The following is a 56,161-nucleotide window of genomic DNA, read 5'->3' on the forward strand; positions in this document are numbered from 1 at the left end:
TGACCAAGCTGCGGCTCTCTTCTTGCAGCTCGTCGATGGCTTGAAGCTTGTCCAGAAAAGCTTTACGAAGATCCTCAATACTTTTGGCAATCATGGCTAATTCATCATGCCCTTTTACTGTCATCTCATAGTCCAGCTCGCCGCCTTCAAGAATATGAATTTCTTGGTGAATCGTTTGCAGGTAGCGTAAACTTTTGCGAATGCCAAGAAGAACAATGATGAGAAAAATAAGCGTCGCCCCGAGCAGCTCGAGTGTGAAGGCAAGATCGTGATATCGAGATGAGTAGAAGCCGTCCACCATGACGCGGCCTTTACCGTCGCTAAACTGCACCGGATACGAATGATGCTCAGCGTACTGGGTCATCTTTTCTTTTCCGTACGCCGATTCATCGGCAGCGGAATAAATAGAATCATATTGCAGCACTTGATCCTTGAAGATGGTGAGATTAATGTAATTTTCTTTTTTCACCCACTCACCAAACGCTTTTCGATTCGTTGAAGACAGCTCATTCTCTGACACGTAGCGGCTGAATTTTTGAATGTACTTGGCTGACTCCTCCTGGTAATACTCATCCGAACTCAAATAACCATCGATCAGATCATTGGTGATCTTTTGCAGTGTCAAAAAGACAATCCCACTCACGACCGCAGCTGTCAAAATCAGCAGTGCCAGCTTTTTGGCTAGCGTATATTTACGATGTGCCAAACCGATATCCTCTCCCCCATTCCGTTTTAATATACACGGGACGAGCCGGGTCATCTTCAATTTTGGCACGCAGCTTTCGAATATGCACCATTACCGTATTGTTGGAACAATAAAAATAAGGCTGTCCCCACACACTTTCATAAATATTTTGGGCAGAAAATATTTTGTTTCGCCTGCTCATGAGCAGCTTCAATATACGATATTCCAGATCGGACAACTTGATTTGCTGACTTTCTTTCCACACTTCGTTAAATTCTTCGCTCACCCTCAGCTTGCCCCCAACGAGAAAGGTCTCTTCCTGTTCCTTCTTTTCCTGATAGATTGTATATCTGCGTAATTGAGCAATCACTCTAGCATGAAGCTCCTCTTCTGAGAAGGGCTTTGTCATATAATCATCCCCGCCGGCGAGTAATCCTTCGGTTTTATCGAATGTACTCGATCTGGCTGTTAGGAATAGAATCGGGACGTTAGAGGATGTTCTGATGTGCTGGCACGTTTCAATGCCTGAAAGGCCGGGCATCATCATATCCAAAATCACCAAATCGAGCGAATCGTTCACAAGCTGCAATGCTTGCTCTCCATCCATGGCTCTTAACACTTCATATCCTGCGCGTGTAAGGGATTCCTGCAAAAGGTCCCCAATATCCTGATCATCTTCTACGACTAATATTTGATGGGTCATGTCTCTCTCACCTCATGAAATGTGATGCTCTTTCTTTTATGTCTTTACTATATATCATCTAGCTATGTGAAAAGATACAGCATAAACCTTAACAGTTTATGAATTTGAGATTCTGCCATCATATTGTCACATCTTTTTCCAGAAAATTACCTCTTCATAATTTGTTAAGAATTGGTCTGTATATTGATTCATTGTAAGGATCAATGAGTTGATCCGAATCACATTTATTATAACAGGAAAAGGAGCATGGATATGAATGCAAACAAAGTAAAACATGGACAACCGATGAGTCTGCGGGAACGGGTTCATTTCTTGGACATCGTACGTGGATTCGCCTTAATGGGGATTATTTTGGTCAATTACTTTTTGATCGTGGATTCTGCGAAGGGATTCGACATGGAGTCAAATGATGTCTTTCACAATGTGGTGAATTGGTTTGCCTCAGGGAAATTCATTACGTTGTTTTCCTTCCTATTCGGGATTGGTTTTATGATTTTTATGGATCGAGCTGCTCAGAAGGTGGACAGCCCAAACAAGCTGTTTGCCCGCAGGTTAACGATTCTCTTCGGAATTGGTCTTCTGCATGTCACCTTTGTTTGGATTGGTGATATTTTGACGTATTATGCTGTCACTGGCTTTTTGTTACTTTTCTTTTATAAACGCACAGCCAAAACCATCCTGTACTGGCTGATCACCCTCTTTGTGATTCAATTGCTCACGCCTTTTTTCACGATGCTGCTCAATACCATCCGTGCAGGATCATCAGGCAAGCCGGATTTTGCTGATTTCGAGCTGACCAGCCACAACAGTCTGACTTATTTAGCATCCATCGGTGACCGGTGGACAGATATGGGGACGATGGCTTCCAGCTCATTTTTCACCGTCTATTCCATGTTCTTCATGTTTTTACTCGGTGTTTATTTTGTAAAAATGGAGTTCTTCAAGAACATGGAGTCGAAAAAAGCGATTTGGAATCGCATTTGGATCATTTGTACAATCGCTTTTCTCATTACACAAGGCAGTACGATCATGACGGCGGTCAATCCTTTTGAAAATACGCCATGGATGAACATTGTCTCTGCCCTTGAACAAAACGGGGGATTAACTGGCAGTATGTTCTATATGAGTACACTTGCGATGCTGTTTCTGCACGTGCCTCAGCTGCGAGGTGCTTTAATGGTCTTTACCAAAGTCGGACGGATGTCACTGACCTGTTATTTGCTTCACTCGATCATTGGGACAATGCTATTTCTGAAGTATGGAGCGGGGCTTGTCGATCATCTTCAACCCGCTGGTACGTTCATGATTGGACTCGGCGTCTATGCCTTCCTTGTGCTTTTCAGTACGTTTTGGTTAAAGCGGTTTAAGTATGGTCCGATGGAGTTTATTTGGCGTCAGCTTACGTATGGAAAGGTACATGATAAACCGAAAACAAATACAGTCACTGCGGTGAAATAACTGACATGGCAGATAAAAAGCGTAAGAAAAAGGCGAACTGTAGTGGTTCGCCTTTTATGAAAAAACACAACGCCATGAAGGCATTTGATTAACAAGTGGTATCAAAACGGTATCACTCGAAATAAATGCCTTCAAAAAGCGTTGTGCATCAATGTTTTTTATTAACCAATAGAACCTTCCATTCCAATAGAACCTTCCATTTCGAACTTGATTAACTTTGCTCGAAATGGCACGAATTGATTTGCAACAAAACCACTCAAACCTTTGATACAAAGCCATTTCTTCAAATGGTTTAAAATGAATTATAATATCAAGTTGGCACGGACTTGGCACGATTTTGGCTCGAAGTTGGCATAAGAGTTTTCAACTTATAAAAAAATCTAGGTAGATGTTATAGCTTTAGAACCCACCATCAAAACGTGGGTTCTATACTATACTGTTTTGTACCATACTTAAAGAAAGGGCTCTTATAATTTTGCTTTGCCTTTTTGTTTATGTTTGCGGCTCAATCTTCTGTTCATTAATTTTTTCCATATTATCCGAAACGATAAAATAGTTTCTTCTTCTATCCCTAAATGGTCACGTAAAACTAATTGATCTATCTCATCCAAGATAGGCTCTATATCTTTCTTAGCTCTAATCGTTCGGTCAATTTTTACAATTAAATCTTCAACAATCCCCGAATTTAAGGATTGAAGGTTCGGAAGCATTACCTTTTCAACTTCCCCTGGCAATATTTCTAATACTCCTCCACCATAACTTCTGCCCTCAATTTCAGTGAATGCAAACGTAATGCTATTATAATAAGATAACAATACTTTTTCTCTATTAATTCCCTCATTAAACTTTACTCTATGCATTGTATCAGTGCTAACAGCATTGATATCGTTTAGAACAAACTTAGGAAAAGTGTTATTTCTACGAAGAAAGAATGCGTCAGGTACCCATATAGATGGAACACGATACCATCTCTCTCTGATACTACATTTATACCCTGTATGTGCTTCTTCTTCTTCTCCACGTCGAATATATGCTTTATGTCCTTCTGGATATTCTTCATAAGGAACATTCGGAAAATCTATAAGATGAGCTGCTGTTCCTTTATTGACATTACCCAACCAATCTTGTTCTGTAAAATATAAGCCACTAGCATGGGAACTTCTCCCAATAAGGGGGCGTACAACATTTTGCAGCTCATATTCCTCAACAACATTTTTATTTACTGAGAAATATTCATTATTTCCTGTTGTAATTCCGATATCAACATCTGCAATATCAGAAAAAGCAACAAAACGCTCATCTTCTTGAATCTGATAAATCAGATTAGCTTCTTCTGGCTCTAAGAAATATTTTGTCCATTTATCCTTGTCTTGCATTGCTCTCTGATAATTTATAGGTGTACGAAAAACCTCTTCTTCATTAAGGAAATCTGTATTTTGCCATTCAATAACCCTTATAGTACTTTTAGAAGTTGAGAGCTTGTCCTTATCTTTCTCTCCAAGAAGAATAACAACTTCCTGCTGTACATCAGGAAAGACAAGTTCCTTAAAAGTTATAACAGTAGTTCGGGATAAATTATTGACTAAAAATAATCTAAGATCCTCAGCATAGGCTACTTGTAATAATTCTGCTGGGATAACTAATCCTATTTTACCGTTATCATTTAACAACTCCACACACGCCACTACAAATGAAACCCATGAATTAATAAGTTTATTCGATTTCATCCCATTTGAAACTAATATATCTGATTGAGTTTCTCTCTGTGCTGCGGTTAAATACTGATACCTAATATAAGGTGGATTTCCCACAATGGCGTCAAAGCGCTGTTGTGTTCCAAAAAGGGAATCTTTTTTTTCTTCATAGACATTGTAGAAGTCTGCATTAATAACATCTATATTAGGACAATTTTCAACTCTCACTTTCGCCTTTTTAGACTCTTCTTCATCAAGTTCAACAGCTAGACATTTTAATTGAGAAATCCGAGGATGTACAGAGAGTGACTCGAGAAATGCTCCATCCCCACAACTTGGCTCAAAGACAGTAGTTGTTTGTTCATTATGGAGTGCCCATTTTACTATGAAGTCTGTTAATTCTTTTGGCGTGTAGTAGCCCCCACGTAATTTTTGCGCTGAATTTTGAGCCTTTAATTTCATTTACATCACCTTTGTTTCCTTCATTAAAACTCGCATTAATTCTTCTATACCGTATAATTTAGTTACATTATCAGTTATTTCTCTAATCAAACCACTTCTTTCACGAAGTAATACAGTTCTTTCTTTATTACTTAATTTTCTAGCAAGCTTATCATTAATTTGATAAATCTTCCTTGCTGCTTCAACAATATCATTATAAAAGCTAACTTGCACCTTGTTTTCAAAATCTATAGCTCGAACAGGCATATCATAAAGAACAGCAGTACCTGTTGCGTTAAATCCACCTTCAAAGTCACTACCTATTATAGATGATAAGATTTGATACGCAGGGTGGCTTAGTACTGCTTGAATGTACTCAAGTTCATATGGACTACCATCTTTTTGAGCAATTGCAACATAACCAGCAGTTCCTCCCGAAGCAATAAGCATATCATTTTTGTCCATTCTATACAATGGAACTTCGTTTTTCATGACCTTTACAATTAACTTATCTTTATTATTAAAGCTAGTAAGATGTTGACTACGACCATAATGATACCAAGTATCTGATGTAGCATGTTTTACGTCCCTTCCTTTTTTAGAGGGACTTAACTGCTTTGGTAACAACCGATCATAATTATCTTTTAAGTACTCCCACGTTCCGGGAAATTCAGATTCCAATGTTTCTTTATCAATAATTTCCCCATCCATGTCATAAGGGAATATTAAATACATTCTTGGGATCTCATAATCATATGTCCCTTTACCTTTTTCTTTTCCTACGGGTTTAAAGTAATCACGAACAATTCCTTTTTCTATTTGATATGTCTTTCCGTTTTTTTTGATTTCATAATTAGTTTTTGTTTCACCAATAATTTCTTTTAAACCAAAAGGGTACACATCTTCTGCGCTAGTTTGGATACCATTTAAAACTTCTGTAATATCCTTTAATTTAACGGAATTTTCATACAACTTTTCTAGAAGAAGTTTTTCATTTGGATTAGTAACTAAAATCCAAGGTGCATCACTAATCACATGACTAGCGTATTTTACCCGTTTAAGTTTACTAAGATCTTGTTGGTTTACCCACCATTCTTGTAAATCAGTAACCTCTTCAAAGACGAACTCTTCTTGTTGTTGTTTCTTAGCTGTTAGAATAGAGCTATATGTTAATATTTTTTTGTGTGCAAACAATTGTGTTGACCCAAAATCAATAAATTCCGAAACATAGCTATTCTTAGTTAAAATTTTACGCAAACAAACACCGGAAGGAATTTTTGAAAACTTAGATGGAACGATATAACAAAGAACTCCACCTTCTTTGAGCATCCCCAAAGCTCGTTCAATAAATATAAAATATTTATCAAATTGCTTATAAGATGACTCATATTTATTTTTGTATATTGCAACTTCTTGTTTAGGCAATATGTTTATCATATCGTCTGTTGTTACATATGGAGGATTTCCAATAATAACATCAAAATCTTGAACTCCATTTGCAAATTCCCAATCAAATGGGAAAATGTTGTTTCTATCTTCATCAGTTATTTTCATCTTTCCTAAATAATCAGTTTGAATAAGTGAATTTCCAGCTTGTATGTTTTCATCCAACATTGGGAGAATTTCATTGTATCCTTCTAGGGTTGGAGTAGTTTCATTATCTAATAAACTTATCAAAAGACTAAACTTTGCTGCTTCCACTGCGTTGGCGTCTATATCAATACCATAAATACAAGAAGTTAGTATCTCTTTTTTATCTTCAAAAGGTATATGTCCTATTCCATCTTCACCAGGAATTAAATGTTCCGGTTCATGGTCTTGATACCAATTAGTACAATATTGAATTAAATAATCAAGTACCTCTAAAAGAAATACACCTGAACCACATGCAATATCAGCAATTTTTATTTTTAGTATTTCTTGTGGAGATTTCCCTTCAATTGTTGGTGCTAAAGTTTTATTCACCATATATCTGACAATTTCTGTTGGTGTTGATACAACATCTCGATTTACATTCTCCGCCTTTTTTGTTAGACCAATTGTTCCATCTTCTTTTATATATAATTTTTCTGTTAAAAAGTATTCGTATATTTCGCCTAACAAATTCGCTTCTATCACTGCAAATTCATATGGACTCTGAGGTCGATACAATTTGTTTACAATATCCATTATTATCTGATTATTTAGATCAATGATAATATGGTCTCCATCAAACAAACCTGAATTGTACTTTTTATCAGCTTCTTCAAACATTTTTAGCATCTTTTCTTGGACTTCATTTGGATCTTCAATGGTTTTTTGTAGGTTATGATATATTGGTAAATTCCTGTCTTCACATAAGCGTAAAAATATCATTTGATTAATAAATTTTTGTATTAAGTCACTTATTATAGCAAGCGAATATTCGGGGTGACTTTTATACAGTTCATTTGCTAATAGTAATCTCCACTGCCTAATTTGTTGTAGGAATAGCTCGTCAATTGGCATATGTACTCCTTGGTTCACTAAATCTTCGAGATTATTCTCAAAACTCCCACTATAGACAGTTTCTTTTGAAAGCAGTTTTTGAATTTCGTCAAAATTTTCTTCATACTTACTATAATGTATAGGTTGCATTAATAGAGCAGTATAAGGGTTATCTGTTTCCTTCGGCTCTACGGTTGCGTCATATATAAGAAGGTACTCAAAGTTTGTAAGTACCGTAATTAAGTGTTTCGCATTATATCCGTAACGTCTAGCTTGTAAGATTGATTCCATATCGGAAAGAATTCTAACTGCCGGTTTTTTTGCTTCGGTAAAAAATTTCTTTACTCCCGATAGTGTAAATGCATAATCTGGTCTGGATGTTGAAGTCAAATAGTTTTCACGCATTACTTCTCTTAAATTAGGTCTTACATTATTTCTGTTATGAATATCCCAACCTAATATTTCAAAAAAAGGATCAATAAATTCATTTCTAGTATCAGTTTCGTTATATCTGCTTTTAGCTTCGGTATAATACTTTTCATTACTTTTAAATTTTTCAACGAGTTTTTTTAATTCTTCTTTTTTATCCATCGTTTTCCCTCGATTTCAATAGATCTCCATAGAATGATTTTAACATACAATTTTTTTTTTGAAAAAAATACATTCTCTACTTAAAACTTAGCAAATAATTTTTTACATAATTTGATATTATTAAAATAGTTCAGTGCATTGGGTAGGAGGTAGAAGATGAATACTTTAACAGAAGATAATCCACGGATATTGTAAATATAGATAAGGAAATTGAACGTATAAGAAGTCTGTTAGAAAAGGAAACAGATAAAAAATTGGAGGTTGTCCGCTTGTATCTACTTATGCATCATGAGGTCTCTACTTAAATTGCTAGTGTAGATGAATTAGCCAATTCCTTCGAACAAGAGAAGTAAATACTGACTTATTAAGCTGATACTTATGTTGATGTAACCGAAAAAATAGAAGAAGACGAACTTAAAAAGTTCGCCTCCTACACAAAAAGGTAATTTCAACTTGGCACGAACTTGGCACGACACCAAGTTGGCGCGGGATGAAACCCCTCAACCCTTTGATATATAAAGGTTATCCAATAGACCCTTCCATCTCGAACTTAATTAATTTTGGGGATCACATACAAACATACGTTCTCTTGTGATAGTGATTCCCACGTTTTATATTTGTTTTGCGTCATATAAAATAATAAGCCGTCATAAGATTGTGGGTGTTTTGTGGGTGTGCCCACATAAATACATATTAATGAAGGAAGTGAAATACATGAACATAAATAAATTAAGATCATTCCTTTATAAAACATCAAAATACCTGGGTGACGTCAACGCCGTTCAAAAGGGTACTATCGGAAAACGTATCATGCGACGTGCTGCGGGTAAAGCATCCGGCAAGCTAATGAAAAAGATATTCAAATAAAATAGTTCACGGTGGTGATTTCATGAATGATCTTGAGAGGAAGCTATACAGGATCATATATAATATGAGCAGATTCCGCAAGAACCCCACAATGGACGACTTAAAAATAAAAACAGGTAAAGACGAACAATCTATAAGAAAAGCCGTTAAAAATCTTATGTCAAGAAATGATCTGACATGGGATAAAGAGAAAAAGGAATGGCGGTTCAAATAAAAAAGAAGCCCCTAAAAAGGGCTTTTTTAATTAAGCAAAATAACCGATACTTGTTGTGTGTCCTCGTTGGGCTTCATTATGGATATCGTTTGATGAAACATAACTAAAAGCACCTAACATACTGACAATTATTAATACGGCTGCTACTGACTTAAATTTCATAAAGACAGTCCCCTCTCTTAATTTGGTGTTGGAAATAAAGAATCTTCTCATAAAATTCGTTTGCATGCTCTTTATCTCCTGCCTTATTATAATGCTTCGCCGCATCTTTCGATAAATCTTCAAGATTCGCATAAAAAGATTTTGTTTCCAAATAAGCCATTGCTTCTTTTATACGATTAACATTGTTTTCTAAATACAATGATCTCAATAGAGTGAATGTATTTATAAATATGTCGTCTTTCAATTTTCCTGCCAATTCTATTCCCTCGTTTAAGGCGTATAATCCTAAATCATTTTGATCAGTTTTAAAGTATGACTTTGTCAACATAACCATCGGATCAAGAATTTTATTTAAATGTTCGTATCCTTGTTCTTTAAAAGAATGGATTGATTCGTTAAAGTATTTTATAGCCATTAATAGTTCATCATTGTGAAAATAACTTAATCCTATATTATAAAGCGCTGATCCTACTAATCTTTTAGTGTCTCTTTCCGTTGCTTTTTCTAGTGCATGTTCAAAATGAGGCTTTGCTTTTTCGGGGCAACCCATATCAATATAATTTAATCCAATGACAAAGGAACACTGTATCTGTCTAACAGTATAAGTTTCTTTTTCTCGATAACATTCTATTGCTTGGGCGATATGGTGCATTGACATGTGGTTTTGCTTCATGTGGTAATAGATTTCCGCTATCTTGAAATTAAACTCGGCACGTTCGATATCATCACTTACAAGAGATAGCTTTTTTTCTGCTCGTTTGTAGAAGGTAATGGCGTTGAGGTATTCATAATTTTCAAATTCATACATTCCATAGAAAAAATTAAAATAATAGTCAAGTAAGCCTGTCAATTTCTCTTGATCCTTTTTGATCTTCATTGCTAACTCTCTAAAGTCGGCACGCTCTTTTCCATTTTCCAATGGATTCAAATAATCCAACATTAATTTATGTCGGAATTCCATGAGTGAGAAATATAATAATAAATCCTGGTTTTCCTCCATATCATCGAGCAAAGATTTTATTTCTTCTTTATATGATTCGGCGTCCGGCACGTTAAATCTTTGAATATGGTAATACCATTCATTGATTTTCATACCGACATGAGAAGAAAGCACTTTCTCCATAAGACCCTACCCCTTCCTTTACATTCCCTATAATGACATATATTATCATTTTCAGAATAATTCCACACCGAAAAGAGACCGCAATTTTTCCATAAAAATAAAATACAATTATATAGACACACAAATATATAATGTTGTAAAAATACAGTATTAAAATACTATTTACCCTTAATTTGGTTGTTGTTACAATTTTTATGTAAATCAAGAAAGGAGTGATTATCTTATATAAAAGTCCTATAAGAATTTAAGAAATATGCCACTGTTTTTTCTCAAGATGTACTTTATAATTGAGGCTTGAACAACAAGATTTTTTTAGCACTATAAACAGCCTCTTCATTAAATTTTCGGAGGCGAAATTACTATGACTTTTAGAAAGAAGTTTGTTCCTGTACTATTAAGCGCAACTTTATTAACTTCCGGTCTTGGTGCGACTTCTGCGTTTGCAGCGGAGCCAACTAAATCAATAGCACCAGTACATACGAAGGTATATAAAACATCTTTACAACAAGCCGCAACAAATAACAGCACTAGCCCTATTCAGTCAAATGCTTTAACAACTCAAACAGCCGCAAACGGGGAAGTTTCTACTCAAGGGGCTGTTTCATGGACATATAAAGCATTCCGAGGTGCTTTACGTTCTGGTGGGTGGTTACTATCAAAAGCATTGAAACCCTTTAATCCAAAGGCTGCTGCTTGGATCAGAAAGAATTCTGCTAAAATCGCAAAGGTAATGGATAAGGGCGAAAAGTGGACTGAAAAACAATTCATAAAAGCTTTTACTAAAATGGGTGCACCTAAAGATGTTGCTAAAACTTTGTCAAAATTCATCATTACTCTTATTTAAATAAACAATAAGTGCTATTAGTTTTCTAATAGCGCTTTTTTATGGAGGGTATATATTGTCTTTTTCTTATGTGATTTCATTGACTTTTTTAATACTCCTTTTAGTTTCTATCATATTTTATACTTTTTTAAGGAAAAAAAATGTTGTAGATGAACCCCCAGGTGCTATTGTTGCCGTTCTTCTTATTTTACTAATATGTTTTTCCCTTGGTTTCGTTATTGCTATTCCAACTTTCATGCTTTACCTAGTATCATTGGGAGTGAATTTTCTTTTCGGCGAATACATAACTTATGATTCATTTTTCTCTTTAGTGACCTTTTCTTTGTTAGTTAGCATCATCGTAATTTTTTGGTCATTTATAGTTTTATTTATAGGGAAAGGAATCATTTTTTTGTTGAAGGTCCCAAAATGGATAACTTATATTTTAGAATTTTTTGCTTCGTGGGCTCTTATTTACTTCACGATTAAATATGTACTAAATTTAAAGATAATTGAAGTTTCTATATGGGGGAATGGTGTATTAATTTTATCTTTCTTTGTTAGCTTTTTATACATTGGTCTTGATATCATATCCACTGCGTTGGATCAAAAAAATCAACATATAGAAGAAGAACCCCCTATCCATTAATGGAGAAGGGGGTTGTTTATTTTATAGCTTTCTTATCTATAGTCTTATGTCTATAGTTTTTTATTTTAATAGCTTTTCTAAAGCTGCTTTAGTCTTTGGTCCATAAATGCCATCGGCAGCAAGACCATGCATCGACTGGAACCGCTTGACTGCATCCGCTGTTTTCGGTCCGTAATAGCCATCAATCCCGTTGTTTTTTGCGCCTTTGTCCGGGTAGTAGTAAACCGCCGCTAGGGCTTGCTGTACGGCTTTTACTCCCGCTCCCTTCGTAAGAGGCTTTGTAACTTTTAAAATGCCTGTTGGCAAACCATATGACTTTTTAGGAGGCTTGGAAGCTGCGGTTTTGGATGGTTCTGCTTTTGTTGGTTTAACAGTCGGCTTTTTATTTGTGTGAGCAATAGCAATACCGGCTTTGAAGCTGTCCCAACGATTAAGCAGGCAGCGTGGACATTCTTTCCCGCTCCAATGCTTATGCGGCACAACGTTTGACAATGGAATGCCTTGATCCGTCATTAATTGGCGAATCAACCATTGAGCGTTCTCGACTGCCTTCTCAAAATTGCCGTCACTATTTTCACAAATTTCAATGCCGATCGACTTCATATTTCCCTTGCCTCTGCCGTCTCCTGCGTGCCATCCGTTTTCGTTTAACGGTAAATGCTGATAGATACAATTTTCATCCACAGTGTAGTGCCAGCTAACGGCTGTACTAGATCGTTTAACAAAAGCTGCGTGACTTGCTGCGTTTGCCCCTTTTGCTGTATTGGCTGTGTTGTGGACCGTAATATATAAAGGCTTCATATAGTTGCCTGGTCGATTGTTATTCCCTTTTGAAATGAAGTCTTGAATGATTTTTACCATTGTTCATCGTCTCCTTAAAATTGTTTTTCAGTATTAAAAAAGCCGCCTGGGGCAGCTCTTATTTTGTTAATCCTTTTTGTTGCAGCGCTTCTTTTTGGGCTTTACCTCGACTTGTCACATAGTTGTTTTTGTACCATGCAACAAGGGTTGTCACTAAAGTAAAGATCATTGAGAAGGCAAGGTACAATGTTTCAGCCAACGAAGTGACCTGGTCCTCACTGATCGGCAAAACAGGTTTGCCAAACATGATAAGTCCTTGGTTGATCAATGCAATAAAAAGAAGCACCGTGCGAACGACCGTGCCTTTGTCAAAGTTTTTCATATTAAATACCTCTTTTCTTATTTTTGATTTCTTTCGATTCTATCTAATTTCTCGATTACTACGTCATATTTCTCACTAAACTTTGCTAGTACGTCATTTTGTGCGTCTATTTGCTCGTTTAGCTTGTTCTCACGCTCTTTTGTCGTGTTCAACACATAAAACAGCACCCAACAAAAAAGAACCGCAAACGGTCCCTGTGTCATTAAATACTGTGCAATATCCATTTCCATCACTCTCACCTTCTCCCGCCATAAACATAAAAAATAAGCCTATACCTCGTACGGCTCACCTGTTATTTCCTCGTATTGTTCGGGTGTGATTCTCCCCGCTGCTACTGTGTTATAAACCATTTCTTTTGTCCATAATTCTCTATCATAAAAACCTTTGATTCTACTGAACCAATCGAAATCACTCACGATGGATCACCCCCTAATGCAAACAAGTAATAAAGCTCGGCAACTTGTTTCTCCATGAGGTCTATTTTTGACGGCTGCGGCGTTGGTTGCAAGCTCTCTATATACTCTTTAGATGCTGATTCAAACCACACTCTTTTTTTCTCGTCATACTCGGGAAGATACAACCCCTCTTGTGGTCTTACATCCGTAGCATTTTTCGGCAGCTCGTCATGATCAATTACATCTTCGCCTTGATATTTAAAATTTTCGTCATAGTAATAAATGTGCATGTATCTTACCTCCTACCACAACGGAATAGATTCATTTATTTCAAACCTGCTTACAAAAGAATTATCGTTTGCAGACATCCCATCAAAACGTAAAGAACCATCTTTCTCTAATGTAAATCTAGCTGCCCCATAAGAACCTACCGTTGCACCGACAAACACAGCTTTTGTTGACGGTTTTTGAGCAAAACGTGCAATTACAGCATCATTTGCCGGTATTCCCTCGAAAGACCCGCGTAGATGAAGCGTATTTTGACGAATTGAGAATAGGAGAGGATTTCCCGCAAAGTGCTTTGTTACTCCCGTGACTAATGTAACTTGATTCCATGAGCTAGTTAAATCAGCATCAGTCACCACACGTTTCCACCCTTTAAAATCCCCGTTAGTATGAACTGTTCCATACCACATCGTATTCTTGTAGCTCGCTACAGCTATAATCATTTTTCTACCCGATCCACTTTCGGACACGTCATAATTAAACCACCCGGTATCAGATGGATCAGGATTATTTAAAAGCCTGTTATTAATCCCAAAATAAAACCCAGGCGGTAAAGTGAGTAAATCAGAACCATCAGGTATCAATTTTCGTGTCCCTGAATCTTGCGTCATTTTGTATAATTGACCGTTGTTCCACTTATCTTTATCGGACTGTATAACATGTATTTCTTTATTGTTAGCATGTTCATCCGTATATTTCTTGGCTGCTAAAAGTGCTGCATCTGCTTTTGCCTGTGACCCAGTTGTGGTTTCTTTTGCATCCCATGATTTTTGTTTTTCTTCTGTGACATGCAACTTTGTATTCTTAGCGTGTTCATCTACCTTAGCTTGTGCGCCTTCTTTAGTTTCAAGTACTTCGAGATCACCTAGTTTTTCTTTCAAGTGATCAAGCTGCTCTTGAAGCTCTTTCGTGATCTTATCAATCTTTCCTTGCATATCGTCAGTTCGTTTATTTATATCTGCTTCAAGTTCCGCTGCCATGCGTTCAATTTGTTTTTTCAACGATTGAAAATCATCAATATAAAATTCCGCTGCCGGGGCAATGTCCTGGTCAATTAAATTGCGCTGAATATCAAATGTAAATTCGTGAATTGACAAGGCTTGTCCGTTTCGATAATACAAATTCAAGGACGCTTGAACCTTGCCATATAGCTTGATTTCGTCATTATCTAAGACGTATTCAGCTATTCCCTCAATCTTGTCTATAAGAGTGATATTCCGAATGTTTTTCGATCCATTTGCAAACTTTAGTACGAGTTTTCCGTCAACCGCTGACAATGGAAGTGGCACACCATCTTTACACATTTGAAAGACCAGCTTTGCTGTGCCTATGTCCTGGGTTGAGAAAACAATTTTTGAATCGTACACGCTTTGATCATAGGCGTCAACCACGAAAGGCAGCACGCCAGTTTTAAAAAGTTGATTCGTCATGATATCCCCCCTCAAATCAAGTAATATTTTCAACTGTCCGAATTGGATCAACGCTATTATCGTTTAATGCTGATACTTTCCCTGCCCCTTTTAATCGGTTTCCATAGTGTTGAATGGATGAACATTTGCTTGTTAAATACATACCGTACCTTCCCGTTTTACCAATTGCTGTATTATTACGAACGGCGCTATTTTTCACGCCATCCATAAATAGAATAAAATCGTATTCATCACCACGCTTGCCCGCATTCATGATTGTATTTTTATCTACCTGTACATAATCAGAATCACCCGAGACAGATATACCCGAAAATCCGATCTCTTCTAGCGTGTTATCATCCACAGAAACAAAATCACAACTTCCTTCCTCGATCCGCACGCCGTTTCCTTGAATTTCTCGTCCTGTGTTGTGGTGAACTTTTCCCCGAGTGCTGCGGGTAACTAAAATGCCATGATGCCCGACATTTTCTAAGGTATTATCATCAATAACAAAATGCTTTACATCTGACACATGAATACCGTGCCTGGTGGTGCCGTCAATTTGATTTTTTGAAATGACCACATGATCAATGGTTTGATAACCTTTACGACCGTAAACCTGGATTGCATGGTCAGCCGACATGTTTTTAAATTTGTTGTTTGTAATTGTGTGACGCTTTGTCTTATTAACACGTCCCGTTTGATTTCCGTTTTTATCTTGTGTATAAATGCTGTTTGGTCCAGGCAATAACGTTCTAACGCCGCCGGAACAGTTTTCAAAAGTGTTGCCGTCAACAAATACATCTTGCCATTTGTTGCCCGACACCGCCCATTCTGTGCAATCATAGACCTTGTTATTGAGAAATCGAATGCCCGAATAAAGAACGCCGTCCGTGCTTGTATGTGAATCTATCGCTCTAGGATAGCCCCCAAGCTCTGCTGATTTACGGATAGTACAATTTTGCATTGTAAGGTTTCTTGTCGGTGTGTGATCATAAGCGCCAAAAGCGCCAAAATTGCCCGATGATCTCATCAAATCGACTTGAACCGCTGCGGAAAACCATCTATCCCCCACATAATCAGCAAACCCTTCAAATGTCACATTGTCGATCAACACGTTTTCATTCCCGGCACAATCGAAAGCATGTCCCCCGCAAACATTTTTCAATGTAAGGTCTCGCATGATAATGCCGGAAGCATGAGCAAAGCCAAAAATAGAACACTGCTCTTTGATTTCATGCCCCATGCTGTCAATTGTTCCTTGTCCATCAATGATCAAGTTTCCGTGCCCTTTGTACCCGGTGAAACTCTCATTTGAATCACCATTTACAAACATGCTGCCAACAAAGCCACGCTTGATCTTTGCACCTGCCTGTAAAGTGATATGAGTGTTTTTATAAATCCTCACCCGTTCACGCAGCGTGTAGCCACCCGAAGGAATATAAAGCCAAATGGGACGATCTTTTGACAAATCAAGGGCAGCTTGAAGAGCTTTCGTAAAGTTGCCGTATTTGTTTAGAAACGGCTGCAAAGACAGAATTGAAAGCATGTCATTCACTTTCTGCTCCAACCTATCAAAGTCATATTCAAGTCGGTCGTTTAAGGTTGGATGAATGGTAGCATCTATTGCAACCCGACCATCCACGACCTCTTTCACGTCATTACCGTCGTGATTTACAATTAAGTTAATCAATCTAGACCATAAACTATTAAGCCAGTGACCAACGCTTTTTCCTCTGTGGATGATGCTTGCCGCTTCGTGAGCTTTTTCGCTCCCTTTATGTTCTTTGATTTCTATGTCTAGTTGGTTCAAAGCGTTTTCTATTGATCTTGCATTTTGCGATAGGTTGTCTTCAAACTCTGCATTTCTGCCAATTTTAAAGACTTTCAATAAATTGAACCTTCCCATGCTATCAGCTCCTTTCATAAAAAATAGCCGACGTTTGATCGTCAGCTATCTAAGTAAAATGAAATATTAATTTGTGCGCCGTTTGGTATATCGGCAGCCGTTGGGCTGATCCTTTGACCGTCTTTAGCAAGCATAATATTCATGCCGCTTGGGTTGGTACTATCAACGGTTGCGCCTGCCGTGATTCCCTTTAGACTTAAATCAAAATCAACGCCCGCCCTGGGACTTTTCGGTTTTATGTCAATTCCTATATCAATATCAACGGTGTTCCCTACCTCGTCAATTTCCACACCGTCAACACTGCTATCATCAATTGACCAGGTTTTCGTAACGCTTGAATATGACAAGCTCAAATCCTGAGAAACCTTTGTATTGATATTATTTAATTGATTTTGCGTGCTGCTTGCTATGCTCTTTTGAGCCTCAAGCATTTCGGCTATTTCTTTCTTGATTAAATCCCGCTGCTTCTTCATTGCGACGGTCTGTTCTAGTTGATAGTCAATAATGTCTTTACGATAATTCGTCAGCGTGACAGACGGCTTCATGTCTAAATTGAGAGGGTTGTATTTGATTTCCTGTACCCTTACCTCTCCTTCAAACAGGATGCCGTATGCTGTATCCGCTATGACTGGAACAATAGCGCCTTTACAAATGTTGTCCTCAATCGCTTCGAGCTTCGGATCATACACTTTTTCGAAATCCAATTCGATAGTTAATTTTGGATAAGGGTCAACTTTCTCTTTTAGAAGTTTTTCCATGTCCTCTTTTTTTGAAATGGAATCCTCGTAAACTGTTTCCGCTACTCTCGGGCGACCGTCTACAAGAAAAAGTTTTTCGTCCGGGTGAATGTATGTCACAGGTGGGAACATGTACTTTTCATCATTTTTAAAGGTCCGATAAAGTCCGATAAAATTCCCGTTAGGCACGCTCACCCGGAAACCCGTTTTCATTTTTTTCGTGTTCGGGTTTTTGCTGTCCTTTCCCTTAAACGTTGCAACGACCGTATGCTCTTTATCCTCAAGACCTCGGATCACGTCAACCGTTTCAACCACATGACTTTCTTTGCCTGTGTCTTTGTACGTGCTGAATGTTTTGTTTGTCTTTTTATCTATGTTGAACGTGATTTTCCCGCCTAGTTTTTCTTTGATCAGCTTCACGCTGAAGCCTGTCCCTTTAAACGTAAAAGAGAACGTTTGTCCAACGTCCTCCGCATACATGGCGTTTAAATCACTGTTTGTTTTCCATTTCGCCGATTTACTATCATAGCCTTTTGTTTCCTCGCTTGCTGTGTCCTTTTCTTCCTTCACCTTTCCATAACCCTTTATTCGTGTGTAAGACTCGGACAAGCTGCTTTTAACACTAATAGTATTCATATTCGCCCTGGTATCTAATTTGTAATTGATCCGCTTTTTGATTTCTTTGAATACGTAAATATGATCGTTGTTTACATCAAGTTCCACGACAAAAGCCGATATAAGATCGTTCATCAGCTCTAACGACTTTTTCTTGCCGAATCCTTCTAGTTTGGCTTTCAAGCCTTTAGCATCCGGCATGATGGTATATGAAAAGCCGCTCCCTTTTAAAGCGTGTTTAAGCGCTGTGTCTATGTCTATTTCTCCGTTAATTTCTTCGTCGACTTGATTAAATGTCAGACGAACAATATACATATGATCAGCCGTCACATTTCGAAATGACACGCCGTTTTCTGTGCGCTTTTCATCCTCTACAATGATATAACGCTGCGCTTTATGCTCGATCTCATCTACAAGCAATACGTTGTCATTTACAAGCATATCGAAAGCAAGTTCAGTTTCAGGCATTTGTAAACACTGAAATGATAATTGCTTTGTGCCGTCTAATTTATCCGAGACTTCGGGTTCTACATGTTCCAAGGGTACTTTATTTGTTGGATCGTGCTTTGACTGTACAAATAATTGATTCATCATTTCACCTACTTATAGTAAAAGCGCAAGACAAACCGCATATCAATACTGGATGCGCCTTCGATCTCAAATGGATTAAAGCCAGAACGCAAACTCGGAAAGCGCCCGGATGTGTCCGCCATTTTCCCATCAATCATGACATATTGTCTTGTGATAATAATTTTTTGCTTTTTGGAAACCGATCCCCTTATTGTTAACGCCTCTTTTGTTGCATCATTGCGTATCTTCACGTCCTTGCCTGTTAAATACAGCGTGACGCTATAATCAAAGTCAATCGGATCAATTGTCACATCAGAAGCGTTGTAGACTTTAAACGTCTTGGATGTGAAGCGATATTTCAGATCGTCTTGACTCGGTAAATTCATGCCGAGATAAAAATACTCTCCGCTTAAATTCAAGGGCTTTTCAGTATTAAAAACGGTTTCGCCAAGCCCAAGCGCTGCGGTGAATTCCACATCCACTTCTTTATAATTTTTCCCGTCATCTTTTTCGATTTCGATTTCGTCGTCACACGTCACCAGGTAACGTATACCAGGTGAAAAAGAACAACTAATGTAATAGGGTTCTTCTCTTACAAGTTCCCTAGTAAGTGCCGCTCTATATCTATTAAACTGATCCGTGCTTTTTGCTTTAATATAAAATCGTGCTTTGATTTTTCTTTCTTTGAAACGGACTTTTTTCGACGTTTGTTTTAATCCTGGTCTATTTGCCACAACCGCCGTTTGACGTTCGATTGAAGCCGACACAGGCGTAAATTTTACGCAACGTAAAAAGGGAAGGCGCTCGCTGATCAATTGAAGCCCTTCCCCGTAATCTGTATAAAATTCATAGCTCAAGTCGCAAACCCTCCCCTACGCTGCCTATTTTTGAGTAAATCCATATTGTACTTATTTAGTCCCTCAACATTTATCGTGGTGTCTTTCATGGCGATCTGTGTCAATAAGCCGATCATTTGATCAAACTTGTTTTCTAGCTGCTTAATAGCTTCGGCACTATCATTTTGTACAATTACATTTGTAGAACCTTGTCCCGGCTGCTCGGGCTGATAGCCAACCATTCGATTAGCTTGAGCAAGCACCTGCATAGCTCGGTTTCTTCTAAACTGCCTTAAAGGTAAAATCATTTCCCCTTTGTGGACTTCTGCCACATGATTGCGGGTAATGATACCGCCTTTATCATAGCCAATGTACTTGCCGCCTTTTCTCATGTTGACTAAACCAGGATGCTTGTTAATTCCGCCATACCGACTATTCAAATAGTTGATCGCCGCAATAACCTGGTGTACAGGGTTTTTGATATTTCCGTAACCAGGTTCTTTGTTCGCTGCAAAGGTAGACGGAATGAATTGCATAAGCCCCTGGGACGGATGCCCCGCTTTAGCGTTGCTGTCCCAATTGTTTACGACTGTAGGGTTTCCGCCTGATTCTTTCATAGCGATCGTTTCAAGCGCTTTTGAAAAAGATGGGGAAATTCCTTTAATCGCAATTGCTTGAGCAACCCACTTTTTGACGGCTGCGCTGCCTCCCTCACCAGGAACAAAACCAAAGTCTTTTATCTTGTTTTTAATAAAGGAAACCGCTTTGTCCTTGATAAAAGAAAAGCTGCCTTTGACGATCTGACCAAAGCCGCCTGCCATGCTCGGGGTCGTGATCCCCATTTTTTGAAGCAATGTATTCATTAGCTTGCTAGGCTTTGTAATGAAGTCAGACACATCTAGTACCAGGTCTTTCACTTTACCGAAAAGACTAGAAATGAAGTTGCCGCCCTTACCTGTACCATCTTTGTAAAATGGCACGTCATCAAACAACGCTTTCGTTTTAGGTCCCGACAATACCTCGGTTCCTTTTGGAAGGTTCATCATTGTATCAGTTGAAGGAGACAGCCCCATTTGACCGCCAGGGGTGATAAACAGTTCTTGCATTCCGCCATCCCCTAGAATGGCGGGTCCCCCTGGGTGTCCGCCTGTCCCTTTTGCGTATTTTGGCGGTGTCCATTCCGGTATTTGATTTTCTTTAGGCACGCCCACTTTACCAAGAACCCAGTTAACACCACCGATAACACCATTCACAACAAAGGATAGTTTGTTATTCATTTTATTTGCTAATGCCTTGACTCCTTTTAGCGCCTCCCCTGCCATGCTTTTAATACCATTACCGATTTTACCCGGCAATTTTTTGGCTGCGTCTACAATGTCCCAAAAACGTTTGACCATACCGTCTTTCATGCTTGTTGCAATTGAAACGGCTTTGTCTTTAAGCCAAGTGACCATTTTCCCGGTGTTTGCAGCACCATTTTTAAAGAAACTGACAATGCTAGACCACATTTTCGGGAAGATGCCTAATAGCCCTTTCCCTAGTGATTTCGCAATCCCGAGAATCTTTCCGAAAAAGGATAGTTGAACAAAATTCAAAAGCGCTTTAATCGAGCCGAAAAACACGTCTTTGATGCCTTGCCACATCTTACCGAAGTCTCCAGTCAGCAAGCCAGCGAAAAATTTTATGACGCCTTGTAAAACTTGCATTGCGCCCATCACAACACCTTTAATGTTCCCCCAAATCGAACGTATGATCGAAAGTATAGCCGGCATGACAAATTGGACCACAGACCATATATTTTGTAAGGCTTGTGTAATAACGCCACCGTTTTCTTTCCAAAATGTTCCCCACACTGCGGCAAGCTGTCCGATAAATGACAAGATTCCGCCCAGGGCTTGTTTTACAATCGGCGCCATTGTGACAAATACACTCATCAAAATTCTGCCGATCGACTGAAAGATCGGTTGCATACTTTGAAACGAGCTTTTTATACTATCAATCACACCTTTTACTGTATCAGTAGTGCTTACAATCATATCAACCACGCCAGGCGGGAAAAGCTGCGATAATATGCCATAACCCTCTAATCGTTCAGCGCTTCCCTCGCCTTGCAATATGCCCCAAATGCCTGCCATTGCCTGTTTTACTGTATTGCCAGCGCTGGACATTTCTTTCATGATTGGATCAGCAATATTAAAGGCCTTCTCAAGAAATGTAGCTGCTGCGCCTCCTAATGGTTCTAGCGCTGACAGTGCTTGACGCCCGATCTTTTTAAAGCGTGTGCCTAGATTGTCTTGCAATGCTGCCCCTGCTTCGTCAGCTTTGCCCTTTACGTCACCGATTTTTCCATCAATGCCGCCCAGGGCATACATGGCGTCAGCCTCTAAGTCCTCCCATTTTGTCCCGAAAAGAGCCACGCCGATATTGTTAGCGTCCACCTGGTCTTTCATGCCTTTAAGCTCTTTTAAAACGGTGTTTGATACATCCTTGACGGTCCCTTTACCTTTTAAAAAGTCTTGCCATACCTTTTGTGTCGGTTTAGACATACTCGCCATTGCTTCATTAGTCGATTTCGAGCCATCCTTGACACGAATTTGAAACTCTTTCATGACGTCGTTGACGTAATCCAGGTTGTAAACGCCCGCTTTTGTTCCATTGACGAGTAATTGAAAATATTCTTGTGCTGAATAACCCATTTTTCCGAATAACGTTGAATACTCGGAAAGGTTATCGAACATCTCATTGGAAAAATTCAATCCGTTTTGTGCGCCATACGTCATGAGATCAAACGCATCACTCACAGTCACGCCAAAACCTTTCATAAGGTTGTTGCCCGCTCTCGCAACTTCGTTTACCTCGGAATCAAAAGCATCAGCAAGCACCAGGGCTTTTTTGGTTACGTCCGTAAGGTCCTTGTCTGCAATGCCTCGGATATTTTGTTTAATTTGAAACAAACCATTCCTTGCATCATCCAAATTCTCTCCGAACCCCTGCGCCCACACGTCTTTTGCTATGCCTGTGAGCCTTTTGGCTTCATCACCCGTCAAGCCTAGCTGCGCTCTTAAACGACCTTGAGACGCTTGAATATCAGCCGTCATTTTTGCGCCAAGCGTGCCAACGGCTGCCGTTAATGCTCCAATGGCTGCCGTACCCGCCACCGCTGCCGTAGCAAATCCGCCCTTTAAAATGCTTGAGAGTTTGGAAACCTCTTTACCCGCTGCCGTTACATCATTAGATACATTTTGATGACTTGTTGCTAAATCGTCGGCGCTGTTTGCTGCTTCTGATTCGGCACGTTCAAGTCTTTCAACCTGGCTTTGTGAAAGCCTTAAAGCGTTTTGCATGTTGCGATAGCTTGTTATTTGAGAGTTTAAACGTTGTGCATATTTCTGCGCCTGGGTTGATCCCTCTCCATATTGCTCAACTTGCTTTTCATATGCTTGTCTATACGAATCTACAATTCTTTCTTGAATCTTCAATTGATCCGACAAGCCCGACACCTTACTTTTACTTTCGCCCAGCTTGTCATCTAATGCTTTAAATTCGGCTGCGGTTGCTTTGGTTGCTGACTGTGCCGTTTTAAGCTGCTGCCTCAAGGCTGTGACGCCTTTGTCAAACCCTGTACTATCTAACGTCGTATTAACGACTAAAGAGCCTATCGGACGCCCTTCCGTTGCCATATGGTTTACCTCCTTTCCTCAAAAATAAAAGAAGGCTTAAAAGCCTCCTGGTCTTAAAATTTGATCTATTGGAACGCTGCCCTCGCTTTGTCCTTTTCGATTCGCAAGACGCAAAAATCCGTTCAAGTCCATGTTGTCTATTTCATGATACTTGTACCCTTCTTTCATCAAATCTTCGTAAATATCATCTAATGAATCTAGGTAATCTTGCCACGTTTCTAAATACTCTATTTCTGTGCTTTCACCGCTTTCTTTTTCAAGCCGTCGTTTCCCTTTTTTTGACCTGTCACTTGCATCAATACATCAGCAATGGTTTCAAACGCCTTGTCAGACGGAATGTTGTCTAAAAAGTCATCATAGGAAAATTGCTCCCCGAATACATCCACAACATAGGCAATCATTTCGTCAAGCATTGTTGTAGCTTCCATATTTCCTTGTTCTGCTTGTGCTTCCAGTTCGAACGCTCGTCTTAATTGACGAGCTGACGGCATATCCTTTGTGTACGTTTTTTCTTCTTTTGTTTGTGCATCAATCATAGTTAATTTCAACATATTAAACACCTCGTATATTTTTTAATGAATCCAGTTTAACCAGGTAAAATAAATTACCTGGCTATCAGAAAACACTATTTTTTTGTGGTGGTGCTTGATGGTGCTTCTGCTGTTCCGTTGTCGCCGTCAGTCGTATCAATTCCTTTAAAGACAAAATCATAAAATCCCTTTTCAGTGAATCCAGGGCTTGCACTATGCGCCATGACATAAGTTAAGCCGTCAAATTTACGGGGCATGAATTGTCCTTCAATGGTTGGCGTGATAAATTCGACTTTATCCTCTTTTGTTTTACCTTCTGTGGATGGGATGCCGAATTTTCCTCGTAAAAGCCCCACATACCAAAAACCGCCCTTTGTCTTTTGCCGGAACGTGAGGGCAACGAAAGGCGGATCAGTATCTTTTCCATATGTCTCAAGCCACCCGCCAATTAATTCAGCGCCTAGCAATTTGTTCTTCATTTCTGTTGTAAGATCAGCCACATTTATTTCTAGCTTTGCTTCACCTACGCCCGAGCCTTCTTGATCAAATACACCGTCATCCCCATAAAGTACTGCAATTTCCGAGCTTGGTTCTAATTTTGATTCAATTGCGCCAGGTACTTTTAATACTTCGGTTGCTTCTTTGGCGACGTCATCCTCAAAAACGCCAACTTGAATATCTCTCAATCCTGTTGTAGCCATTTATTTCATCCTCTCTTTTCAAAACTGATTTCTATTTCTTTATTTGCTCTGTACCTTCGTGCATATCTGTACAGCTTTATATCCGGGTCTTTATCAAAAGCGGAAGCGTATTGCTGATAGTCAGCCGAAGCCATCAAACGATCAATAATCGGTTGTATTTCTTGAGCTTCTTTGATGGTCACCGTCCATAAATCTATTTGAATATCAACGCTTATGCCTGTCGCTTGATCATCCTCATACGCATTACGATAGCTTTCAAGCTCATTAATACGGATCATTGGGGCTTGGTTTACTTTTTGATCTGTTTCCGGGACGTCCACAAGAAAGACTTTTTCATCCGGAACGTAGCTTGTCAGATCGGCTGATCCTGTCAAAATCATTTCTACTTCTTGAATTGGCAGCATCATAGACCGAGCACCCCCCTATAAACACTTTGCATTTTTGATAAAACGAGTTGTTCATACTCGTTGATCGTGCGCTCGATAAAACTTTGCGGGCGTTGCTTGATCGTTCCGAAGTTTGTAAAATGCAGCCTATAAGCCGTTTCCTTACCATAGCCGACGGTTGAAAATATTTCCCCGTCCTCTCTTGGTTTGGAATAGACAACATCTGTTTTCAAATGCTTCTTGTTGCCGCTATTGCTATCAAATGGCGTGTTCTTTTCCAAGCCATCCGCCATCAGCTTTGCTCCTGCATGAACGGCAGCCTTTTCCGCTTTTACATTTTGACGGGCCATCTTTTCAATGGCTTTATATGTTTCTTCTAATCCATTAGCTTCAAGCGCCATCAACTCACCTTCTTTACAAAGACATTGATCAAGTCTTTGTCCTGCTCGTTCGGCAGAATATCAATGACTTGATAAAGCTCGTTGGTCAAGTGGTCCTGTACGTGCATAGCGTTGGAAATGGTTGATACTTGTTGATAGCGAATAACATAGGTCAAACTATCCTCTAAAACCGTTCCGGCTGTTGATAGCTTTTCTCTTAATTTTTGGTCTCGCCGTTCCGCCCAGGTGGTGAAAAGTCTTTCTAATGTGGTCGTGTTCTCCCTGGATATAGGGTCTTTCGTATTTGACTTTTTAACGAAAGATATCGGCGTATTTAATCGTCCATAGTCCATGAAGGGTATTCTCCTTTAAATTGTTGAATGTACGACATAACGCCGAACGGCACTTCTTGTAAATTCTTGTTTGTTGTTGCTGATCTATTTTCATACCTGTGTCCACAAAGCATCATGACCGCATCATCAAAACAAGGATTATCAATAAAAAAAGCGTCCCTCTCTTTCGATAAGGTGACGCTATCTTTAATATACTTTTCTGCAGCCGCTTTTATGGTTTCTAGCATTTTGTCATCCAGGTCATGAGTGATCCTTAAAGCATGTTTTAATTCTTCAAGGGTCATTTCATCACTCCTATTCTGTAGCGCCTGTTTCAACTGGCGGCTTGATTGTTACATAAAAGCCTGCGTTTTTGTCTGCTTGCTTTACGTCGAAACGAATAGCAAGGGAAAGGACTTGACCATACACCGCATTTTCAACCCACTTCGCAACAACGTCTACACGATTAGCAAAGAAGGCAGCTCGTTTTAAGTCACCGATAAACATGTTCATATCACCGGCTTTTTTACCGAGCAACTTATCATCAACAACTTTGATCGGACTTCCGAAAAGTGTTTTGCCGGAAGGTGAAGAAATGTTACTTTGTAAGATGTATTGACCGTTTTTATCTTTTAGCGTGTCTAGGAATTGGAATGCGGATGACGTCGAAAGAATGTTACGAACATAGGCTTGTTTAAGTTCAACATTCAAAATCTGCTTAATATCGTCCGTACCTGATACCGTTTTAGCTGTAAACGTTTTTAAAACACCAGCAATTTTTGTATTTCTTGTGTTTCGTTTAACCTGTTGCAGATGATCCGCTACAAGTGCAGTCAAATCGACGCCGGAATCATCAATTGATTCTTGAGAGATAGCCAATTGACCACGATACGTTTCAACTTTCCAATCAATTTTATTGAATTTTGGGTTTGCTAGATCGGGGTTTTTCTCAAGTTCCGCAACCGATACAAGTTCGGTTTCTGTGTTTTCTAAAACTGGATATGAACCGGATGATGCTGTCACATTGACTTTATTCACAAATTCAACAAGATCAACAATATCTTCCGGCGTTTTCTGCGGTGTCGTAATGACTTCAATCGGAATAATTGCGGCTGCTCCTTCTGTTGTCAAACCGTCCCGGACTTCACCTCTAGTACGCAAGAACGTTTCAAAGCTGCGGCGCTGTTCCTCAATTCCTTTATCCAAGCGCACCTGCGGCGTGCCTAATTGAAGTGATCTTTCTTCGCCTGTTTTTCCTCCACGTGCCCCTTCTGTGATTTCTTCGGCTTCCATTCCTGCCAATTCTTCTAATTCTTTTAGCCTTTCTGTCATTGTCTCAATCTCTGCTTTTAAAGAAGTGATTTCATCTTTAATCGTTTTTGCTTCTTCTAGCTTGTCTTCTTCCGCTCTTTGATGAGCCTCTTTGATTTTTGTATTGATAGCCGTTTGTCTCTTTGTGATCTCTGAACGTAATTCCTGGATTTTCTCTTTTAACATGTGTACAAGCTCCTTTTCCAAATAAAATAAGCACCCGCAATGTACGAGTGCTTTCTAAAGACTTAATTCAATTAGATCAAGCTCTAACTTGATTTTTTCTTTTTCTAAATGGCTGCTTTGATGCTGCTTTAAATGCCGCTGGGCGATCGAAACATCTGTGTCTTCATAAGCCGGATAAGTGACTATTGACACATCAGTAATTCGGGAAATGTTCGTTAAGCTCCGCAATGGCAGCCCCGATTTTTCATCTCGTTTAAAGCTGTCGCCGTTTTTAGCAAGATGAAAACCGAATGAACAATTTGAAACGTTGCCAAGTCTCAAGTTTTCGTATAGATCATTAGCGTATTGCGTGTTAGGTAAAGACAATTCAAAACGCAATCCAATGTCATCCACAGATAGTTTCAGCGTTCCGGCTTTTGTTCTTCCTAAAATCTTTGACGGATCGTGATCAATAAGCGCCCTTACATCTGACATATCAGCATTTTGCAGCGCTCGTTTTTCAATGGTTTCGATGAAGCCGCCCAGGTTTTGGCTGCGTGTACCGAATTTCAAAGCGTAGCCTGTAATCTTCCTGCCTTTATCGGTTTCTTCTGTCGCCTTTAGCGAACCTTCTTGAACGGCTCTAATCTCCTTCTCCAATATCATCACCCCCTTTATCGACCGTAGGAATCGGAAGCCCCTTCGCCTTCGCTTTTTGGATTTCGTCCATAATGTCAACATCCACATAGTTCAAACTCATAAAGCGCCTATCTCCATTTTCAATAGGCGCAATCCCGTATTCTGCTAACGCATCATTCTGTGAGTAAATGCCGTTTTGAAGTAATGCAATGACATTTTCCCGCTTTGTTTTAGCGTCTGTTTCCTTAAATCTTCTTGCGTCAAATTGAAAGCGTTTGGTCCTGCTTTCCGGGTAAAACAGCATTTTGAAATTTAACTCCGCTGTAATGGCAGCAAAGTAATTTGAAAGGGTGTTTGTCAAATAATCCAGGTTCGCTTGTTCTAGTGAAGTGTTCACTTGCTCGATTCCCAACTTATGAGGCGGCAACCCGAACACTTTCGCAATTTGTTTGGTTGAATGCGTGTAGTTATTGACGATCTCAAGAACCTTTGTACTGATTTCGAGCTGCTTAAATTCTTCGTTTTCGCCTAATACAGCAATTCTTTGTTGATTCCTCACTCCTGAATTAACCTTTTCAAATTCATTACGCACGTTTTCCCTTGCTTCGGGCGACGGTACGCCTTTTTTAAGCGTTACAATGCCGCTCAAATTTGTACCACGTCTGAAAAAGTCCGTGACAAGCCTTTTGCCCGCTTCCTGGCTTTCAAGTTCATGCTTGAGACATGATAAGAGGCTCTTTCCGTTTACCCCATCCAGTGAGGAAAACTTGATATGCAGCACGTCAGACGGTTTCAAAATAGTTTCTTTTCCGTCAGAAGGATAATAACGATAAACAATATCGTTTCGTCCCTTTATCTGATCAACCGAGACTTCACTATTTAACATGTGAATAAGCTCCCAGGGCGTGCCGCCTTTATCCCGTTTGATATAAGCAAACGATTGACCGTTTAAAAGCGCATTAGCGACAAGAATATATTTGAATGAGTACCCCGAGTAATATTCGTTAGGGCGCTCGTTGATAAGCTGAAACAAGTCACTATCCTTTTCTTCTATTCCTTCGTTTCTAATCATGATCGGACTTGCTGCTATGTCAGACGCCAATACGTGAACCGCTGTGAACACATCACTATTTTTAATGGCTGTTGCCGGAACATAACTTAAACCATCTAAGCCCACCAAAATTTCGTTAAATTCCCTTTGCCCTGCGCTTTGTTGATTTATTGATCTAAAGAATGCCAATTCCCTCTACCCCCTTTCTGTTTCATGGTTGAGAAGAATGGCAACAAAGACTAGCAAAATACCACTAGCCGCTATCCCCAAAATCATTCCGACCATATAAACGGCGGTATTGATGAGGACTAGCCCTAACAAAAACAAAAGAGTATGAAGGTTCGATATGAAGAACCGCCATACTCCTAAAATTAGATGATTAAATTGTTTTGGCACTCTTTCCCCTCCTTCTATATTCCAAAGTCTTCACTTTGATAGTAGGCGTCCCAATCTGTTTCGTTTTGTTCGTAATGGTACATTGCTTCTGTATATGCATTCATTAAAGCAGCGATCGGGTCAATTTTTTCACGGTTCAAGTCCTTGTCGATCTGCACCGTATCATTGACCTTTTTCAAAATGGCGTTATTAATTGCAAGGTTTAGCAATGGGTTGTTTGTATGCAGGAGACGTTGATCCATGACGTTAAGTCTAAAATTTTTCGTTGGTTCTGATAACGTCCTTACCCCTTGTCTTACTTCAATAGCAGGGTATCCGTAATGTTCAATTTCATTTAAAAACAATGAAATGTTATATGGATCATAAAAGATGCCCTTCACTTGCAAATCATTTTTCGTTATGTGATCGACCATGTAATCAATCACTTGTTGTAAATTAATGATGCCGGACTCTTTGTCTGTTATTGTGCAATACCCTTCTTGCTCAAGCCGCTTGTAGTCAATTTTGTCACGCTGTATCTTGTTTTCTAAACCGCCTTTACGCCCGACAAACGAATGACTATCAACATAAAAGTTTTCCTCGGCATCCTCTAAAGGATAAATAAAGCCAAGTGAAGATAAATCTTCCGACCTGGATAAATCCACACCGATATAAACAGGCTTCCCGTATATATCCGGCTTCTCCTCAACGGCGCAATCTTTCCAATCGTCACCGTTCAATAAACTATCTGACGAAGCAGAACGCCACAAATTAAAGTTTTTAACAAGCGTTCCGTTCAAATCGTCTTTTTCCTGGGCTTCTTTCAATTTTTTTCGTAGGTTCTTGAGCAATTTCTTTTTCATGCTTTCAACTTCAAGCAACGGGTTGCTTTTTATCCAAGTGCTTTCGTCGCTTATCTCTTTTTCATCATCTTGCTCATAGATAACCGCAAAATAGTTTTCGTTCTCTTTCTTCCCGCTCAAGATATCCGTTACATACGGATATTCTTGTGCATACATAGGACCGTTGAGCTTAAAACCCGCTGTACTAATGATCAAGATAAGCCCCTGGTCTTGCTGACCTTGTGAGGACTCTAAAACCTCAATCATTTTTGTATTTGTAGCCGTGTGAAACTCATCAAGAATACCGACCAATACGTTTAATCCGTCAAGGTTGTCTGTATCACGAGATAACGGCATGATAATGCTATCTTCTAGCAAAAAACGGATTTCATTTTGAATGATCTTGGTCATTTTCTTAATTTGTTTTGATTTCTTCCGCAACTTTTTAAGTTGCATGACAATCATGTTAAAAACCGCTTTTGCTTGTTTGCGAGAGTTTGCCGTCGTGTAAATCTGTCGATCGTATCTAGGCGCATCACCGAAAAGCAATTCATATAAAGCAATCCCGGCAACAAGAACGGATTTACCGCCTTTACGTGCCATGCTTATATATGCTTTTGTAAATCGTCTATATCCTGTTTCTTTGTCTCGCCAGGCAAATATCATATAGACAATGAATTTTTGAAAGAGTGCTAAAGACGTAGGTTTCCCCGTTGAAATATCCGGCAGCATTTCAAGAAACTTTACAACCTTCGCCCCTTTTTTTGGCTTGTACTCGTATGGATAGTTAGGGTTTTTTGATTTTTCAAGATCCCGCAAATGTCTTTTACAAGCCTGGATGACTTTTTTACTTGCTACAATTTCCCCGTTCACTACTTTTTCAGCGTAAAGAGTACCGGGGTCTATTTTAATCGTCGTCATCCTGCCTCATTGCCTCAAATATATCGTCATCCTCGCTCTCTTCACCTAAACCAACTAGACGTAATCGAGCATCTAGCGCAAGACCAAGTTGCCCTGCAATAGCTCGAATCTCTTTCGACATTTGCATCATGATTTCAATAGACGGGTTTTTCTTTTTCACTTCAAACCCTTTACTATTCACTTCAAAAACGACTTGCCCCTCTTTTGCCACATCTTCTAATGCCTGGCGATACTGTGCGTAACTATTACAGTACATAGCCAACAAAGTGCGATCCAGTTCCGAAATAGGCAGCTCGATAATATGAGGGTAAATTCTGATCCATTCGTTTTTTGCCATTGTTGACAGCCAATAAGGCGGGTTCTCTTTCAATGGCGAAATGCCTTTCAATTTTTCTTCATGCTGCTGCCGCTGCTCTCGTTCTTCGTTTGATATTTGCCCTTTTAATGTGTCCGTCATTTGTTTTCTTCTCGCCAATAAAAACCACCACCTTTCAGCAAAATCCAACCTATTAATTTTAGGCAAATAAACAAATGAGAAATACCGCTCTATCTCAACGCCTGTAAAGGACCAAGCCATTTTATGAATGAGTGAAAAACCGCAAAAAACAGGAAAAATCAAAAATCCATTTCAACACTTTTTTTAAAGTTGAGGGGACGCCGATTTCCAGGAATCAAAAAAGCCCACCCCGTTTAATATTGGGGGGACTTCTTTGTATATTCGAGCCTTAAATCCAGTAAAAATTTCTTTACTTCGTTTATAAACTCAAACAAAAAATCTTTTTCTATATTAATCGTAGTTGCGCCCTTAACATGCTTAAACCTTTCAATTATTTTGCTTAATCGTTTAGGATTTTTAGACATACTGATGAATCCTGAATTATGAACAATACAATTTCTTAGTTCATAAACATTCTGTATATAATTCCAGTACGATTTACTATTTGGAAATGAACCATGTTCAGCTTTTGCGTATTTTGAGATTTTTTGAAGTATATTTCCTTGCAAACTAACTAAAGTTTCATTTTCTAGTCTAAATAAACTTATTAACTCTACCTCTAAAAAAGAAATTATACTTACTAGTAGAGATTGTCTTAATAAGTTTGGGTAGGCAACTTGAAGGTTATAAAAATTATCTAGGTTATCGTTTAAATATTTATTTTTATCATATTCATTAAGTGTATTTAAAAAAGAAATTTCTAAATTGGATTCTTGATCAATTTTTTCTTCAATTAATTTCGCATACTCTTTAAAAATCTCTAATTTACTAACTATAAAGATGTTAAATATTTCTTCGTCCCAAACTGTTACCTTTGCCATCTTTATCCCCCTAATTTTGGTATATTTAATTATTATAACAGTTAGGACGAGCGAAAGGTTGATCACTTCCGAAAAGTAATCTGGTTATGATGAAACTGACAAAGCACTTCAAGATTGTTTAAGTCATTACGCTCTATATCATCATGAAACACCTCTCTAAGCTCTTTATGCTTATGATGGACTACTAACCTATTGGACATGTTTACACGTCCTTCTGCGGCACACACAGCGCATCTGTAATGACTCTCACGCTTCTTTGCTTCTCGAAGTAATTTCCATTCTCTGCTTTGATAGTATTTGTAATGTGCTTCGTTCTCCCTGTTGTATCTAACATCTTTGTTGTATTGCTTATCAGCATAGCCCTGGTGCTTTGTACAATAGCGTTCGGTCCAGTCTATATATTCCCGGCAGGCGGGAACGTTACAACGTTTTAATGGCATCACTTATTACCTTCACTTGTAAAAGACTCAAGCTTCTGACAAAGATGTATGTTAAAGCTGTTTTCATTTTTGTTGTTAGTTCTTCGTTCAAATTCTTTTTTTGCCTCTGAAAAATCTCCATAATACAAAATGAAGGGATCGCAATCATAATCCGTTAAGACCACATAGCCCGATTTCATAAGTCACACTCTCCTTTTTTATTTGATCTAAGCCGCCCCTGTTTGTTAGCCGCCATTGATTTTGTAAACAGACAGGGACGCTTTACAGCAAATAGAAAAACACCGCCATGAAAGACGGTGCTTCAATTATTATTTAATATAAAATTCGCTAGTGTAGAACGTACCAATCGTTTCAACGTGGTTGCCCTGCTTGTCATATCGTTCAGCATCCACCTTAAATCGGTATGTCCCTTTTTTGTTCCCGAATGATTCCTTTATGTCAAATTGATCATAAAGTTTTTCACCTGGGTTGAGTGGGTTTGGGCTGTTCGTTTTAAGCGTTACCCACTTTCCACCTTCCTTACGTTGAGGAATAAGGTTTGGACCAGCACTAAAGTCGTTATGGTTTTGCACCGCAATTCGTACGACCTTGTCCTCACCTAGAATATGATTGGCTTTTGTCGGGTTCGCCGACACTCCAAATCCTGACGCCATAATTAATCAACTCCTTTTAAATTTTAGTGAATGAAAAAAAAACGACCTCCTTCGGAAGCCGTTCTCATCTATCGCATAATACAATATTACAACCTTTTTTCTGTCATGCTGCGCCAACATTACGCCAAAAATACGCCAGTTTTCCGCCAAACAAAAAAGCATCCAAAGGATGCAATTTATATAACTATTCAATATTAAGTAAATCCTCTACCAAGTCTAGTATTTCAAAATCCGTCAAAGAATTATATAAGAGCACTGTGCCATCAACATTAATTCTAATTGTTACAGATTGTTGAGGCATATCATAATTTATTATGACCGCAGATAGTTGACCCTTTCTTAACATTTCGCTGTAATATTGGGTATCGTGAACTCTAGTTCCTCCCATACTTACGGAACTAACTGTTTCAATTTTGACTTTAAAACGTGCGTTTCTTACATCTGATGCCGCGTCAATTATTTTTAAAATATCAAACTTGTGTTGTTCATATTCATCTCCAAAATTCTGCTCCAAAATCTCTTTCGCTTTTAAAGAACTATCTTTTCTGCAAAGAGTGACTAAATTGCCCACACCCTTCACTTTCTTATTTTTGACTTTTACGTATGCTTGATACATATCTTGTTTAATCACTTCATGTACTACTTCGCCTTTAACCCTAACAGTTTGAGCGAACACTTCATCATTAATAATTTGGATATTTTGATATCCAGTGGGTGAAATACTATTGATAAGGATATAAGTTTGTAGTTTTTCCTCATATCCATTTATTATCTCGTTTTTCTCATGGGAAAAAACCTCTAACGTTTCATCATTTCCAACATCATTTAGCTTGTCATAAATATTAATGCTTATAATACTCAATCCAATTACCCCTCCAACAGAAGACATTTTTTTGTAATATCTTCTATTGTATCATAATTATGGTGATTTATGGATATATAATCTTTAAAAATTGTTAATTCTTGATTTGTTTCAGTTTGTTGAGTTCTTTTTTTAAACATCTTACGTTCCAATTGGTCTATAGAAAAATTACATTGAAAATATTGTATATGCTCTGGACCTAATCTTTGAATCATTAGTCCATAAAATGGATTTTTCATGGTTATGAAATAAATATTCATGCTATAACTTTCATCTCTAAAATCAATTCTAGAGTTAAGTTTATTGAACAATTTCCTTAGATTTTTCAGCTTATCAACAGCAGTTGACTTCGTAGCAGTTATCGTTCCAAATAATAATTCTACTGTGACGTACTCTTCGTTACTACAGTCAAGATTATATTGAACAGTAAGAGTGTAGTCCGAGAATTCGTATTGTTTTTTATTCTTCAGATTAAAAACTCTTTGTCTTTTTCCAAATACATCATTAATTACCTCTTCTAAGATTCTAAAAAAATCAAGGTCTCTTCGGACTGACACACTAACTGTCAATTTCCATTTTGTATCTCGCCATTTCTTAAACCTTTTTACAAAAAAGAAATAAAATTTGGGATATTTATTATATAGGAACTGAAAAAGAGCAGTAACACTTAATAGCCATGGAATTGCACTAAAGATTATTTTTAGAATTTTAAAAATAGCAATAAAATCCATGATAGGTTCCTCCAAAATTCTTATTGTAATCATTTTACACTAATCAGCTGATATTTATATTATTTCCAGCAAAATTTATTTACTGCTGTAAATAATATGCTTCAACAATAGAATAACATTACCTGAAATAATTAAAAATTTGCTTTATGTATCTCTATATTTAGAGCAAAAGCCAAATTAATAAACGCACGTGCTTTGAGACGAGCATAAGACCTTTCACTCATGCCGATTTCATTATATACCTGGTAATCGAAAACAGGTTCTTGCTGCATGTAACGTTTTATAATGATCTGCCTCTCATTATACGGAAGACGATTGACCGCTCTTTGCACCTTCTCAAGAAAGGCATTTCGTTTTTGTTCCCATTCAATCCGTTTAATAGCTGTGCTTTCAGTGGATGAGCGGAAAGCGTTGGTAGTGGCGGGCGGCACTATGCTGAATCCTCCTGTTATCTTCGGCAGCATATCATCGGGAACTTGAAGAAGATACAAACGATAGTTGTCGAGTATACTTTCAACTCTTTTTCTAGTTTCTTTTTTGTCTATTACAGGTGGTTCACCCAACATAAAAATACTCCCCCCTTTTTATTTGCTTTTAAATGCCCCGCCACGCCCTCTTTTATATGTTGGGCGATAAATTACCCATAAGCTCTCTTAATTCTCTTTCTGAAAGCTCCTGCGTGTGATTTCGGGTACATTTGTTCTCAGGAACGTCAGTTCTTTTAGTTGACATAGATTTATAACCCGCTTTTAGAAAAGCAGCTCTCAACGTTTTCATTTTGTTTTCTCCTTTTCTGAAAATAAAAAAAGGGGACACCAATCACACACAGCGCTTTGCTGTCATGATCAGTGCCCCCCGGCTTTCCGGTAGAACGGTTTTATTCAAATAGTTCGCCTTCGTTAAAAATCAATCGAGTCACTTTGTTATTGTGGGTGACAATTTTTGTTTCACCATGAGCTGGCAGCTGTGCATATCTCGCCACGCCATCAGATAAAACAAAAAGAATAGGCTCTTTTCCTATGTTCTCTATATCTATAATTTTACTTGGAACGTCCTGTAATCTCAAGTCTTTCATTGCCTCCTTAATTTATATACATAACCGCTAAAGCTGACAGCGATCCGAACACGATATAAAAGATTAGTAGTCTCTTTTTCATTTCCTCGCCTCACCTTGCTACTGGATCTGAACGAAAATTTTGTTGAGTTAAATTTCTTGGGGAACGTTAAGCATATATTGCTTTTCTAGTTCTTTGTCATCCATTTTCTCGTAATACTCCCGAGAAAATCCTCGCCCCGCTACGCATAGCCATTCTATGAAAAATTGTCTTTGTTTCTCTGTTAGACGCTCTTTTTCATTGTTCATATGCCCGATTCCTCCAATTGAATTTTTGTATGATAGCTCTTCAAATGCTCATTCATTCTCGAATGAAATTTCGGTTGTAAGTAAAAGAAAAGTTTTTCTTCTGGGTCCGTCATTTTTATCACTGACTTTTCGTATACAAGGAATTCGATCAGCAATATCAAGGCGTACTGATTGAGCTTTATCGCCTCTTTATACCAATCTTTGACCGTCATGCCGATTCCCTATATTCCAGGTTGACGAATTTGTTATATTCTTTGACGAACGCTAGTGAAACAGTACCGACTGGACCGTTACGCTGTTTAGCAATAATGATTTCAATGATGTTCTTATTCTCTGTTTCTTTGTCGTAATAGTCATCACGATAGAGAAATGCGATAACATCAGCGTCTTGCTCGATCTGCCCCGATTCTCTAATGTCTGACATCATAGGGCGCTTCTCCTGGCGTTGTTCGACTCCACGTGAAAGCTGACTCAATGCAATGACAGCAATATCCAATTCCCTTGCCATTTGCTTGAGCATACGGCTTATTTCTCCGATTTCTGCTTGTCTGTTTCCTCTATGGACTGGATTTCCGACGATCAATTGCAGATAGTCAATAATGATCATTATGTCCTTGCCTTCAAATTCCCGTTTCATTTTGCGAGCCTTTGCCCAAATGTCATTTATCGTCATGCCTGGTTGATCAAATATTCTAAGAGCGGCACAATCTAAAACCCCGTTCACTTTGCTTAATCTGCCCCACTCATCAGCGTTTAAATTACTCGTGCGGATGGATTGAGCGTTAATGTTACCTATGCTTGATTGCATCCGTTTTATTAATTGCTTACGTGACATTTCAAGCGAAAAGATGCCAACCGCTCCGCCTTTACCTAAATTAAGCGGGTTTTCCATGAAGTTGCTTGCTACATTCAAACAAAAGGCGGTTTTTCCTACGGATGGACGAGCGGCGACGATTATAAATTCTTGCCGCTGAAAACCCGACGTCATTCGGTCCAATTCTGTAAAGCCGCTAGGCATACCAGTTACATCACCTTTAGGCGTTTCTAACTCTTGATAGATTTCAACTAGGTCATTATTGATAGACCCGTCGTCGTCTGTGCCTGTTGCATCCTCTAAACTCATGAGAGAGCTTATACCCTCTTGTATAGTTTGACTCGTATCGTCGCTGTTGGAAGATTCTTTAAGTTTGACACCAACTTTCGCAATCTCTCGCTTTTTCCAATAATCAATAATTAGATTTTCATAGAATGCTTGTTTTGCTGTAGTGATTGAGGCATTCATCAATTCAGTTAAGTATTTTCTTCCGCCGATCCCCTTTAGGCTTTCTCGACCCACATGCTCAATAACTGACACAATGTCGATAGGATCGCCGTTTTTATCAAGCTCTTGAAAGGCTTTGTAAATAGATTGATTTTGCTGTCGGTAGAAATGAATTGGCTTGAGCTGCGAATATTTAATCAAATCCGGCTCTTGCAAGATTGCGCCTAGATATTGCTGTTCTGCTTCGTCGTTGAAATAAAATACCGCTCCTGTCATGATGGATCACCTATCCCAAGTACCTTTCGTATCTCTGCTTTATGCCGTTCGATCTGTTCTAGTTCTTCCTCGGTTGGTTCTGCCTTGTCCATTTCAGAAAGATAGTTTTGAGTTTCATCGACGTTCGGTATGGCAGCGGACCGGTCTTTCCTTGCTTCTTTTGCTTTGATTAGATCAGCAACTTTTGGCGGAAACTGATTGTATTTCACATAAACGATCAAATTCGCCTCGATCTGCTCGTAATTCTCGGGCTTTAGGATTCTTGCCCATGCGTTGATTCTTTCTTGATCTATTTCAAAATGCTCGAAGTATGTCTTGATTAGTTTTAGTAATTCAAGTGTTTCTTTTTTAGTCATCCGTCAAATCAAACTCCTTTTCATTCAAGACAGCGTTTTTTCTCTTTGCTGCTTCTCTTTCGCTTTTAATTCTTACGGTCAATTTATCAAACTGCTTTCTAAGACTCGCAGGACTCAATATATTTGATTTCCAAAAACTATCTTTTTGTGTCCAGTTAATCAAATACTTCACCTGTGCATCAGTCCGCTTGTCGATCTGCCTAATCAATCTAAAATCACTAGCCCATTTTTCCAGGTTCGGTTTTTTAGCTTGCGGATTATTTTCAATGATTCTTTGATAAAGCAAATTGGCATTCTCCATGTCACAAGGTTCGTACTTGTGACGAGAATTATTTATCTTCTTTTCATTCTTATCATTCTTTACATTCTTGTTTGTGGTCATTTGATGGTCATTTGATGGTCTTTTGTTGGTCAGACTGTTGTCGTTTTCGGAAGCTCCATCTTGATAAATAGCCCAATTATCAATGCTTACAATGCTGAATTTGTTGGTCTTTTTTATTGTCAAATATCCCATTTCTTGAAGCTGTTCCAACCAACGAAAAATTGTCTTTTCTCCCTTTACCCTGTCCTTAGATTTAAGACCGGTATTGTACATGTCCATCAAAGCAAAACGACCTGTTACAAAATCACCTGGCTTTAGCTTCACTTTTTGTCTACCCACTATCTGATCATGTTCCGTATGTGAAGCCTCTGTTAGACATATTAGCCATAACCTTAATAGCTGCGGATCATTGAAAATTGGGTTACTTCTAATCTTCCTATGCAACTTAATCCAACCGACCATTTTGAAATCACCTTACTTTAGAAAATTTACAATTTGTCTGTATGCTGCTTCACCCATCAAATAGCGGAAACCTTCTACGAATCCAGTTACATAAGCATCTTCAATTTCAAGACTGGCTTTTACTGCGTGAGCGTCATCAAGGTCTTTCAATAGCTTCACAAGATCATTTGCATGAGATAAAATCCCTTCTAATTTCTCGTACAAATCATCCACGTTCTCTTGTGTCCGTAAAGTGGCATCAGACCATTCGATCTCTGTTCCTTCCGTTTCATGAATTGTTTTAGCAGCAACATATTTTAAAACGGATACCATGCCCGCATCATAGAAATGAGCCTCTTTATCTTCTTGACGTCCGATATGCTGTAACTTTGCTCTAACTGTAGAAACCTTTGCAGGCGTACCCATTAATTTCATTAGAAAAATCCCCTTTTTATCTCAAATTTGATTATTGTATTTTTTTGTTAATCATGTTAAAGTCGTATCAATATGGGGAAGCTCCTACACTTCCCGTACCTTCCTTACTTGCAACAACCCTATAATGTACAAGTAAGAAAATTGACTGATCCCGAGCGGATCAGTTTTTTATTTACCTTCTCTGTCTCCGCTCCACAATGCATCAGTACGCCCTATGAAATGTTCGCAAGCTCTGCAATACGCTTTTGAACCTCCATAATGTAATAACGAATCATACATTGCGTGCTGATCTTCTTCCAAATCTCCATTGGAATTGTAAAAGACGGTAGCTGAACCCGTGACCCTTTCTTTTGTAAAAAAGCCCGTTTCACTCTTGCAGCTTGGACAAACGATTTTATTAGTCATGCTTGTACCTCCAATAAATCTATTTAATGTGATGAAAATCATAAGCGGGTTGACTCCTTACTCTCCGAAAAATCCGGCAATAATGATGATGCTAATGAAAGTTAGTAGTATGAAAATGCCTTGTCCCATTGAATCGCTTTTTGCTAGAATCAGATTCCCTTGAATTCTCAAGTCATCATTTTTTTTGACTAACATAGGAATGACAAAATCGGGTACTTTTAGATGAGTCGCTGCGTCCTCAATTTGCATTGTTTGGTTTTTGCAGGCTTTGACGGTATGCAACAACTCGATATGTTTAGGTAGACTCATAGTTTTTCAGCCCCCCAATTACCCGTGCGGAAGGTTGGTGACGGTTTTAATTCCTCTCGGTAGATAATAGGGTGCTTCTCTATATACGCTTCGAGTTCTTCTTTAGTCATTTTCCATACCTTCACCGGACCCGGCGCATATGGATTTTCTTTATTTTCGTCCATTTTCATTTCCTCCTATCAATTCGGATTTATAAATATTTAATTGTCGACTTTCCCCACTTTTGGGGAACAAACGAAACTTTATCCCCTGGATTGTTCTTTCAGCCAAGTTATTAAAAACTGTTCGCATTCTTTTGCGGGAAAAAGCCATTTTGTGCCGACTCGATATTTTGGAAACCTCGAATCATAAAAAAATGTTTCTTTTATGAAGTTGAGACTCATGTTTGTTTGCTTGCATAATTCTTTTGTGTCCCAAAATGTAACCCTGTGTTCTATTTGTTCAAGACGCTTTTCAAGCTCTTTGAACACCTTTTCTTCTAAAAGAGTTTGATCAATTTGAAAAGTTAGCATTTTTTACTCACCACTTTCCTTTATACCTAGAATCTTACGAATGTGTTTAGCGTGTTCTTGCGCTTTCTTACCTGTTTTTTTCCCGTTGATAATATCGCTAACATAAGGACAGGAAACGCCTAACAACTCCGCTAACTGCTTTTGCGTTATACCTTGCTTATACATTTCTGACTTTACTCTAGCAGCAGTAAGAATTGACATTTCACAGTTAGCCTCCTTCCAAAAAATATAAAAAGCTAATTAATTAGCTAAATTCCATTGACCTTTTTATGCGTATAGTTTAATATATACCCATAGCTAAATAAGACTTTAAAAAGCCTGTAATTGTACATTTCATTGCTCCCCAGCGTCTAAAATGTATTTTTCGTAGGTCGTATTTTTTATTGTCTTTTAGCTAACTAATTAGCTTATGTCACCAATGTTAAACTATAAGTGTAAATTAATCAAGTGTTTTTATGCTTAAAATTTAATTTTGTTTGACTAGCTCATAAGGATGGTTGATATGACGGTTTTTGACATAGTGAAAGAGTTATGCAACGAAAGAAAAATTTCTATTAATGATTTAGAACAATCGCTTGGCTATTCAAAAAACACTTTATACAGGTTAAAAACTCAAACCCCTGGAGCTGATAAACTCCAAAAAATTGCGGATTTTTTTGACGTGTCAACGGATTACCTTTTGGGACGCACAGAAGTTAAAAGAAATTTTGATTTAACGGAAAAAGATGAGAAGGACATACAAAAGGAATTACAAAAAATCATAAACGGACTTGAAGGAAATAGTTATGCTGCCTTTGACGGTCAATCCATTGATGACATGGAAGAAGAAGATAAAGAGCTTTTAATCGCAAGTCTCGAGAACACTTTGAGAATAGCAAAGAAAATAGCAAAACAAAAATACACTCCTAAAAAATACAGATAAGGGATGATATTTTAAATCATGGGCGATATTACTGAAACTGTTTCAAAATTACAAAGTAGATTTAAATCAACTAATCCTTTTTTCATTGCCAATAAACTTGGAATCATTACAATACATGAAGATTTGGGGAATACCCTCGGATACTACAGCAAACATTTTCGTACTAAATTCATTCACATTAATGAAAAGGTAAGTGAAAAATCTAGTTTCTTTGTATGCGCTCACGAGCTAGGACACGCCTTGCTTCATAGCGACTCTAATACTCCATTCTTGAAAAGAAACACTTTCTTTTCAACTGAAAAAATTGAACTGGAAGCAAACTTTTTCGCAATGCATTTATTGTTTTCTTCCGTTCAAAGGGGTATTACTTATTGTGAATTCAAGGATTATGGCATTCCGAAAGAACTTGTACAAAATTACCGCAGTATTTTTTTAAACAAAAACCGAACAAATGTTCCTAAATGACTCTGAAAATAAAAGCAGGGAGTGAACTATCTTGGCTAGTTTCAGACAACATGAAAACGGTACTTGGGAATATAGAATTAGATATAAAGATAAAAGAACAGAAAAGTATAAAGAGAAATCAAAAAGGGGCTTTAAAACAAAAAAAGAGGCTAGGATCGCTGCGGAAAAAACGGCGAACGATCTTGCATATGTTGGTTTTGATTCAACAAACGAAACAGTCGGGGGATACTTTCCCGTTTGGTTAGAAGTATATAAAAAACCATCCGTAAAAAAAACGACCTACTCTTTACAAGAAAGAACTATTAGAATCAATATTCTACCTAGATGGGAACATTATCGTTTAAGAGATATTGAACGGAATGAATATCAAAAATGGTTAAATGAATTGATTGAAAAATATAGCGAAGGAACTATTAGAAGAATTCACAGTATAATGAATTCAGCTTTAAATGAAGCTGTTCATGATTTTAGAATCCTTCGAGAAAACCCGTTGGTAAACATAAAAATACCTAAAAAGAAGGAGGAGAAAAAAGCATTAAAATTCTTGACTCTTTCACAAACTGAAAGTTTTTTAAATCAAGTAAAAACACCTGTTAAGAATGCAAAATATGCACATTCAATTCAGTATTACGTCCTTTTCACTTTAATTGCAAGAACAGGTTTACGGATTGGAGAGGCTCTCGCATTAACATGGGATGATATAAATTTAAAAGATGGAGAGTTAACAGTTGATAAAACTCTTATATATCCCTTGAATACTCAACCTTACATTTCAACACCTAAAACACAATCTAGTTACAGAACAATAAAACTTGATGATCACACAGTATCGTTATTGAAAAAACACCGAGTTAACAGACACGAAGTCGTTTTGATGTACACCAATTATGTTCAGCCGGAAAATAACATTGTGTTCTTTCAACATGAGGGCAAATGGTTAAAAACAAATGTTGTGAGAGAGTATTTCAAAGAAGTCTGTAAAAGGGCAAATCTTCCCGTTCTGTCTCCACATGCTTTAAGACATAGCCATGCTGTACACCTTTTAGAAGCTGGCGTGAATATTAAATATGTATCAGAACGGTTAGGGCATTCTAGTATAAAAACAACCGCAGATAAGTATCTCCATGTCACCAAAAAAATTGAGGACCAAGCAATGGAAATGTATCTGCGGTATGTTCAATAATTAAATTTTGTGGGTGTTTTGTGGGTGCTTAATAAAAATGTAATGCCTAAACACCTTTAATCCCCGGTATATCAACGGTTAACCTATACTACCTTCCATCTCGAACTTAATCAAGCGGTTCATTTCAACGGCGTATTCCATTGGCAGTTCTTTTGTGAATGGCTCGATGAAGCCCATGACGATCATTTCTGTTGCTTCTTCTTCCGAAATTCCGCGGCTCATCAAGTAGAATAGCTGCTCTTCTGATACTTTTGATACCTTCGCTTCGTGCTCTAATGAAATGTTGTCATTTAAGATTTCATTGTAAGGGATCGTATCAGATGTTGATTTGTTATCCATGATGAGTGTGTCACACTCGATGTTGGAGCGTGCACCCTCTGCTTTACGTCCGAAGTGAACGATTCCGCGGTACGTAACTTTACCGCCTTGTTTGGAAATCGATTTCGATACGATCGTTGAAGATGTGTTTGGTGCAAGGTGAATCATTTTTGCACCTGCATCTTGGTGCTGACCTTTACCTGCTAGGGCAATACTTAATGTCATACCACGTGCGCCTTCACCTTTTAGGATGACCGCTGGGTATTTCATTGTCAGCTTAGAACCGATGTTTCCATCAATCCATTCCATTGTCGCATTCTCTTCACATACCGTACGTTTTGTGACAAGGTTGAAGACGTTGTTTGCCCAGTTTTGAATCGTTGTATAACGGCAGTAGCCGCCTTTTTTCACGATGATTTCAACAACTGCACTATGAAGTGAATTTGTTGTGTAAACTGGTGCTGTACAGCCTTCTACGTAATGCACATGCGCGCCTTCGTCCACGATGATGAGTGTACGCTCGAACTGACCCATGTTTTCAGAGTTGATACGGAAGTATGCTTGAAGTGGTGTATCTACTTTTACGCCTTTTGGTACGTAGATAAATGAACCACCAGACCATACAGCCGAGTTAAGCGCAGCAAATTTATTGTCAGTCGGCGGAATGACTTTTGCCCAGTGCTCACGGAAGATGTCTTCGTTCTCTTTTAATGCGCTGTCTGTATCTTTAAACACAATCCCTAGGTCTTCAAGGTCTTGCTTCATATTGTGGTACACAACTTCAGATTCATACTGAGCAGATACACCTGCTAAATACTTTTGCTCTGCTTCTGGGATTCCAAGCTTATCAAAGGTTTGTTTGATTTCTTCTGGTACTTCATCCCAAGAACGCTCAGAGCGCTCTGATGGCTTTACGTAGTACGTAATTTCATCAAAGTTTAATGCATTTAAATCTCCGCCCCATTGTGGCATCGGCATGTTGTAAAAGTGCTCAAGAGATTTCAAACGGAAGTCGAGCATCCACTGAGGCTCATCTTTCATACGAGAAATTTCTTCAACGATTTCTTTTGTCAGTCCGCGCTCTGAACGGAAAATGGAAACGTCTTTATCAGAAAAGCCGTATTTATATTCACCAACATCTGGCATTTTTTTAGCCATCCATTTTCACTCCAATCTTATGATTTGCCGTTATCTTCGGCAGATGCGCCTTTTTCAAGCGCCTTCCAGGTTAATGTTGCACATTTGATGCGGGCTGGGAATTTTGCCACTCCCTGCAGCGCCTCAATGTCACCAAGATCAATGGAATCGTCGTATTCTTTTCCTTGCATCATATCGGAGAAAATCTGAGACATTTTCAAAGCTGTTTCAATATCTTTCCCTTTAATCGCCTGCGTCATCATAGAGGCAGATGCCATGGAAATGGAGCATCCTTCTCCTTCAAATTTCGCATCAGTGACTTTTTGGTCTTCGATTTTCATCGTTAGACGAATGCGGTCACCACACGTTGGGTTGTTCATATCGACGACAATGCTGTCGTTTAACACACCTTTGTTTCTCGGATTTTTATAATGATCCATAATCACTTGTCTGTACAGTGTGTCTAAGTTTACATTAAAAGACATTCGTAAAATACTCCTTTGTCTTACGGAGCGCTGCGATGAGCCCGTCAATCTCTTCTTCTGTATTGTACAGATAGAAGCTTGCTCTTGCAGTCGCTGATACACCAAGCCATTTCATGAGCGGCTGTGCACAGTGATGTCCAGCACGAATGGCGACACCTTCCGTATCCAGAACAGTTGACGCATCATGCGGATGGACGTCATCTAAGTTAAACGTCACAAGTCCAGCCCGGTGCTGCGGTCCATAAACAGTCGCACCTTCAAGCTCCTTAAAGCGCTCAAGCGCGTAAGTGGCAAGCTGATGCTCATAGCGGCTGACTTCCTCCATCCCGATGTCATTTAAGAAATCAATCGCTTTTCCTAGTCCAACTGCTCCTGCAATAATCGGTGTTCCCGCTTCAAATTTCCACGGCAGCTCTTTCCAAGTGGAATCATACAGATCCACAAAGTCGATCATTTCACCGCCAAACTCAGCAGGCTCCATATTATTCAAAAGGTCCTTCTTCCCGTAAAGCACACCAATACCAGTCGGTCCACACATTTTATGCCCAGAGAATGCGAAAAAGTCACAATCTAGATCTTGAACATCAATTTGCATGTGCGGGGTGCTTTGCGCACCATCGACGACAATGATTGCACCATGATCGTGCGCAATTTTGGCGATTTCTTTAATCGGGTTGATGGTTCCTAATACGTTTGAGACATGTGTGACAGCGACGATTTTCGTTTGATGTGTGATCGTTTGCTTCACATCTTCAAGCGATAGCGTGCCGTCTTCCTGTAACGGAATATATTTTAATGTGGCTCCAGCTGCTTTTGCTGCTTGCTGCCAAGGGATGATATTCGCATGATGCTCCATGTGCGTAATGACAATCTCATCGCCTTCTTTGAGGTTTGCTCTGGCATAGCTGATCGCCACTGTGTTCAGTGCTGTTGTTGTACCTCTAGTAAAAATAATCTCTTGAACAGATGAAGCACGAATGAATGCACGAACTTTCTCTCTTGCACCCTCGTATGCGTCCGTTGCTTTCGTTCCAAGGGTATGAACACCCCGGTGGACGTTCGAGTTGTAAGACCGGTAATACTCATTCATTGCATCAATGACGACTCTTGGTTTTTGAGAAGTCGCTGCACTGTCCAAATACACCAAATCATGTCCGTTCACTTGCTGATGAAGGATTGGAAATTGCTCACGAACGTCTTTGATATTCATTATTTTACTTTCCTTTCAATCACAGAGATGAGCTGCTTTTTAACTCCTTCAATCGGCAGTTCTTTAACAACTGGATTTAAGAAGCCATAAATGACAAGTCTTTCTGCATCTTCTTTGGAAATCCCGCGGCTCATGAGGTAATACAATTGAATCGGATCTACACGTCCAACAGAAGCAGCGTGTCCTGCTGTTACATCATCTTCATCAATTAAGAGAATTGGGTTTGCGTCACCGCGTGCTTTCTCACTCAGCATGAGGACACGTGATTCCTGCTCTGCATTTGCCTTCGTTGCGCCATGCTCAATTTTGCCGATTCCGTTAAAAATAGAGGATGCTTGATCCTTCATGACACCATGCTTCAAGATATACCCTTCAGAGTTTTTACCGAAGTGGATGATGCTTGTTGTAAAGTTTTCCGTTTGATTCCCGCGGCCGACAACAACTGATTTCGTATCACCGAATGTGCCGTCGCCCATGAGGTTTGTGATGTTTTCAGACACTACGTCTCCATCATTCATAAGGCCAAGCGCCCATTCGATTTTACTGTCACGGCCATTTGCCATACCGCGTCTGTTCACATACACTGTGACACCTTCTGCAAGGTTATCTACTGCGCCGTATGTGACGCGAGCGTTTGCTCCTGTGAATACTTCAGAAACGATGTTGAAGATCGCTTCTTTCGGCTTTGCCGTACTAATGTAGTTTTCTACATATGTGACAGCACTATGATCGTCTGCTACAACGATGACATGGTTGAACAAAGTCGTTTCGTCATTTTCATGAAGGTAGACTGCTTGAATTGGTGCTTCAAGCTCCACATTTTTCGGTACATAGAGGAAAGCTCCGCCATTGACTAAAGCAGCATGTAAAGCTGTTAGTTTATGTTCATCCACTTTCACCGCATCTGTCATGAAATATTTTTCCACTAAATCTGAATGTTCGCGGATCGCTGTATGAATATCAGTGAAGATCACGCCTTTGTCTTTTGCTTCAGCTGAAAGAGACAAGTATGCTGGCGTTTGATCACGCTGAATGTAGACCGTCTTATCTGTGTCCTCTAAATCAATAAGAGATTTCACTTCTTCAGGAAGCTCTTCTAGTGATCCAAATGGCGCACTTTCGACTGTATGCTGCTTGAAATTTGTTAAGTTCCATTTTGAGATATTCGTTTTGTCAGGCTTTGGCATCGGGAGATCTTCTGCTTTTTCAAGAGCCTGTAAGCGAAGGGAGCTCATCCATGCCGGTTCCTGATGCTTCTCGGAGAAGCTTTTGACATAATCTTGATCTACTGATAATTTCGTTTCTAATGTCATCAATAATCCTCCTAACGCTTACGCTTCTTGACCAACAGTTTCGTCTTCGATTCCTAACTCTTTTTTAATCCAGTCATAGCCTTCTGCTTCTAAACGCTGTGCAAGCTCTGGTCCGCCAGATTTCACGATACGTCCTTGCATCATCACATGTACATGATCTGGTGTGATGTAGTTCAGTAGACGCTGATAGTGAGTGATCATTAAGCAGCCGAAGCTTTCGCCGCGCATTTTATTAATTCCTTTAGAAACAACTTTCAGGGCATCGATATCAAGGCCAGAATCGATTTCGTCAAGGATGGCAATCTTTGGTTCAATCATCATCAATTGAAGAATTTCGTTACGTTTTTTCTCCCCGCCTGAGAAACCTTCGTTAAGGTAGCGCTGTGCCATATCAGGGTCCATTTCAAGGAACTCCATGTTTTCGTCCATTTTGCGGATGAATTTCATAAGTGAGATTTCTTCGCCTTCTTCTCTGCGTGCGTTAATGGCAGAACGAAGGAAGTCCGCATTTGTGACACCACTGATCTCAGATGGGTATTGCATAGCAAGGAAAAGACCCGCTTGTGCGCGCTCATCTACTTCCATTTCAAGTACATCTTCGCCATCAAACAAAATGCTGCCTTTTGTTACTTCATACTTAGGGTGACCCATAATTGCAGCAGATAAAGTAGATTTACCTGTACCGTTTGGTCCCATTACTGCGTGGAATTCTCCACCTTTTATCTCGAGGTTTACACCCTTTAAGATTTCTTTCCCTTCAATCTCAACGTGCAAGTCCTTAATTGTTAATGTCGAAGCAGTCATATATCGATACCTCCAAAATAATCATTATTCTCATTTTATTCTCATTCTAATCTTATAACAAATTAAAAGTGAATACAACACATTCACGATAAGCGTGAGAGGATGCTCTCAAAATTCTAACAAAAAATGCAGGTAGATAAAAGGATTTATGTCGAAAAGACTGTTTCCATAAAGAAAGGACGGGAAACTGTTCTCCCCGCCCCTTAGCAATCAATAGCCTCGTATATTCATTTTTGCGAGCTGCTTTTTCTCATCTCGATAGGACTGCTCTCGTTTATATTCAACTTTCATCCGTAAGTCATGGTCTCTTTCGTACTCTGCATAGCTCATGCCATGAGATTTATGCATGGCCTTTTCCATCTCGGCGGTATAATCCAATCCCAGTGTACTCTGGTCCGAACAAATAATAAACCATTCCCTTCTTTTAGTGTAGCTTTATTATATCAAAGGCATGCTGCTTCACTCAAAAGGGATATAACGCGTTATGCTGGCATATTTTCTCACACACTCGGATGAGAAGCACTCAACTCTCCGAGATGGAAAGATACCATGTTTTTCTTCTCTTAATGCGTCTGTCCTCCAAACTCATCAATACATTGCTGAACGACAGTGATTCCTTGGCTAAGGGCTGCCCCGCCTCCAAACGCTGCCGCCACACTGACGACCTCTAGTAAATTCTCTTCTGTCGCCCCTTGATCGAGCGCTCCCTTTGTATGATAAATCATGCAGTATTCATCTTGTGCATGAATACTGATGCCAAGGGCAATCATTTGTTTTTCTTTTTGCGTTAATGAATCGCTCTGGAAGCACTGCTCTGTAAATTCATTAAATTTCTTCCCAAACACCGGCATTTTCTTCTGAAATTCACCCATTGCGGTTTTATAATCCGTTAGTGATTGCTGCATGGATCCGCTCATATGCTGTTCGTTCATCTTGTTTCCATCCCTTCAGGTCATTTGTACGTTTTTATTATGAGCGAGATTTGAAAAAATACACAAAAAACCTCGCTTTGATGAAAGCGAGGTTGAAATGTTGTTATTCAGATACAGGCAATACTGCACCGTCATATTTTTTGTCGATAAATTCTTTGATTTTATCAGAGTGAAGAACTTCCATTAACGTCTTGATCTTATCTGATTTTTCTTCATCTTTGCGAACAGCCACGATGTTTGCATATGGGTTGTTCTTTGTTTGCTCAAGTTCGATTGAATCTTTTTTCGGATTCAATTTATTTTGGATCGCATAGTTTACGTTGATAAATACAGCATCGCCTTCACTGTTTTCATAAGCTTTCGCAGTTAATTCAGGCGCGATTTTTTTGAATTTGAGGTTCTTTGGATTTTCTTTAATGTTCTTTACTGTTGCGTTGATTGTATCAACCTTTGGATCAAGCTTGATGACACCAGCATTTTGCAGAAGAGCAAGCATACGGCCTTGTTCAGCTACGTTGTTTGTCATGATGATCGTTCCGCCGTTTGGAATATCTTTCACTGATTTGTATTTCTTAGAGTAGATACCGAAAGGCTCTAGGTGAACAGCACCAGCACTTACCAGGTTATAATCTTTGTTAGATTTATTTTCTTCGTTTAAGTAAGGGATATGTTGGAAAAAGTTCGCATCCACTTCTTTTTCAGCTAAAGCTTTGTTGTACATTTTATAATCGCTAAGCACTTTCACTTTTAAATCGTAGCCTTTTTCTTTTAGAAGTGGTTTTGCTTCTTCAAGAATCTCGGCATGTGGTGTTTTTGAAGCCGCAACCGTGATGGTTTTGCTTTCGCTTGCGTTATTAGATGAACCGCATGCAGCTAAAATGCCTGCAAATGCTAGAAATAGTGCACTTAAAATCAATTTCTTCATGAATAAATCCTCCCCTAACGTTTATCAATTTTATTTGTAATCAAATCACCGATTATTTGAATAATAAAGACGATGATGAGAATAAACACAGTGGCTACTAGTGTGACATCAGTATTACCAGATTGGTATCCTTCCACATAGGCAAGATCACCAAGTCCGCCTGCTCCAATTGCACCTGCGATCGCAGTAGAGCCAATAAGAGCAATGGCTGTCACGGTAATGCCTGAAATAAGGGCTGGCAGTGATTCTGGCAACAATACTTTGAAAATAATCGTAGACGTTTTAGCTCCCATGGATCGTGCTGCTTCAATGACTCCTTTGTCTACTTCACGCAGTGCAATTTCAACTAGACGTGCGTAGAAAGGAGCTGATCCAATGACAAGGGCAGGAAGTGCTGCATTTGGACCTAAAATCGTATGCATTAAGAATTTCGTAAACCCTAGTAAAAGAATAATTAAAATGATAAAAGGAATCGATCTGAAAATGTTGACGACTGCACCGATGACAGCATTAATCGGTTTATTTTCCCAAAGACCACCTTTTCCTGTAAGGAAGAGCAGGAGCCCAAGAATAATACCGATGACAAAGGCAAATGCCAATGAAATGAGTGTCATATACACCGTTTCACCCGTTGCATTCCAAATGACATCTAGGTCAACGTTCGGAAACCATTTCTCAAACATGTGTCATCACCTCAATTTCAACCTGTTTGCTTTGGATATAGGCGATGGCTTTTTCAACCTCGGTCTCTTCTCCATTAATATGGATAAAGAGTGTTCCAAACGCGCCTTCCTGCGTTTGAGAAATCTTTCCTTGAAGGATGTTCACATCGACCTCAAAAGATCGAACGATTTCAGTGATCAGCGGCTGCTCGGCAGAATCGCCGATAAAGGACAACCGTACCACCTGACCTTCTTTTACTCGCTCTAAGACGTGTTCGATTGTTTCTTTCGCTTCCTCTGGTTCAGCGAGCTGTTTCACAAATCGCTTCGTCATTTCTTCCTTCGGCTGTCTGAAGACGCGTAATACTTCGCCTTCTTCGACAATACGTCCATTCTCCATCACTGCCACACGATGACAGATTTTGCGAATGACGTGCATTTCGTGTGTGATGAGCACAATCGTTAGCCCTAATCGTTTATTGATATCAGCTAAAAGATCAAGGATGGAATCTGTTGTTTGCGGATCAAGTGCAGATGTTGCTTCGTCACACAGAAGAACCTTTGGATCATTGGCTAATGCTCTCGCAATTCCCACACGCTGCTTTTGCCCACCGCTTAGCTGAGAAGGATAAGCATTTTCTTTTCCTTCTAAACCGACCAATTTAATTAGTTCATTTGCACGGGCTCTCCGTTTTGACGTCGGAACACCTGCAATTTCGAGCGGGAACATAATATTTTGTCTTACTGTTCTTGACCAAAGTAGGTTAAAGTGCTGAAAGATCATGCTGATTTCCTGTCTTGCTTTACGAAGTTTCGCATTCGATACTTCATTGATCCGGTTGCCTGCCACTTCAACAATTCCTTCTGTTGGCAGCTCCAGACCGTTTAACAGGCGAATAAGAGAGCTTTTGCCCGCGCCGCTATACCCGATAATTCCGAAAATTTCACCTTTATCAATATCCAAGTTGACGTCTTTCACTGCGTCAACATTTCCGCTTTTTGAGTAGTACGTTTTTGATACATTCTGTAAATGGATCACAGTCTGATCACCTGCTTTCTTGCTGAATCTATAGATTGTCATCACATACGTTCATTTATTCTTCTACTATCATGACTCTAGCCTGCTGCCAGATCAGTAAAAAAGACCTAACTGCAACGCAAGCAGAAAGGCCTTTTATTTCAAATACGCCTTTCTCTCATCTTTCAAAGCGTTGCGGCTTTGAGTGAATTGGCACCAATTTCAGCTATGCTGACGGTTGCCGGGTTTCATAGGGCACGTCCCTCCACCTCTCTTAATAAGAGAAAATATGTTGTTTTATGTGATGTTCATGTTTTTACTAACGTAGAATATCATGCTACCCGAGATATGTCAACGCTGTAAACCGCTAATTTCCAAGTAAACGACTACGTTATCATTTTCCGAAAAAAACCGTTCGTCAGCCAAAGCACAGCCTCTAGTCTGAGAAGCGCGCGGAATGAGCCTTTGACTTTGACTTGTCCCCTGCTGATAAGCTGCTGCAAGGACATGTCTCCATCTAATAATTGTAGAATTTCTTTCCTCTCACCATAGAAGATGAGATCCGATAACTCAATTGCAGGCAGTTTCTTCACTTCACCACGTTCATCCACAATCAATGTACAAGAGTCCGTTTCCGCCTCAAATGTAATCTTCAAGGATGATGAGGAGAGCAGCGGCTTTAACAATAATCGCTGCCCAGCGTTTCCATGGGCTTTCACTTTTTCCACATGTATAACCTCCCTGTCATTTGGTTATACATAACATTTCTCTACAAACATCGGCTTGTCCTTTATAAACAGCTCGACAAATTTTCAAATGAATTGCTTGAAATATGACTAAAAACCGCTTTATTTAGCGGTTTCAATCATTTCATGAAGATATGGAACTGAGTGAAAGGCATAGCCTTTTTGCACAATCTCACCTTTTTTAAACAGTAGAAAGCAAGGCACACTTTCGATTTCAAATGCTTTCGCAAAGCCTGGTGAGTAGTTTAAATTGTTCTCGTAAAATGGAACATCCGGCTGCATGGCATCTACGACTGTCAGCATCTTCTTTGCCACCTGGCATGTTCCGCAAAACGGAGTATATAAGTACAAAAGAAATAAATCGTCCTCTATCTCCTTCAATTCATGCTCTTCAATCTCTTTCATATACGTCCACCCTCATAAATATTTCGAATGAACATCAATGTTTGCAGCTAATAGGATAGATGCAATGTGGGCTGACGGTGAAGCGGCCACTTCTCGGTACGTTCTGTCGACAAACAGATGAAGTGCTTCAGGGAATTCTTTTCGAAATTGCTTCCGCAGTTTGTCGCCAGCATCGTCACTGTCTGCTAATATGTAAACGTCTTTTCCTAATAAATCGTCCACGAGCTGATCCAGCTTCGATGTACTGATCGTGCCATTGGTGCAAATGATGGTAACAGGTTCACTAATGACTTCTTTTAGCTTTTGTTTGTCTGATTTACCTTCTACAATGATGACCTTTTCTATCTCGACGTTCATCACGATCACCCGGCCCTTTTGACGTTGATTCACTTCTTCCTTAGATTACAATCTTTCATTCAGGTTGTAAAGATTAGGCACTTGATCATCAAAAAGACTGCAGCTTATGCTCACTGCAGCCTTATCTGTGATTAGCACCAGCCATTTTCATCGTCACAGTCTACATATTGTTCTGTCCCGTCGGTCAATGTATCAGACAGACGATAAAAACGATTTTGATCATAGGAATAACCCGATTTTAACTCATATTGATTCTCACTAATCATCGTACCAATCTCTTCATTTTGATGATAAAGCACCATGCCGCTTTCTTTGAATCGCCCAGTGACATGCTCTGTTATATCCACCTGTTCTTTTTGAAAAGACAAATTGGACACCCCCCATAAAGGTAGAGTGTCCAATTTCACATGAATTAGTCTTCTTTTGTCATTTCTTCATATTGCTCAGCTGTCATTAAGTTCTCGATTTCAGACGCATCAGCTGGTTCTACAACAATCATCCATGCTTTTTCGTATGGAGAGTCGTTCACGAATTCCGGGCTGTCATCCAGCTCATCGTTCACTTCAACGATTGTGCCGTTGATCGGTGCGTAAAGTTCAGAAACTGTTTTGACTGATTCTACACTTCCGAAAGGCTCGTCCGCTGTGATTTTGTCTCCTACTTCAGGAAGCTCAACGAACACGATATCGCCTAGCTCAGATTGAGCAAAATGCGTAATACCGATGCGCACCTTATCTCCTTCTACTTTGACCCACTCATGTTCTTCTGAATAACGTAAATCTTTTGGTGTGCTCATTCAATACCCCTCCAGTCTTTTCTTTCCGTCTATATTGAAGATACCACAATCTGAATGAAAGTTACATCATTTCCAGACGCTTTTAAATGTATCTTCATTAAATCCAACTGTGACTCTTTTACCGTCTGTTGTAATCGGACGCTTGATCAGCATTCCATTAGACGCGAGTAATTCTAGCTGCTCGTCCTCTGACATTGCAGGAAGTTGATCTTTCAGCTGCAGCTCCCGGTATTTCTGTCCGCTTGTATTAAAGAATTTCTTCAGCTCTAAACCGCTTTTTTCGTAAAGTGCTTTTAGGGTTTCTTTATCAGGCGTCTCTTCGACGATATGTATGCTGTTGATGTCTTTATTGTGTTCTTCCAGCCACTTTTTTGCTTTTCGGCATGTACCGCAAGATGGGTATTCGTAAAAATCTAAAGCCACCATTTTCACCTCCTGCAAATTGTGACAACATTTTATCACAAAATATTTTAAAAACCTAAATGTATGCTTACAAAAAGGCGCGGAGTTGTATCCGCACCTTTCGAATTGTTCTTATACGATATATTTCTCTGCTTCGAAGATACGTTTAGCTACCTCACGCTTTTTGGCGATGACGTTGACCGGAGTGAATCTTGTCAGCTTGCGAAGGGCTGATAAGCTCATGCGGAGTGAATCCCCTTCTTCCATCGCGATCAATGATTCTTTTGCATGGGCTTCAATCTTTAAAAAGGCTTCCTGCGTGAAAATTTGTGTGTAGGCGAGCTTTTGAGCGTTCTTTTCTGCGCCTGATGCAGCGATGGCTTTTTCTGTACGCAGGACCGCTGATTCAGCTGCAAAAATTTCATTGACGATATCCGCTATATTCACAAGAATCTCCTGCTCTTTGTCTAATGCTTTCCCGTATTTCATCGCTGCCATACCTGCCACCATTAAGGCGATCTTTTTCGCATGGACGAGCAAATATTTTTCTTGATCGAGCGGCTGATCACCTGGTTCTTCCGGCATCATCATCATCAGCTCTTCCTGCAAGGTTTGTGCTTTTTGAAGAAGAGGAAGCTCCCCTTTCATCGCTTTCTTCAAGAATGTGCCTGGTACAAGCAAACGGTTGATTTCGTTTGTCCCTTCAAAAATACGGTTAATCCTTGAATCACGATAAGCTCTTTCCACCTCGTATTCTTGCATGAATCCGTAGCCGCCGTGAATCTGCACGCCTTCATCCACAATATAATCTAATGTTTCAGAGCCAAGCACTTTACAGAGAGAGCATTCAATCGCATATTCCGCAATGGATTGTGCAATTTGTTTCCCGTCCTTCTGCTCTTCTTCACTTAATAGACCCATCCGCTGTTCAAATAGCCCCACTGTACGGTAAACAGCACTTTCCATAGCATAGAGCTTTGCTGACATGTTGGCTGCTTTTTCACCAATTAAGCTAAATTGAGAAATCGGTGTTTTGAACTGCTTACGCTGGTTCGCATATTCTGCTGATAATTGAATGACCCGTTTTGACGCACCGATTGTGCCGACTGCCAGCTTATAGCGTCCGATATTCAAAATGTTAAAGGCAATCACATGTCCTCTGCCTGCTTCACCAAGCAAATTCTCCTTCGGTACTTGGGCATCTTCCAAAATTAACGTTCTCGTTGATGATCCCTTAATGCCCATCTTTTTCTCTTCAGGTCCCGTTTTG

At 39.2% G+C, this 56,161-nt stretch carries 69 protein-coding genes and 1 riboswitch (2 of these 70 cut by a window edge); of the genes, 8 read left to right on the forward strand and 61 right to left on the reverse strand.

Annotated elements, in window-relative coordinates; genetic code table 11:
- Both ACSLGF_RS05390 and ACSLGF_RS05395 read right to left on the reverse strand, forming a co-directional pair.
- On the reverse strand, positions 1–706 hold the 5' portion of the coding sequence (locus ACSLGF_RS05390) for a HAMP domain-containing sensor histidine kinase (RefSeq protein ID WP_456003154.1). Its footprint begins 602 nt before the window's first position; the window shows 706 of its 1,308 coding nt (coding positions 1–706); it begins with the start codon at positions 704–706; its stop codon lies beyond the left edge, outside the window.
- Positions 693–1,388: a response regulator transcription factor gene (locus tag ACSLGF_RS05395; RefSeq protein WP_456003155.1), complete on the reverse strand. Its 696-nt coding sequence runs from the start codon at positions 1,386–1,388 to the stop codon at positions 693–695. Before ACSLGF_RS05395 ends, ACSLGF_RS05390 begins: the two co-directional genes overlap by 14 nt.
- A 252-nt stretch (positions 1,389–1,640) precedes the next feature.
- Between ACSLGF_RS05395 and ACSLGF_RS05400 the strand changes: the two genes are divergently transcribed.
- Positions 1,641–2,846: a DUF418 domain-containing protein gene (locus tag ACSLGF_RS05400; RefSeq protein ID WP_456003156.1), complete on the forward strand. Its 1,206-nt coding sequence runs from the start codon at positions 1,641–1,643 to the stop codon at positions 2,844–2,846.
- 467 nt (positions 2,847–3,313) lie between these two features.
- Here the strand turns inward: ACSLGF_RS05400 and ACSLGF_RS05405 are convergent, their stop codons facing one another.
- Both ACSLGF_RS05405 and ACSLGF_RS05410 read right to left on the reverse strand, forming a co-directional pair.
- A complete protein-coding gene (locus ACSLGF_RS05405; protein ID WP_456003157.1) occupies positions 3,314–5,002 on the reverse strand; it encodes an N-6 DNA methylase in 1,689 nt (562 codons plus the stop codon).
- A complete protein-coding gene (locus ACSLGF_RS05410) occupies positions 5,003–8,038 on the reverse strand; it encodes an Eco57I restriction-modification methylase domain-containing protein (protein ID WP_456003158.1) in 3,036 nt (1,011 codons plus the stop codon).
- Positions 8,039–8,752: 714 nt separating this feature from the next.
- On the opposite strand from ACSLGF_RS05410, the gene ACSLGF_RS05415 reads away from it, so the two are divergent.
- A complete protein-coding gene (locus ACSLGF_RS05415; protein WP_165378950.1) occupies positions 8,753–8,905 on the forward strand; it encodes a hypothetical protein in 153 nt (50 codons plus the stop codon).
- 22 nt (positions 8,906–8,927) lie between these two features.
- The gene (locus tag ACSLGF_RS05420; protein ID WP_282066979.1) at positions 8,928–9,119 is read left to right on the forward strand and encodes a hypothetical protein; all 192 of its coding nucleotides are present in this window, start codon (positions 8,928–8,930) and stop codon (positions 9,117–9,119) included.
- Between the two features lie 30 nt (positions 9,120–9,149).
- Here the strand turns inward: ACSLGF_RS05420 and ACSLGF_RS05425 are convergent, their stop codons facing one another.
- The gene (locus ACSLGF_RS05425) at positions 9,150–9,281 is read right to left on the reverse strand and encodes a hypothetical protein (RefSeq protein ID WP_265208118.1); all 132 of its coding nucleotides are present in this window, start codon (positions 9,279–9,281) and stop codon (positions 9,150–9,152) included.
- On the reverse strand, positions 9,271–10,404 hold the full coding sequence (locus tag ACSLGF_RS05430) for a response regulator aspartate phosphatase (protein ID WP_456003159.1): 1,134 nt from the start codon (positions 10,402–10,404) through the stop codon (positions 9,271–9,273). Before ACSLGF_RS05430 ends, ACSLGF_RS05425 begins: the two co-directional genes overlap by 11 nt.
- Positions 10,405–10,765: 361 nt before the next feature.
- On the opposite strand from ACSLGF_RS05430, the gene ACSLGF_RS05435 reads away from it, so the two are divergent.
- Both ACSLGF_RS05435 and ACSLGF_RS05440 read left to right on the forward strand, forming a co-directional pair.
- Entirely contained in the window at positions 10,766–11,248 is a 483-nt protein-coding gene (locus tag ACSLGF_RS05435) for a hypothetical protein (RefSeq protein WP_456003160.1), read from the forward strand.
- A gap of 55 nt (positions 11,249–11,303) precedes the next feature.
- Entirely contained in the window at positions 11,304–11,876 is a 573-nt protein-coding gene (locus ACSLGF_RS05440) for a hypothetical protein (protein WP_456003161.1), read from the forward strand.
- Between the two features lie 60 nt (positions 11,877–11,936).
- Here ACSLGF_RS05440 and ACSLGF_RS05445 read toward each other — a convergent pair whose 3' ends face one another.
- From ACSLGF_RS05445 to ACSLGF_RS05630, 38 genes are all read right to left on the reverse strand, one after another.
- A complete protein-coding gene (locus ACSLGF_RS05445) occupies positions 11,937–12,737 on the reverse strand; it encodes a peptidoglycan recognition protein family protein (protein ID WP_456003162.1) in 801 nt (266 codons plus the stop codon).
- A gap of 58 nt (positions 12,738–12,795) precedes the next feature.
- A complete protein-coding gene (locus ACSLGF_RS05450) occupies positions 12,796–13,059 on the reverse strand; it encodes a phage holin (RefSeq protein ID WP_106038153.1) in 264 nt (87 codons plus the stop codon).
- A gap of 17 nt (positions 13,060–13,076) precedes the next feature.
- The gene (locus ACSLGF_RS05455; protein WP_073206560.1) at positions 13,077–13,289 is read right to left on the reverse strand and encodes a BhlA/UviB family holin-like peptide; all 213 of its coding nucleotides are present in this window, start codon (positions 13,287–13,289) and stop codon (positions 13,077–13,079) included.
- Between the two features lie 39 nt (positions 13,290–13,328).
- The gene (locus ACSLGF_RS05460) at positions 13,329–13,475 is read right to left on the reverse strand and encodes an XkdX family protein (RefSeq protein WP_106038152.1); all 147 of its coding nucleotides are present in this window, start codon (positions 13,473–13,475) and stop codon (positions 13,329–13,331) included.
- A complete protein-coding gene (locus ACSLGF_RS05465) occupies positions 13,472–13,744 on the reverse strand; it encodes a hypothetical protein (RefSeq protein ID WP_265208112.1) in 273 nt (90 codons plus the stop codon). Before ACSLGF_RS05465 ends, ACSLGF_RS05460 begins: the two co-directional genes overlap by 4 nt.
- 12 nt (positions 13,745–13,756) lie before the next feature.
- Positions 13,757–15,169, reverse strand: a complete 1,413-nt coding sequence (locus ACSLGF_RS05470; protein ID WP_456003163.1) for a BppU family phage baseplate upper protein — start codon at positions 15,167–15,169, stop codon at positions 13,757–13,759.
- A 16-nt stretch (positions 15,170–15,185) separates the two neighbouring features.
- A complete protein-coding gene (locus ACSLGF_RS05475; protein ID WP_456003166.1) occupies positions 15,186–17,057 on the reverse strand; it encodes a right-handed parallel beta-helix repeat-containing protein in 1,872 nt (623 codons plus the stop codon).
- A 41-nt stretch (positions 17,058–17,098) separates the two neighbouring features.
- A complete protein-coding gene (locus ACSLGF_RS05480) occupies positions 17,099–19,000 on the reverse strand; it encodes a phage tail protein (protein ID WP_456003168.1) in 1,902 nt (633 codons plus the stop codon).
- A gap of 8 nt (positions 19,001–19,008) precedes the next feature.
- Positions 19,009–19,836, reverse strand: coding sequence for a phage tail domain-containing protein (locus ACSLGF_RS05485; RefSeq protein ID WP_106032445.1), 828 nt, complete (start codon positions 19,834–19,836; stop codon positions 19,009–19,011).
- Entirely contained in the window at positions 19,833–23,495 is a 3,663-nt protein-coding gene (locus ACSLGF_RS05490) for a phage tail tape measure protein (RefSeq protein ID WP_456003171.1), read from the reverse strand. Before ACSLGF_RS05490 ends, ACSLGF_RS05485 begins: the two co-directional genes overlap by 4 nt.
- 227 nt (positions 23,496–23,722) lie before the next feature.
- Positions 23,723–24,046, reverse strand: a complete 324-nt coding sequence (gpG, locus tag ACSLGF_RS05495; protein ID WP_456003174.1) for a phage tail assembly chaperone G — start codon at positions 24,044–24,046, stop codon at positions 23,723–23,725.
- Between the two features lie 74 nt (positions 24,047–24,120).
- Positions 24,121–24,726 carry a major tail protein gene (locus tag ACSLGF_RS05500; RefSeq protein WP_456003176.1) on the reverse strand — a complete coding sequence of 202 codons (606 nt, stop codon included), beginning with the start codon at positions 24,724–24,726 and terminating at the stop codon, positions 24,121–24,123.
- A 5-nt stretch (positions 24,727–24,731) separates the two neighbouring features.
- Positions 24,732–25,133, reverse strand: coding sequence for a hypothetical protein (locus ACSLGF_RS05505; protein ID WP_456003178.1), 402 nt, complete (start codon positions 25,131–25,133; stop codon positions 24,732–24,734).
- Positions 25,130–25,513, reverse strand: coding sequence for an HK97-gp10 family putative phage morphogenesis protein (locus ACSLGF_RS05510; protein WP_456003180.1), 384 nt, complete (start codon positions 25,511–25,513; stop codon positions 25,130–25,132). The genes ACSLGF_RS05505 and ACSLGF_RS05510 overlap by 4 nt, the downstream gene beginning before the upstream one ends.
- Positions 25,513–25,845 carry a phage head completion protein gene (locus ACSLGF_RS05515; protein ID WP_073206592.1) on the reverse strand — a complete coding sequence of 111 codons (333 nt, stop codon included), beginning with the start codon at positions 25,843–25,845 and terminating at the stop codon, positions 25,513–25,515. Before ACSLGF_RS05515 ends, ACSLGF_RS05510 begins: the two co-directional genes overlap by 1 nt.
- Positions 25,827–26,129 carry a head-tail connector protein gene (locus tag ACSLGF_RS05520; RefSeq protein ID WP_426855007.1) on the reverse strand — a complete coding sequence of 101 codons (303 nt, stop codon included), beginning with the start codon at positions 26,127–26,129 and terminating at the stop codon, positions 25,827–25,829. Before ACSLGF_RS05520 ends, ACSLGF_RS05515 begins: the two co-directional genes overlap by 19 nt.
- A 10-nt stretch (positions 26,130–26,139) precedes the next feature.
- The gene (locus ACSLGF_RS05525; RefSeq protein ID WP_456003182.1) at positions 26,140–27,321 is read right to left on the reverse strand and encodes a phage major capsid protein; all 1,182 of its coding nucleotides are present in this window, start codon (positions 27,319–27,321) and stop codon (positions 26,140–26,142) included.
- Positions 27,322–27,375: 54 nt separating this feature from the next.
- Positions 27,376–27,966 carry an HK97 family phage prohead protease gene (locus ACSLGF_RS05530; protein WP_456003184.1) on the reverse strand — a complete coding sequence of 197 codons (591 nt, stop codon included), beginning with the start codon at positions 27,964–27,966 and terminating at the stop codon, positions 27,376–27,378.
- Positions 27,944–29,179, reverse strand: a complete 1,236-nt coding sequence (locus tag ACSLGF_RS05535) for a phage portal protein (protein ID WP_456003186.1) — start codon at positions 29,177–29,179, stop codon at positions 27,944–27,946. Before ACSLGF_RS05535 ends, ACSLGF_RS05530 begins: the two co-directional genes overlap by 23 nt.
- 6 nt (positions 29,180–29,185) lie before the next feature.
- Positions 29,186–29,386 carry a hypothetical protein gene (locus tag ACSLGF_RS05540; RefSeq protein ID WP_148959505.1) on the reverse strand — a complete coding sequence of 67 codons (201 nt, stop codon included), beginning with the start codon at positions 29,384–29,386 and terminating at the stop codon, positions 29,186–29,188.
- Positions 29,387–29,400: 14 nt separating this feature from the next.
- On the reverse strand, positions 29,401–31,128 hold the full coding sequence (locus ACSLGF_RS05545; protein ID WP_456003188.1) for a terminase large subunit: 1,728 nt from the start codon (positions 31,126–31,128) through the stop codon (positions 29,401–29,403).
- Positions 31,115–31,603, reverse strand: a complete 489-nt coding sequence (locus tag ACSLGF_RS05550; RefSeq protein ID WP_106032434.1) for a phage terminase small subunit P27 family — start codon at positions 31,601–31,603, stop codon at positions 31,115–31,117. Before ACSLGF_RS05550 ends, ACSLGF_RS05545 begins: the two co-directional genes overlap by 14 nt.
- A gap of 215 nt (positions 31,604–31,818) precedes the next feature.
- Positions 31,819–32,445, reverse strand: a complete 627-nt coding sequence (locus ACSLGF_RS05555; protein WP_456003190.1) for a hypothetical protein — start codon at positions 32,443–32,445, stop codon at positions 31,819–31,821.
- A gap of 748 nt (positions 32,446–33,193) precedes the next feature.
- On the reverse strand, positions 33,194–33,538 hold the full coding sequence (locus tag ACSLGF_RS05560; RefSeq protein ID WP_456003192.1) for a structural protein: 345 nt from the start codon (positions 33,536–33,538) through the stop codon (positions 33,194–33,196).
- Between the two features lie 184 nt (positions 33,539–33,722).
- Positions 33,723–34,400 carry a hypothetical protein gene (locus ACSLGF_RS05565; protein ID WP_456003194.1) on the reverse strand — a complete coding sequence of 226 codons (678 nt, stop codon included), beginning with the start codon at positions 34,398–34,400 and terminating at the stop codon, positions 33,723–33,725.
- A gap of 5 nt (positions 34,401–34,405) precedes the next feature.
- The gene (locus ACSLGF_RS05570) at positions 34,406–35,131 is read right to left on the reverse strand and encodes a hypothetical protein (protein ID WP_456003196.1); all 726 of its coding nucleotides are present in this window, start codon (positions 35,129–35,131) and stop codon (positions 34,406–34,408) included.
- 131 nt (positions 35,132–35,262) lie between these two features.
- Positions 35,263–35,697, reverse strand: a complete 435-nt coding sequence (locus tag ACSLGF_RS05575; RefSeq protein WP_456003198.1) for an ArpU family phage packaging/lysis transcriptional regulator — start codon at positions 35,695–35,697, stop codon at positions 35,263–35,265.
- Between the two features lie 311 nt (positions 35,698–36,008).
- Positions 36,009–36,197 carry an XtrA/YqaO family protein gene (locus tag ACSLGF_RS05580; protein ID WP_456003201.1) on the reverse strand — a complete coding sequence of 63 codons (189 nt, stop codon included), beginning with the start codon at positions 36,195–36,197 and terminating at the stop codon, positions 36,009–36,011.
- A 138-nt stretch (positions 36,198–36,335) separates the two neighbouring features.
- Positions 36,336–36,494, reverse strand: a complete 159-nt coding sequence (locus ACSLGF_RS05585) for a BH0509 family protein (protein ID WP_456003204.1) — start codon at positions 36,492–36,494, stop codon at positions 36,336–36,338.
- A gap of 208 nt (positions 36,495–36,702) precedes the next feature.
- Complete coding sequence (gene dnaB, locus ACSLGF_RS05590; protein ID WP_456003206.1) at positions 36,703–38,031, reverse strand: replicative DNA helicase; 1,329 nt, start codon at positions 38,029–38,031, stop codon at positions 36,703–36,705.
- A complete protein-coding gene (locus tag ACSLGF_RS05595) occupies positions 38,028–38,387 on the reverse strand; it encodes a hypothetical protein (RefSeq protein WP_456003209.1) in 360 nt (119 codons plus the stop codon). Before ACSLGF_RS05595 ends, dnaB begins: the two co-directional genes overlap by 4 nt.
- Complete coding sequence (locus ACSLGF_RS05600) at positions 38,380–39,171, reverse strand: Replication protein O (RefSeq protein WP_456003212.1); 792 nt, start codon at positions 39,169–39,171, stop codon at positions 38,380–38,382. The genes ACSLGF_RS05595 and ACSLGF_RS05600 overlap by 8 nt, the downstream gene beginning before the upstream one ends.
- A 12-nt stretch (positions 39,172–39,183) precedes the next feature.
- Complete coding sequence (locus tag ACSLGF_RS05605; protein ID WP_456003214.1) at positions 39,184–39,585, reverse strand: DUF6809 family protein; 402 nt, start codon at positions 39,583–39,585, stop codon at positions 39,184–39,186.
- A gap of 168 nt (positions 39,586–39,753) precedes the next feature.
- Positions 39,754–39,990 carry a hypothetical protein gene (locus tag ACSLGF_RS05610; protein WP_456003216.1) on the reverse strand — a complete coding sequence of 79 codons (237 nt, stop codon included), beginning with the start codon at positions 39,988–39,990 and terminating at the stop codon, positions 39,754–39,756.
- 57 nt (positions 39,991–40,047) lie between these two features.
- On the reverse strand, positions 40,048–40,299 hold the full coding sequence (locus tag ACSLGF_RS05615) for a hypothetical protein (RefSeq protein ID WP_456003218.1): 252 nt from the start codon (positions 40,297–40,299) through the stop codon (positions 40,048–40,050).
- A complete protein-coding gene (locus ACSLGF_RS05620) occupies positions 40,296–40,463 on the reverse strand; it encodes a hypothetical protein (protein ID WP_456003219.1) in 168 nt (55 codons plus the stop codon). Before ACSLGF_RS05620 ends, ACSLGF_RS05615 begins: the two co-directional genes overlap by 4 nt.
- Positions 40,464–40,541: 78 nt before the next feature.
- Complete coding sequence (locus ACSLGF_RS05625) at positions 40,542–40,811, reverse strand: group-specific protein (protein ID WP_251190850.1); 270 nt, start codon at positions 40,809–40,811, stop codon at positions 40,542–40,544.
- Between the two features lie 3 nt (positions 40,812–40,814).
- Positions 40,815–41,012, reverse strand: a complete 198-nt coding sequence (locus tag ACSLGF_RS05630; protein ID WP_251190849.1) for a helix-turn-helix transcriptional regulator — start codon at positions 41,010–41,012, stop codon at positions 40,815–40,817.
- A 301-nt stretch (positions 41,013–41,313) separates the two neighbouring features.
- Between ACSLGF_RS05630 and ACSLGF_RS05635 the strand changes: the two genes are divergently transcribed.
- From ACSLGF_RS05635 to ACSLGF_RS05645, 3 genes are read left to right on the forward strand one after another with little or no spacing between them, the layout of a single operon-like run.
- Positions 41,314–41,733, forward strand: a complete 420-nt coding sequence (locus ACSLGF_RS05635; RefSeq protein WP_456003221.1) for a helix-turn-helix domain-containing protein — start codon at positions 41,314–41,316, stop codon at positions 41,731–41,733.
- An 18-nt stretch (positions 41,734–41,751) separates the two neighbouring features.
- Positions 41,752–42,198 carry an ImmA/IrrE family metallo-endopeptidase gene (locus ACSLGF_RS05640; RefSeq protein WP_456003222.1) on the forward strand — a complete coding sequence of 149 codons (447 nt, stop codon included), beginning with the start codon at positions 41,752–41,754 and terminating at the stop codon, positions 42,196–42,198.
- Positions 42,199–42,229: 31 nt separating this feature from the next.
- Positions 42,230–43,381, forward strand: a complete 1,152-nt coding sequence (locus ACSLGF_RS05645; protein ID WP_456003224.1) for a site-specific integrase — start codon at positions 42,230–42,232, stop codon at positions 43,379–43,381.
- Positions 43,382–43,459: 78 nt separating this feature from the next.
- Here the strand turns inward: ACSLGF_RS05645 and sufB are convergent, their stop codons facing one another.
- From sufB to ACSLGF_RS05730, 17 genes are all read right to left on the reverse strand, one after another.
- Positions 43,460–44,857: a Fe-S cluster assembly protein SufB gene (sufB, locus tag ACSLGF_RS05650; RefSeq protein ID WP_456003226.1), complete on the reverse strand. Its 1,398-nt coding sequence runs from the start codon at positions 44,855–44,857 to the stop codon at positions 43,460–43,462.
- Between the two features lie 17 nt (positions 44,858–44,874).
- Complete coding sequence (gene sufU, locus ACSLGF_RS05655) at positions 44,875–45,321, reverse strand: Fe-S cluster assembly sulfur transfer protein SufU (protein WP_456003228.1); 447 nt, start codon at positions 45,319–45,321, stop codon at positions 44,875–44,877.
- Positions 45,311–46,531 (reverse strand): cysteine desulfurase, encoded by a 1,221-nt coding sequence (locus ACSLGF_RS05660; protein ID WP_456003231.1) that lies wholly within the window; start codon positions 46,529–46,531, stop codon positions 45,311–45,313. Before ACSLGF_RS05660 ends, sufU begins: the two co-directional genes overlap by 11 nt.
- On the reverse strand, positions 46,531–47,844 hold the full coding sequence (gene sufD / locus ACSLGF_RS05665) for a Fe-S cluster assembly protein SufD (protein ID WP_456003233.1): 1,314 nt from the start codon (positions 47,842–47,844) through the stop codon (positions 46,531–46,533). Before sufD ends, ACSLGF_RS05660 begins: the two co-directional genes overlap by 1 nt.
- An 18-nt stretch (positions 47,845–47,862) precedes the next feature.
- The gene (sufC, locus tag ACSLGF_RS05670) at positions 47,863–48,648 is read right to left on the reverse strand and encodes a Fe-S cluster assembly ATPase SufC (RefSeq protein WP_099727012.1); all 786 of its coding nucleotides are present in this window, start codon (positions 48,646–48,648) and stop codon (positions 47,863–47,865) included.
- A gap of 210 nt (positions 48,649–48,858) precedes the next feature.
- On the reverse strand, positions 48,859–48,996 hold the full coding sequence (locus tag ACSLGF_RS05675) for a hypothetical protein (RefSeq protein WP_456003235.1): 138 nt from the start codon (positions 48,994–48,996) through the stop codon (positions 48,859–48,861).
- Between the two features lie 215 nt (positions 48,997–49,211).
- Positions 49,212–49,580 carry a carboxymuconolactone decarboxylase family protein gene (locus ACSLGF_RS05680; protein WP_003212803.1) on the reverse strand — a complete coding sequence of 123 codons (369 nt, stop codon included), beginning with the start codon at positions 49,578–49,580 and terminating at the stop codon, positions 49,212–49,214.
- Positions 49,581–49,683: 103 nt separating this feature from the next.
- Positions 49,684–50,505, reverse strand: a complete 822-nt coding sequence (gene metQ / locus ACSLGF_RS05685) for a methionine ABC transporter substrate-binding lipoprotein MetQ (protein WP_456003237.1) — start codon at positions 50,503–50,505, stop codon at positions 49,684–49,686.
- A 14-nt stretch (positions 50,506–50,519) separates the two neighbouring features.
- Positions 50,520–51,188, reverse strand: a complete 669-nt coding sequence (locus ACSLGF_RS05690; protein ID WP_044140880.1) for a methionine ABC transporter permease — start codon at positions 51,186–51,188, stop codon at positions 50,520–50,522.
- On the reverse strand, positions 51,181–52,206 hold the full coding sequence (locus tag ACSLGF_RS05695) for a methionine ABC transporter ATP-binding protein (protein WP_099727007.1): 1,026 nt from the start codon (positions 52,204–52,206) through the stop codon (positions 51,181–51,183). Before ACSLGF_RS05695 ends, ACSLGF_RS05690 begins: the two co-directional genes overlap by 8 nt.
- Before the next feature lie 154 nt (positions 52,207–52,360).
- A riboswitch (SAM riboswitch) is annotated at positions 52,361–52,469 on the reverse strand.
- A 102-nt stretch (positions 52,470–52,571) separates the two neighbouring features.
- Positions 52,572–52,913, reverse strand: coding sequence for an SCP2 sterol-binding domain-containing protein (locus ACSLGF_RS05700; RefSeq protein ID WP_456003239.1), 342 nt, complete (start codon positions 52,911–52,913; stop codon positions 52,572–52,574).
- 120 nt (positions 52,914–53,033) lie between these two features.
- Complete coding sequence (locus tag ACSLGF_RS05705; RefSeq protein WP_456003241.1) at positions 53,034–53,336, reverse strand: thioredoxin family protein; 303 nt, start codon at positions 53,334–53,336, stop codon at positions 53,034–53,036.
- 12 nt (positions 53,337–53,348) lie between these two features.
- Positions 53,349–53,693: a toprim domain-containing protein gene (locus ACSLGF_RS05710; RefSeq protein ID WP_034317449.1), complete on the reverse strand. Its 345-nt coding sequence runs from the start codon at positions 53,691–53,693 to the stop codon at positions 53,349–53,351.
- Between the two features lie 131 nt (positions 53,694–53,824).
- Positions 53,825–54,061, reverse strand: a complete 237-nt coding sequence (locus tag ACSLGF_RS05715; protein ID WP_456003243.1) for a YusG family protein — start codon at positions 54,059–54,061, stop codon at positions 53,825–53,827.
- 44 nt (positions 54,062–54,105) lie between these two features.
- Positions 54,106–54,489 (reverse strand): glycine cleavage system protein GcvH, encoded by a 384-nt coding sequence (gcvH, locus tag ACSLGF_RS05720; RefSeq protein ID WP_008347039.1) that lies wholly within the window; start codon positions 54,487–54,489, stop codon positions 54,106–54,108.
- A gap of 66 nt (positions 54,490–54,555) precedes the next feature.
- Positions 54,556–54,912, reverse strand: a complete 357-nt coding sequence (locus tag ACSLGF_RS05725) for an arsenate reductase family protein (RefSeq protein ID WP_034317446.1) — start codon at positions 54,910–54,912, stop codon at positions 54,556–54,558.
- Positions 54,913–55,023: 111 nt separating this feature from the next.
- Positions 55,024–56,161: the 3' portion of an acyl-CoA dehydrogenase family protein gene (locus ACSLGF_RS05730; protein ID WP_456003245.1), read on the reverse strand. The gene runs 644 nt beyond the window's last position; the window shows 1,138 of its 1,782 coding nt (coding positions 645–1,782); the start codon falls outside the window, past its right edge; it ends in the stop codon at positions 55,024–55,026.

It is taken from the genome of Bacillus sp. A015 (assembly GCF_053851875.1).

Excerpts from the sequence above, each read along its gene's own strand:
- ACSLGF_RS05395 (WP_456003155.1), bottom strand. The coding sequence starts at position 1,388 with ATGACCCATCAAATATTAGTCGTAGAAGATGATCAGGATATTGGGGAC.
- ACSLGF_RS05400 (WP_456003156.1), top strand. The coding sequence starts at position 1,641 with ATGAATGCAAACAAAGTAAAACATGGACAACCGATGAGTCTGCGGGAA.
- ACSLGF_RS05405 (WP_456003157.1), bottom strand. The coding sequence starts at position 5,002 with ATGAAATTAAAGGCTCAAAATTCAGCGCAAAAATTACGTGGGGGCTAC.
- ACSLGF_RS05410 (WP_456003158.1), bottom strand. The coding sequence starts at position 8,038 with ATGGATAAAAAAGAAGAATTAAAAAAACTCGTTGAAAAATTTAAAAGT.
- ACSLGF_RS05415 (WP_165378950.1), top strand. The coding sequence starts at position 8,753 with ATGAACATAAATAAATTAAGATCATTCCTTTATAAAACATCAAAATAC.
- ACSLGF_RS05420 (WP_282066979.1), top strand. The coding sequence starts at position 8,928 with ATGAATGATCTTGAGAGGAAGCTATACAGGATCATATATAATATGAGC.
- ACSLGF_RS05425 (WP_265208118.1), bottom strand. The coding sequence starts at position 9,281 with ATGAAATTTAAGTCAGTAGCAGCCGTATTAATAATTGTCAGTATGTTA.
- ACSLGF_RS05430 (WP_456003159.1), bottom strand. The coding sequence starts at position 10,404 with ATGGAGAAAGTGCTTTCTTCTCATGTCGGTATGAAAATCAATGAATGG.
- ACSLGF_RS05435 (WP_456003160.1), top strand. The coding sequence starts at position 10,766 with ATGACTTTTAGAAAGAAGTTTGTTCCTGTACTATTAAGCGCAACTTTA.
- ACSLGF_RS05445 (WP_456003162.1), bottom strand. The coding sequence starts at position 12,737 with ATGGTAAAAATCATTCAAGACTTCATTTCAAAAGGGAATAACAATCGA.
- ACSLGF_RS05450 (WP_106038153.1), bottom strand. The coding sequence starts at position 13,059 with ATGAAAAACTTTGACAAAGGCACGGTCGTTCGCACGGTGCTTCTTTTT.
- ACSLGF_RS05455 (WP_073206560.1), bottom strand. The coding sequence starts at position 13,289 with ATGGAAATGGATATTGCACAGTATTTAATGACACAGGGACCGTTTGCG.
- ACSLGF_RS05465 (WP_265208112.1), bottom strand. The coding sequence starts at position 13,744 with ATGCACATTTATTACTATGACGAAAATTTTAAATATCAAGGCGAAGAT.
- ACSLGF_RS05470 (WP_456003163.1), bottom strand. The coding sequence starts at position 15,169 with ATGACGAATCAACTTTTTAAAACTGGCGTGCTGCCTTTCGTGGTTGAC.
- ACSLGF_RS05475 (WP_456003166.1), bottom strand. The coding sequence starts at position 17,057 with ATGGGAAGGTTCAATTTATTGAAAGTCTTTAAAATTGGCAGAAATGCA.
- ACSLGF_RS05480 (WP_456003168.1), bottom strand. The coding sequence starts at position 19,000 with ATGAATCAATTATTTGTACAGTCAAAGCACGATCCAACAAATAAAGTA.
- ACSLGF_RS05490 (WP_456003171.1), bottom strand. The coding sequence starts at position 23,495 with ATGGCAACGGAAGGGCGTCCGATAGGCTCTTTAGTCGTTAATACGACG.
- gpG (WP_456003174.1), bottom strand. The coding sequence starts at position 24,046 with ATGTTGAAATTAACTATGATTGATGCACAAACAAAAGAAGAAAAAACG.
- ACSLGF_RS05500 (WP_456003176.1), bottom strand. The coding sequence starts at position 24,726 with ATGGCTACAACAGGATTGAGAGATATTCAAGTTGGCGTTTTTGAGGAT.
- ACSLGF_RS05505 (WP_456003178.1), bottom strand. The coding sequence starts at position 25,133 with ATGATGCTGCCAATTCAAGAAGTAGAAATGATTTTGACAGGATCAGCC.
- ACSLGF_RS05510 (WP_456003180.1), bottom strand. The coding sequence starts at position 25,513 with ATGGCGCTTGAAGCTAATGGATTAGAAGAAACATATAAAGCCATTGAA.
- ACSLGF_RS05515 (WP_073206592.1), bottom strand. The coding sequence starts at position 25,845 with ATGGACTATGGACGATTAAATACGCCGATATCTTTCGTTAAAAAGTCA.
- ACSLGF_RS05520 (WP_426855007.1), bottom strand. The coding sequence starts at position 26,129 with ATGACCCTTGAAGAATTAAAACATGCTTTAAGGATCACTCATGACCTG.
- ACSLGF_RS05525 (WP_456003182.1), bottom strand. The coding sequence starts at position 27,321 with ATGTTAAAAGAGAAAATCCAGGAATTACGTTCAGAGATCACAAAGAGA.
- ACSLGF_RS05530 (WP_456003184.1), bottom strand. The coding sequence starts at position 27,966 with ATGATATTGGAGAAGGAGATTAGAGCCGTTCAAGAAGGTTCGCTAAAG.
- ACSLGF_RS05545 (WP_456003188.1), bottom strand. The coding sequence starts at position 31,128 with ATGACGACGATTAAAATAGACCCCGGTACTCTTTACGCTGAAAAAGTA.
- ACSLGF_RS05555 (WP_456003190.1), bottom strand. The coding sequence starts at position 32,445 with ATGGCAAAGGTAACAGTTTGGGACGAAGAAATATTTAACATCTTTATA.
- ACSLGF_RS05560 (WP_456003192.1), bottom strand. The coding sequence starts at position 33,538 with ATGGCGTCAGGATTTGGAGTGTCGGCGAACCCGACAAAAGCCAATCAT.
- ACSLGF_RS05570 (WP_456003196.1), bottom strand. The coding sequence starts at position 35,131 with ATGGATTTTATTGCTATTTTTAAAATTCTAAAAATAATCTTTAGTGCA.
- ACSLGF_RS05575 (WP_456003198.1), bottom strand. The coding sequence starts at position 35,697 with ATGTTGGGTGAACCACCTGTAATAGACAAAAAAGAAACTAGAAAAAGA.
- ACSLGF_RS05585 (WP_456003204.1), bottom strand. The coding sequence starts at position 36,494 with ATGAACAATGAAAAAGAGCGTCTAACAGAGAAACAAAGACAATTTTTC.
- dnaB (WP_456003206.1), bottom strand. The coding sequence starts at position 38,031 with ATGACAGGAGCGGTATTTTATTTCAACGACGAAGCAGAACAGCAATAT.
- ACSLGF_RS05595 (WP_456003209.1), bottom strand. The coding sequence starts at position 38,387 with ATGACTAAAAAAGAAACACTTGAATTACTAAAACTAATCAAGACATAC.
- ACSLGF_RS05600 (WP_456003212.1), bottom strand. The coding sequence starts at position 39,171 with ATGGTCGGTTGGATTAAGTTGCATAGGAAGATTAGAAGTAACCCAATT.
- ACSLGF_RS05605 (WP_456003214.1), bottom strand. The coding sequence starts at position 39,585 with ATGAAATTAATGGGTACGCCTGCAAAGGTTTCTACAGTTAGAGCAAAG.
- ACSLGF_RS05610 (WP_456003216.1), bottom strand. The coding sequence starts at position 39,990 with ATGACTAATAAAATCGTTTGTCCAAGCTGCAAGAGTGAAACGGGCTTT.
- ACSLGF_RS05615 (WP_456003218.1), bottom strand. The coding sequence starts at position 40,299 with ATGAGTCTACCTAAACATATCGAGTTGTTGCATACCGTCAAAGCCTGC.
- ACSLGF_RS05620 (WP_456003219.1), bottom strand. The coding sequence starts at position 40,463 with ATGGACGAAAATAAAGAAAATCCATATGCGCCGGGTCCGGTGAAGGTA.
- ACSLGF_RS05625 (WP_251190850.1), bottom strand. The coding sequence starts at position 40,811 with ATGCTAACTTTTCAAATTGATCAAACTCTTTTAGAAGAAAAGGTGTTC.
- ACSLGF_RS05630 (WP_251190849.1), bottom strand. The coding sequence starts at position 41,012 with ATGTCAATTCTTACTGCTGCTAGAGTAAAGTCAGAAATGTATAAGCAA.
- ACSLGF_RS05635 (WP_456003221.1), top strand. The coding sequence starts at position 41,314 with ATGACGGTTTTTGACATAGTGAAAGAGTTATGCAACGAAAGAAAAATT.
- ACSLGF_RS05640 (WP_456003222.1), top strand. The coding sequence starts at position 41,752 with ATGGGCGATATTACTGAAACTGTTTCAAAATTACAAAGTAGATTTAAA.
- sufB (WP_456003226.1), bottom strand. The coding sequence starts at position 44,857 with ATGGCTAAAAAAATGCCAGATGTTGGTGAATATAAATACGGCTTTTCT.
- sufU (WP_456003228.1), bottom strand. The coding sequence starts at position 45,321 with ATGTCTTTTAATGTAAACTTAGACACACTGTACAGACAAGTGATTATG.
- ACSLGF_RS05660 (WP_456003231.1), bottom strand. The coding sequence starts at position 46,531 with ATGAATATCAAAGACGTTCGTGAGCAATTTCCAATCCTTCATCAGCAA.
- sufD (WP_456003233.1), bottom strand. The coding sequence starts at position 47,844 with ATGACATTAGAAACGAAATTATCAGTAGATCAAGATTATGTCAAAAGC.
- sufC (WP_099727012.1), bottom strand. The coding sequence starts at position 48,648 with ATGACTGCTTCGACATTAACAATTAAGGACTTGCACGTTGAGATTGAA.
- ACSLGF_RS05675 (WP_456003235.1), bottom strand. The coding sequence starts at position 48,996 with ATGCATAAATCTCATGGCATGAGCTATGCAGAGTACGAAAGAGACCAT.
- ACSLGF_RS05680 (WP_003212803.1), bottom strand. The coding sequence starts at position 49,580 with ATGAACGAACAGCATATGAGCGGATCCATGCAGCAATCACTAACGGAT.
- metQ (WP_456003237.1), bottom strand. The coding sequence starts at position 50,505 with ATGAAGAAATTGATTTTAAGTGCACTATTTCTAGCATTTGCAGGCATT.
- ACSLGF_RS05690 (WP_044140880.1), bottom strand. The coding sequence starts at position 51,188 with ATGTTTGAGAAATGGTTTCCGAACGTTGACCTAGATGTCATTTGGAAT.
- ACSLGF_RS05705 (WP_456003241.1), bottom strand. The coding sequence starts at position 53,336 with ATGAAAGAGATTGAAGAGCATGAATTGAAGGAGATAGAGGACGATTTA.
- ACSLGF_RS05710 (WP_034317449.1), bottom strand. The coding sequence starts at position 53,693 with ATGAACGTCGAGATAGAAAAGGTCATCATTGTAGAAGGTAAATCAGAC.
- gcvH (WP_008347039.1), bottom strand. The coding sequence starts at position 54,489 with ATGAGCACACCAAAAGATTTACGTTATTCAGAAGAACATGAGTGGGTC.